Raw genomic sequence first — 54,131 nt, forward strand, 5'->3', positions numbered from 1 at the left:
TCGCAACCGTGAACTTTGACGTAACAGGCACAACTAAAATCGGTAAATACTACTTCAACCACAGCTTTATGGCTCCGGGTTTAGTAGGTGTAATTACTGCTTGTATTGTGGGTATTACAGTAGCGAATGTGTTAATCTAATTACATATACATAAAACAAAAAAACAAGCGGGCAGATTTTGTAAATTTTTTACCAAATCTGCCCGCTTGTATTATTAGCTAATGGGAATTACGCTTTACCAAATAATTTCGCATCGAGTGAATATTTTCCTGCACCGATGAAAATAAAGGTTAAGAATAATACTGAATAAAGACCGGCTAACTCGCCACCATTTGTAAGCGGTCAAATTATTTTGCATAGATTAACAAATTATTTTGCATAGGCAATATGCTACAAGCTATGCAAAATAAACTGAAAACAAACGCCCTTTAAATCATCATTAAAGGGCGTTTAAATTTTAGAATTTATAAACCATATTATCCTCATACTTGCCGTTATAACTTGCTGAGGTTTGCACTACTATACGCTGTGCATTATCAAAAGCCTGCCAGTTGTCCCATTTGTCCTCGACCATTGCATCAATAAAGCGGATAAACTCACTTTTGGTCGAGCTGAAAAAGACATAAGGCGGTTTAGTTAGGTGAATCAACCGTAGGAAATCCACCAAATCAAAATAACGCTCTTGCTTGTAGCTCTCTTGATGTGTGCAGAGATACGGTGGGTCAAGCACTAACAGCGTGTTAGGTTGCCCTGTAAAGCGTGGTACAAGTTGATGAAATGACTCTCGCACAATCTCCACGTCATCTAAATAGCCATCTGCGGTTGGGTAATCACTTTGGCGGATACAATGCCAGAAATTTTGTTTGTACAGCTCATCAAAAGTGCTAACTTGCTGACCGCTAAACGCCAACCAGCTGCATAAAATATGCGGGTCTTTATAACCTTGAAATGCCTCAATCGCCTCAATAATTTGCGATTTTTTGGCATTATCCAACCGCTTGTATTTAGGTGTGTCAGCCATTAAATCGGCGATAATGCGGCGTAGCCGGTTAATATCATCAATGTGCTGTAAACGCTCGCTGTAATTATCGTAATCGTTGTAAATTACACGGGCTTTGGGTTTGAGTCGTTTGGCGGTATGCGAAAGCAATCCACTACCACCAAACACATCAATGATTGTCCAACCTTCACCATCATCAGGGATGTTTGCCAACACTTGCTCAAAGTGTTTTAAAAACATCCGTTTTTGACCGATAAATGGGAGTGGGGCTTGTTTAAATGTTACATCATTTTGCTTGCTTGCTGTTTAGTCTGAGTTGCAGAAGCTAAAGAAGCAACAGCTAATGCGTTTAAATTTTTCTGCATTTTTTATCCCTTTTTGAAAATTGTCGCTAATTGATTTGGGCTGAATCGCCAACCCTCATTACTGTTTTTGATTAAGTTAAAACACCACTCGGAGCAAAAATACTTATCCTGTTTTTGCTTGATACCGAATGCAATCCCTAACACGCCTCGCCAGTCGTAAGGTTTGCCTTTGGTTTGCTCATAATAGGCTTTGACCTCTCGCTCGGTTAAATTAGAGAGCTCAATTAAGCCCCACTTTTTATCATTTAATGGGATAATTTTTTGTCTCACTCCACCATCACGAGGACTTGAGCTATAACACTCATACCACTCTTCACGGTGATAGTGGTCTTTAATTTCACTTTTCTGCACTGCAATTTCACAGTGGGAATACTGCCCTTTTGTTACCTTGCGAATTAACCAATCAGTGCAACGAGCATATAGGTTGCCACCAGAACCTTTGTAGAGAGCTAGATAAATTTTATTCATTTTATAGCCTCCCCTTGATTTGGCAAACTGTACACAGGCTCAATCGCTTGCACTTGCTCTAAAGTTTCTGCTGTGTTTAGTTGGTCTTCATAAGCCTGTCGTTGTCCTGCCACAATCGCCGCTACGGTTTGATATGCCATTGCTTTTTCGTAGGCTTTTTGGCGTAAAAGCTCAACTGGCACGCCTCGCCTTTGAGCAATCAAGTCTAATGTTGGCGTAGCGACAGTTTTATCCGCAAACCACGCCTTAGCCTCTTCTCGCTGAATGCTCCAAGTATCTCGTTCAAAAGCAGGTGTTTTGTCATATTCAGCCAAGTCATTAATAAAGGCTTGTGCCTTTTGGTTGATTTCGGCTAATTTTGCAGATTTTTCAGCAGAAATGACCGCTTGTTGTTGCTCGGGGTCGATTATCCATTTCTTGTTTTGCCATTTGTGGTAAGGGCTTGGAGCTTTACCCGATGTTTTGAGTTTCCCTTTCTCCAACCATACTTCGCCACCACCTGTAATACTGGCAGAGATAATATTTAATTCATCTTCTGTCATCACAGGATACCACCCCTCACCGTGTGTGCGGTACTCAACACCTGATACCTCATCTCCGACTAAAACCGGTTCATCAAACATCTTTTTTTCTAAATTAAATTGCTTTAACATCAATATTTCTCCCTACATTCGGCCCATAACTAATATGTACAACGAGGTATCATGTCTGCCACCAACTCTAATTCTGTTCTCACCAATGAAGTAATTACCATTAACTGCGTGTTCACCGTGCCCTCTATCAGTAGCTAATACAATTGGATGACCTGTATAAGGTTCGGGCAAGTAAAGCTCTCTTGCCCCAAGTGATTGAGTACGCATCATTGTAATTTTTAGCCCAAGTGGTTTAAGATTATATACTGATGCACCCGCATAATGTTCTGCATAATACGTGTAGGTAAAATCGTCTCGTTTAAGGCTATTAATTAGTGTTCTGACCCAAGCAGTTGTGGGTACTTGGTGATTGCTTGCCTCTAATGGTGGAGGTAGAGCTTTTACCGTACCATTCACCTGTAAGCGGTTTTCTCCATCGTCTTTATGGTCTCCAATGACAAAGTTGTTTGTATCACCAAACAACCGCCAGCCAATACGATAGTTATTTTGGCTATCATTGCTACCAGCCTCTAATACCGCACTACCATCCGCTTTTAAGTAAGTTTTAAGTACCGTTTTAATTTGGTACTTTTCCCCATTTTTAATAGACGAATACACCCCACCCAACTCACGCCAGTCGCCCCAACTACGAGGAATAGCTTCATTAATATTGGCATTAATCAACGTAAAATACGGCGGTTGTGTTGGATTATCTCGTTCCACCACAACACGAGAATTACTCTGTATCTTACGCTCTTCGCCAGTTTGAACAATGTCCCCATCACGGAAGAAATAATTGCCTGTCGCAGTACCGCCACTGTTAGATAACTTACTCTCACTCAATCCGTTTAAAGCAGCTGACAATCCAGTTACTCTTGAAATAGGTAAAGTCAAAATATTAAGCAGTAGCCTTACCCATCTTGTTGTTGGAACTTGTGTATTATCCGCATCAAGATTTGGGGAAATAACCTTTGCTGTACCATTCACCTGTAAGCGGTTTTCGCCGTCGTCCGAATGATTTCCAACGACAAAATTGTTGGTATCGCTAAATAATCGCCAGCCAATACGATAGTCATTTTGACCATTATTACCACCAGCCTCCAACACTGCACTACCATCCGCTTTTAAGTAAGTTTTAAGTACCGTTTTAATTTGGTACTTTTCCCCATTTTTAATAGATGAGTAAACACCTCCAACATCCCGCATATCGCCCCAACTACGAGGAATAGCTTCATTAATATTGGCATTAATCAACGTAAAATACGGCGGTTGTGTTGGATTATCTCGTTCCACCACAACACGAGAATTACTCTGTATCTTACGCTCTTCGCCAGTTTGAACAACGTCGCCATCACGGAAGAAATAATTCCCCGTCGCCGTACCGCCGGTTTTGGAGAGCTTGGTGTTGGCTAAATCATAAGCCGTTTTAACCGCAACGCTCGTCGCCACCGTATCGGCACTATTGCTGGTAACGGAGTTTGATTTTTTGCTGTTGGGGATGTAATTATCAAAGTTACGAGTGTTAGACTGCACCTTTAAATTGATATTGTTACAATATCCCTTAATTGCTTCGGCGACTTGGTTTTGTCTTTGCCCATCTGGTTGCAAATTGCCAAGCAGTAATACATTTCGCAACTCATCGTAAACATCCTGTACTCTCTCTTGCACACCATTAAGCCACTCAGCAGTTACAATAGTGCCAAGCGTACCCGTAGCTGGGTTGCCGTTGATAAAACGCCCATTATTGGAGTTAATATTAGGTAATCTATTCTTCATTTTTGTCCCTATTTATAGGCAAAATAGCAGTAAGTGTGAGCCGGCTTAAGATCTCGGAAAAACTCCTCTAAAATTTGGTCTCCAAAATCGGTTAAACGGTCACCGGCTGATGACTGTCCTGCTCTAAATCGGGTAATATTGTCATCTGCATTTCTCACATCCACTCGCCACATATACCCCAAGACTTCTGTCGGTGAGTTTTGGATGGGTATATCACCGGCGTTGGGTAAATCATTGGCTAAAGGTGAGAACTCTTTGATCTCAATACGGTAGCCGATAGACTCGGCAAGCTGAATAAAATAAGGGATAGACAGCCCACCTACCGCATTAAGCTGGATAATGACCCGCTTTACACGGTCGCTATAAGATTTGGCAAAATCGGTAGTAATACCGCAAACACGCTCCCAATCTGCCAACATCGTGCGAGACGTGGCTGGGTCAATAGCTGCAAGCATCTCTTCCGCACTTGCTTGTAAGCGGTCAAAGCAACGTCCATCAATCTCACATTGAGCAGTAAAACGCTTACCATTAATGTCGTAAGATACAGGGGGATAAAGCCGCTTTAAAATATCGGCGTGAGCATAATCTGCCATTACCTCATCTCCTCAACGGTAACATTACCCAACCTAAACCACTCTACATTTTGTGATAAGTCAGCCGTTAAATTTTCAATCGGTGTGGTAATTTTGCGATCTATCACACCAATTAAATCACTTACGATTGCCTCACATTGCGACACAATTACGCTGTCGGCAGGGGCTAAATGATTAAAGTAATCACCTAAAGCAGTTTTAATTTCGGTGGTAATTGCACTTAAACTCACGCCGCTTAATTTTACTTTAATGGTAAAATTTACCCGTCGTGCTGTTGGTTTAATTACCTTTGCCTCTTTGGCAGTAACCGGGCGGACCTCATCAATATAGGCTTGCACCTTATTGACAGTCTCATCGCTAGGCAAATCATTGTTACTGGTAATAACAATATCTACTGTCCCTAAACCACGCCGGAGAGGATACACAAATGCAGCCTCTACACCGTCTACATCTAATGCCCACTCTTTATAGTCGTAACGGTTTCCGCCTGCAGGTGGTCGGCGGATGCGATTCAGTAACCGCTCAAGTAACGAGCTATCACTTTCGGCATCTGTACCGCCGAAAATCTCACGCAAAGTACAGGCTGTTTGCACACCTGCAGGAGCAGAGGTAAAATTAGCTGGTGTAGATGTAATAATGTTTTGATTTGCACCTGTACTAAGCGAGCGTACTTTAAGAGTGGTAGAAGACGCACTAATCGTTCCTGCTTCAATCACCTCATAAAATCGTCCATCCGCAGTCATAACCTGTTTACCTACTTCAATTTTTGCACCAGCATTGCCAAAGACCTCAAGCCCCAAGCCACTCGCATAGGTGGCGTTACGGCGTTTAATGCCTCGCAAACTGGCGTGCTTTTCCAAAAACTCGCTATCTGCCGTATCCGGGAAAAATTGCTTAATTGCCCATTTTTGATGAGCGTACACACCTTCTGCCACCGCAGCCAAACTACTGGCTCGGGTATAATTATCCGAATCCACCGACACATCGGCATTGGGTTCAAGCGAGACCATATCCCTTAAAATATGGTCTCTAATCTCATCTAAAGTGGGCGTAATAAACATTTTTTAAATCTCGTTTAAATCACTTTTACTGCGTGTTTAAATTGATAGGTTTTGCCACGGTTATCTGTAACTTGGATATTAAGATTTAACGAGCCATCTTTTGGCTGCTCGTGCGTAACCGTAATGCTTTTAGCCCGACCATCATCAATAATTGGTTGCAAAGCCTCTTCGGCGTACTGTTGGGCTAACAGCCCCACACGGCTTAAATCTTTTTCACGACTAATAAGATGGAGCAGAGACCCCAACGTCCCATCTGCCCACCACGAGCCTTTAGGGGTTGTTAATCGGATATACACAGCATTTTGCAGTGTATCTATTTTTTCACTTGTATAGTCCCGAGTGAGCGGGCTGATTTCTCTGTCCATATTGCTATGATAGAGCTGATGAAGAAAGGAGTAAGGGGGAAGGAGTTCCACAAACAGCAAGCGGTCGTTTTCTGCAAAAAATTTGCAAAATTAGACCGCTTGTAAATTAGCTATTTGGTTTGCCACGACCATCACTTTGATGGGTATGATTTTTGAGGGATACCGAACCGGCAGTCACGTCTCCACTTGTTTTAAAGCTACCGCTGGTTTGGCTTACGTTACCGCTAAAGCTCGCACCATTTCCACCTTGTACAGCCATTCCACCGTTGCCGCTGATTTGCCCTTGCGAAACAAACTGCTGGTCGGTTTCTAGCTTCGGAGTTTTAAAATTCGCCCCGCTGCTTGCGGTAACAGAATATTGCTTGCATTTAATATTAAATGTATCGCACTCAATATCAATGACCCGTCCATTTTTTAAAATGATGGTCGAGCCACTAGAGTCATAAATCGCTGTCTCACCATTTTTTAGATTTTTGACCCGAAACGAGCCGTTTTCGGTCGCCACAATAATGCCGTGCGTGGTTTTACCGCCTAATGGAATCACCACCGCTTGCGTACCGGCAGGAGGCACAGAGGTAAAGCCAAAGTGCTGCATTAGCTCTAAGTCTTGGATAGTCTCATCAGCCAAACCGGAAACTTGCACCTGCTGAATATCGCTGCCACTTTTGACTAAATTTAATACCCCCCTAAAAGCAGCTCGCACGCTATCTTGCACACCTTTTGCCACCTCTTTTGTCTGTTTTGCTAATTTTCGCATCATACTTATTGCCCCAACTCCCACGAGCCTACATATTCCACTTGTTCTTTTTTCTTACGCCCTTTTTTGCCTTTCTTACCTTTACGCTTACGAGCCTCTTCCGCTTTAGCCTGATAAGCATCAGGTGTCCACACGCCATCGAGCTTTAACCGCAATTCGGTGGTTGTGCCACCTGAACGAGAAAGCCTAAAACGTCGTCCCATCAAAAAGAAAATACCATCTAAATCGTACTCCTCACACACAACGTGAACCCGTTGTCCTGCTTGCCATAGCGTGCCGTCTTGGGTTTTATGATCCGGCACAATAATTGTGAGACTAAACGATTCTAACTGCCAATCTGACACCTGCTTTTTCGCCTGTTTCATCAAGGCTTCAAGGTTCTCCACATCGCCTAGTACAATAGTTTTAGGCTTATAAAGCTCCATTTCATCGTTTTTGTAAACCCACTTAAAATCGTGCTTGGCGTTATCTGACTCTGTACCGTGCTTTTGAGCTAAAAAAGTTACCTCTGAATAGCTTTGCGACACATCGTAAGAAAGTGTGGCATCCACAAAGTTATTTTTGCGGGTATCGCCGGACTCTTTCACACAGTAGAGCGTGGCGACAGGCGGTTGAGCGTAATCCGCTCCGCCCACAATCAACACACCTTTCGGATCAAACCAACAATGCAAACCGGCGGAGTTGGCACACCGCATAATTGCTTCCCACGCCGACTCGCCAACATCAATATCCACCTTGCTCAGCGTCGGGTTTTTCTCGGCTTTAAGTTGTACCTCTTTAATGCCGAGCGGATTAACAATTTTTTTAACAGCATCAAGCAGCGATAAACCCTGCACATTGGTAATCGGGGCAGTGCAATCCACCAAAATAGAGGCTTTATCACGTCCATTTAGGCTAAATCCACGCCCGCTTTTGCTAATAGTGTGGTGTGTAGTATCCACAATGCCGGTAAGCACTGTTTCGCCGTTGATTTTAACCACCGCCGTTTTGCCCGAGTAATTTGGCAACACCTCTAAATTACTGGATTTACCCAACTCAAAATTGAAACTATCGGCAGGGATTAAAAAATCGCTGTCAATATCATAGCTTTTCCAGTTTTTATGCTGTGAGCCGTCAATTTCCACCACAATCTCATTTTCAATCATTTCCTACTCCGAATAACAATTTAACAATGTGGCACGCTCAATAAAATTCGGCTGACGGATTTGAGGGTTAAGCCGTAACAACTCATCAGAGCGACTATAATCACCATAAAAGGCGTGAGCCACTTGTGGTAATGTGCCGCTAACTTCCACATTTCTCACAACTAAAGGCGGTTTTTGGTTAATCGCGGATAGGGCAATCTGCATTAATTCGTGGCTGCTATCCCGTAACACCTCACTCAACTCGTGCATTGCGGTATAAAGCCCGTTATTTGGCTCATTAATAGCTATATTTTGCTGAGAATCCTGCTGCATTTTACGCACTAAATTCAGGCTTTTAAGCAAGGATAGGCGAGCTTGAGTAGTGATATACTCAATATCTGCCGGGGTCATTTCCTCCGCTTGAGCCTCAATAATTTGTACCGCACTTTGAGTCAAAATTGCGGAACTCATCAACTGCAAAGCACAGGTTAAAACTTGCAAGTCCGAGCGAGTAAACTGAGTGCTTAAATAACTACCTTGGTTTTGTCGTTCACGCTGTTTAAAAAACTGAGCTGCTGAAGTAATCCGCTGTGTCTGTTTTGTCTCCAGAAAACGAGGGATTTTAGCCACTGCATCAAAATCTCGCATAAGATCGTTAAATGCTGATTTAACACCCAAATTGGTGCTAAATTTGTATTTATCAGCTGCTTGCTTAAATACCTTAAAAAATAAACCAATTGCATCGCTGCTTTGTGGCAAAAACGAGGCTTTAGTTACCCCCAACCGCAAATCATAGAGGCTATTATCAAAATCCAATAAACTAAATAGCTGCTCCCCCATATAAAAAATAGCAGACCATTGCGACAGCAAACGCTTTTTAACATTATGAGCTGCCACCACCATTTCCATATTTTTTGCCCACCAAGCGGTTACTTTTTCCACAAAGTTTTCAATTTGCAGCAAAAACTTATCAATACGAGAGAGCAGACTGTTCTCAAACACAAAAATCGGCTGCATTTCTGAGGCTTCGGCAAAATTAAGGTCGAGCGACACATAATTCACATTCTCTGCATCGTGGCGAAGGTTTGCCGAGAGTAATAGCATATTTGGCATACGCCCACGCACAGGGTGGACTAAGACCCCCGTACCTCGCTTTTGCACCATTGCTAAAAAGGCTTGATAGTCGGCATAATACCCCTCGCCAAACAATACCGCTTGTAGCCGTACTGTTTGTTTATTGAGCCCCATATCCTCTAAATCAGCCCCATTCACAAAAGGGTAGGCGTGTTCAACTACCGCTCGCTCAAAGCTATCATCTACCGCAAGCACATCAAAACGTACACCTTTAAAACTTGCCTGCTGAATAGGCATTGTCCAACCGCTCATTACGCCATCCTTTTGTTAAAATTAAACTGATATTCAGCCACTTTTTCGGCTACCACCGAACCGTCCAACTCCACAGTGATTTGATTTGCAATCGTATGAGATTGCGAGGCAAGCCCTGCCTCAATCCCAGCTGAAATCGTTGCCCCAAAAGCCTGAAAGTCGGCTTGATAGGTGGATAGGGTTTGAGTAACCGAATCAACTTTAGGGCGTAACTCCTGTGATACTGCTTGCTGTAAATTTGGGATTGCACTAAGCACTCCTTGCATTGCACCTGTCGCAATATTAGGTACTGCAGGATGTGGAGTAATCTGTGGTAATGTAGGCTTAAAATTCGCAACATTATGTGCCACAGTACTTGCTACACTAGGTAAATAGACCGCAGATGCTTGTTTAGCCTCATAAGACTTAATATCTTTCCGATACTGCTCAAGGGTTTCATTGCTGCGAAAAAAAGAATGAAAACGGCTACCTAAAATCTCTTTTTTGTACTCGTACATTTTACGAGCTTGATAATTAGGGTCGTTTAATTGTGCTTTTCGCTCCTCACTCATCGGAGCTTGGTCTCCGTGTAGCATTGTGGCAACGCCCGCAACACTTGCAAACGAACCACCGACTGAAAGTAATTTACCTACTTTGCCTTTACCCCCACCGGCTTTTGATGATTTATCCAAAACATCACCAATTAGTCCGCCCTTGTCTTTTTTACCGGTTAATAAATCAAGCACACTTGATGCAGCAAGTGCTGCTCCAAAAATTTTAACGGCATCAGTCGCACCACTCACAAACTGGGTTAAATTAGGGTATTGGTTAGCATAATTAGTTAAAAGTTCTGCTAAAGAGCCTAATACACCGTTTACTTTCTCAAAATTCTCCATTTGAGCAAATTCAGTTGTATTTTTTAATGATTCAACTTTATGAGAATTAGTATCCCGAATAACAGCGTGAGAGGTTTCAACAGCTCCTTCACTATTCTGAATATCTTTCTGTACTTTTTCACCTAATTGAACATTATTCTTTATCCCTAATAGAGCCATTAATGCTTGGCGATCAGAAATAATTTCTCCAATTGCCGTACCTTCAACTAAGTTTGTTAATTCATTGAATAAGCGTTTCTGCTCTTCGCCTTTAGCAGTTTTAAGTTTAGCTTGTAGTTCTTGATAGCGTTTATCACTCCCGACAACGTCATCCATAATAGACATAAAAGCCTGCAAAGAGTCTTGTCCTTTTCTCTTGTAATGCTCCATAGATTTTGCCAAATCAATACCTTTGGTTTTACCCGTTTTCGGATCTTTATATTCAATATTTTTAAAACGCTCATTTGTTTCTTTAGCTGTAATCTTACCAAGCAGATTTACCAGATTATTACCTGCCTCATCGCTTGTACCGGCAGTGACACGAGCCTGTTGGTTTGCAATTAAAAGTCGCTCAAAGCCCTCAATACCACTCAAACCGGCTTGTTTTGCAGCTGCCATTTGTTGAGGCAACCAACTTGCCATATTTGCAAGCTCAAAACTACCTGCTTGCCCGGCTGCAACAGCCATATCTAAGACTCGCCCAATATCCTCTTCTTTAATCCCAAATTGTTGCATTGAGGAAATAGCAATTTGAGCCATATCATTTGCACTCGCCCCTGTTGCAACCGCACCTTTCTGCAACGTTGGGAGTAAATTAAGGGCAGTTTCAGTAGAAACAGCACCGGATGCAAGCAAAGCATCTAATGAGCTTAACGCCTCTTCTTTTGTGCCACCACCTATACTTGTCGCTTTCTGTACGGCATCAAGTAGTTCTTTCTTCCCATCAATACGTCCCTTAACATCACGGTCTGAAAAGGCGGTATTCGCCACCATCGCAAGCTGTCTGTCAAATTCCATTTGATTTTTGGCAGGTTGGCGAGCCATTGCTGCACCTGCAATAATACCCACCCCCACATTCCTTAATCCACGCCCTAACTGCCCGGCTTTATCTCCAAAACTCGTTTTCCCCAATTCCGCATTCAATTCTTGCACACGTTTCTTTGTTGCCTCTGAGGCTCGGCGTAGCTCATTTTGCGAGGCAACCCCCGAGCGTTTTAAGCGGTCATAGGCGGCACGGGTTTGTTCAATTTCACGCTGAATAGCATTTTCCGAACGAATATCCAACACTTCACGGGCAGCATTAACCTTGCGAATATTGCGATAACTTTGTTCAAGTTTTCTATGTGCAGTTGTCGTTTCATTAGCTACTTTCTGTGCTACCTGTGTTTGTGCATTACCACTTTGTTGTGCGGCTCGTTCGGTATCCTTAAAGGCTTTTTCTGCATTTTTTGCGGTATCTTTAACCACCTTTGAGGCATTATCCACCGCAGTTAAAATCAGTTTTGCATTTAATTCTTTTGCCATTTTTAAAGTCTCATTAAAATGATTTTAAAGTACAAAAAAGGGGCTTTCGCCCCTATTCAATTTTGCCACGCCGAGTAAAGACATAGCTTTCGTGTTTCACTTCACTATTCGCACCCATTGGGCTATGCGGTGTTTTTACGCCCTCACTCTCCAAGTAGCTCTCAATCCACGCAAATACCTCAAGCAACGGCATTTGCCACACTTGCTCGGCGGTGATTGCAAATTTTGAGAGTAAAATCACCGCTTGTCGGTACTGCTTAAAGGCTTCCGCTACGCCAAATCGGGATTTACCGGGCTTTCGCTTTGGCTCTCCCCATTTTCTAACCGCTTTTTTCGCAACTCCAACGTTGCCTTAATCAACGTCCAATAGTCATCAGCGGCAAGGTTATCAAACAAAAATTGAGGGGTAACGGTTTCTTTGTCTAAGCCATCAAAGCTCACTTGCTGAGAAAGATAAGCCATATCAACCAACGTTTGCTCACGCTTTGATAAGGTTTCAGAGTCTTCCTCAAGCCCTAAATCAGCCACCATTTCTTGGGCGGTGCATTGACCGCCCATTGTCAGCAGCCGCACCGTGCAATCACGATAGGTTACGCCGTTATGCTCTAAACCGAGTAGGGTGATTTTCATTATTCTTCCACCTTACGTAATGCGTTAAGCTGAATATCACGCACCGATTCGCCATCAACGGTGTAAGATTCGCTCACATCAGTACTAAAACAACCCAAATAAGAGGTGCGTTTTTCGCTATTATTGAGCGGATAACGGGTTAATTTCGCATTTTTGATATTAGCCCAATCAATATAAGTACCGTCTTGCGGCTCAACGGCGGTTACTGAAATGGTATGCTCTTCAATACCTTGCGAATAACCTCTCGCACGCCCCGAACTATTCATTGTTTTAACCAGCTTGCGACCTGTTACGGTTTTGACATCAAGTTTGGTAATTTCAATTTCAACGCCGTCCACCTCAAGCACGCACGAGCCTTCATATACAATCGACATCTAATACCCCCTATAAAATTAACGTAATTTTGTTGCGGATAACGTGTAAGCCATTGACCACATCAGCAGGAATTTCTAAATCCAAGTAAGTCGGGTCTTGAGCGTTACGCACCACCAATAAGCGAGACTTCCACGCTTCCACGTTTTCAATCACTTCCTCGCCTTCGAGCTGATAAAGCACGTCTAAAATTTCCGAACGCACTTTCGCCACAATACGGCGCGAGTTTTTCGCACGAGGAAAACGCAAACGCTGACGGGTTTGGATTGCTTTACGCACATAATCTAACGTGCGAATAGTGGTTAAATCCAAATAGCTTGGGTCGTCCGTATTGGTGGCGTTTTTGGTGTAAGTGGTAATCGCACGGGTAATCTGCACACGGCTTGCCACCACCTCAATCGGGCTTAAGCCGTGATACAATGCTTGGTTTACTTCGGTAAATAGCGGTTTCTGTGAGTCATCTACCACCGTTAAACCTTTAATTTCAAGGGTATTCAACGGGCGAGCAGGATCTTCCTCACCCGCAATCACTGCACCAAGCCCTGCCGCAATCATTGCATTCGATTCGGTCGCACCTTTATACCAACCTACGATGATTCGCTCACTATTCAGGCTTGCGGTTAAGGTTGTGCCGGTGGCATAAGTGCCACGCCAACCCATCACGCCGATAGCCGGCTTATCTTCAATAGGGGCAGAAACCGACTCTAAATGGCTACGCAACGCAAGGGCATTTTCTTCATCAGAGAAAGGCGAAATAATCACGTTATAATGCGTACCAGCCACACTTGCCAATGCTGGAGCAAGTTGAGCATTACGCTGACCATTTTCAAATGCACGAGCTTCAAAGGTTAAACCTGTTGCGGTGTTGAGTGTTGCAAGCGTGATTTCATTGCCGATTTCGCCTTTCGCTTTTGCAGTGAGTCTCAGCGTGGTTTCGCTCTCCACACTTGCCACCACAGGGCTATAGCTTGCCGCATTGATCACATTCACCAAACGAGCAACGATAGCTTGAGCCTCTTCGCCTTTTGCAGCTGCCACCTCATAAGCCGTACCTGCAATCGTAATACGTACCACACCGGCATAAGTTACCGTACCGGTAAAGGTTACTTTACCTACTGCCGCAATACCGGCATCGTGGTCTTTCAAACCTACCACCGTTAAGCGGATTAAAGAGTTATTTTGGATTGCTTGACGAACCATTAAATGAGCCACCGAGCCTTTACCAAATAAGGCTTCTGCCTCTACATCGCTAAATAACTTATGCGGTGCAGTAAAAGCAGCATCACCGCCTGTCATCGGGGCAATAATCAACACTTCTTGCTCATTGTTCGGTAAGGTAGTGACGGCATCTTTATTATTGTATTCGGTCAGCACACTTGGTTTACGAATACTATTCGGGATTTGGTCAAATTCAATTTTAGACATTGCTTACCCCCTTGTCTTTTGTGCCTTTAGGCTCATTGCCTTTCACGACAATCAAATCGCCATCGGCAATGCGGCGTTGGTAGTAAAGGGTGTTTTCTACCTCAACGACCTCTTGTTCAATATAGTGATGCGGACGGTTCTCAACCGGCACACGCACCCCTTTAGCGGCTTTAACCTTTAGCATTTTTTACCTCCTCATAGCGTTTTTGTGCCAACAAATACCCTTCAAGCTCCCAGATTTTTGAGACTGCCTTGGCATGAGCGACACTTTCGCCAATCTCTACATCAAAGTTGGCTACATCTAAACAGGCACTTTCGCCAGTGACTTTATAACCATTTTTGAGTGTTAATACGCAAATTGTTAATGTGCCATTAACAACATATTGCTCATTAACAATCACACCTTTAATGTCATCAATAGTGAGTTTATTTTTCATTTTTCCTCGCTTACCACCGTAACTGCGGTGGCTGCATTGTTATTCGGGTCAAAAATCCGATTATTAAAGCCCGATAAATCGCCTTGCGGCTTATCTAGCTTGCCTTGGTACTGCTTAAAGATTTGCTCATTCGGCTCAACCCCTTCGGGGTATCTGCCATCATCAAGCACTTTGCACTCGTTGTAGCTGATCTCAAATTCGATGGCATAAGCAGAGAGTTTCTCTTTCTTTACTTCCGCATTATTCCAAATGGTGCGGATTCGCTTGGGTTGGATAGGGTGAACTAAACCGCCTAAGGTCTGATTAATCAGCAAGGTTTTTACTGCCCCCAATAGCTGATTAACACCGACCTCACGACTTGTTACCCCACCTAAACGCCCGGCGGTCTGATTTCGCATTGAGCGGGTAATAACCAACACCACAAACACATCGGTGGTTTGATAGCGTTTGCCCCTTACCCCCATTGATTTAGCCTCAAACACCGAGCCACCGTAAGAGACAAGGCAAGCCGGCAAACGGCGAACATCTAACTGCTCATCGTTAATTTCTCCGGCATAACCGGCAACGGCATACACCATTTTGCCTAAGCCCAGCGTTAAACGCTCAATCAAGGCTTGCTCAATTTTGCTAATCATCTGCGGTCTCGCCCCCAAATACGGTTCCCCCCATTGAAAAACTGCACCGTGTTTTCACCATCTGCCGATTCAGCGGCAGCCTCTTCATCCAAACTCAATGACACTATGCCCTTAGAGATGTTTTCCAGCTCTTTTAAGCAAAGTTTGTAGCGGTTTTCCACCTCTTCGGTCATCGTTACTAATGATTTGCTGGTTAAATGATAACGAGCCAAATCACAGCAAATACGCTTTAAATTTTGCGGCACAGTCTTTAATGGTAGGCGGTAACGTCCACTTAAATAGCCATCAATTTGGCTGGACGAATCCGCTAAAGCTACTTCAAGAGTCGCTTCATCAACCACGCCTACCATTTCACGGTCGGTTAGCTCAATGGATTCCTGTTCGCCAATTCGCAACACGAAATCATCAACCAACGCATACATTACGCATTACCCTCAACAACAGGCACAAACTCCAAATAAGGGTCGTTAGCTAATGTGATAATCTGCTCATCAGTTAAATCAGCACGAGCAATTTCCACCGCCGTTTCTTTGTTAAAGCGATAACCACAACGCCCATAAGTTGCCTGTGGGTGGATAGATTTCAGCTTGATTTCAAAGGCGATAGGGTCAATCACCGCACCGTCAGTTTTTGTTTCACCTTCAGGTGGTTGCGGTTGCTCATCAGCCTTAACTTCATCTTCAGGCGGAGTGTTTTCCTTTGGGTTCAAGGTTTCATCGTCTTTTTTCTTACGACTCATATTGCTATCCTCTCAAAAGGGGCGTATTGCTACGCCCGATTAACTTGTTATTCTGCAATCTGAGCAGAAACTGCGACTTTCAGCACTCCTTTTAACGGATTGCTTGTGCCATTAATAATATCTGCCTCAACCAACTGGCGAGCTGCATACTCAAGAGCCGGTGGCACTAAAATTGTGCTTGGGCGGATGTTCAGCAACTTGCCACCATCACCTTTAAGCATACGCATCTTAGCAATAACTGCCATCACAGTTTCTGCATTCAGCTCTGAGTTTTCTACACGATGGATAAGCTGCCAGAAACCGAAACCGGCATTACCACGAGCACGTACACCCCATAAATATTCATCTTCCATAAAGACGGTGTCAGATTTTGAAGGGTCAAACTTCGTTTCAATTTCAGGCTTAGTGCGTTCTTGCCAAATTAACGGCTTAATCGCATGGGTATCGTCTAAAATATAAAATGCAGGCTTACCGCTTGCTGCACCGGTGGTAATATTGCTTTGGGTTTTGCTTGTGCCTGTACCGTCCACGTTTTCGTAAACAGGGTGGTCGGTGTCGAAGAAATTTTGACCGTCATAGCAAAGTGTCGATTTACCTTTTGCCAATAAACTAAACACTAAGTCATCCGGCAATTCCGCCGCACTTTGACCGGCTTGTTGTACAACCGGGGTAAATAAGCCAACCTGATCGTCTTCAATATCGGTGCGGGCAATGCTGACGGTCGATTCAAAGGTTTTATTTTCAATCGACATCGCTTCCGCTTGCATTTTCTTGATTTGGCGTTTACCTACCCATTCACGCATTTTCGGGAATTGACCTAACCAGCCGTAAGTATTGGTTTTTGTCGAAGAACTAATCTTCATTGCCACCATTTCCCATTGCGGTTTAATTAAGGCTAAACCTGCACCAAATTCTTTTTTAAAAGCCGTATCTAAGGCTTGTAATAATTCTGATTTTTTAAACATTACTTCGCTTCCTCTTTGTATTTTTGAGCAAATTCATCAGGCGTTAAGCCCAACGTCTTAGCAGTTGCAATTTCCGCAGCCGATAACGCCACTTTCTCCGCACCTTTATTCGGGTCTTCACCGCCCGACTGCGTACCGTTTAATGCAGGGTTAGGTGTTACCGTTTTCAAAAAGTCCGATAACGCCACTAAATTCTGCTTACCTAAATTCTCCGCCCACTCTTTTTGAGCAGGTAATAAACGACCATCAGAGAGAGCAGTTTGGATTAACGCATCACGCTCTTTGTCGTTCATTTGCTGTTTTAAGCCATTTAATTCTGACTGCACCGCTTGTAAATCACTTAATGCCACATATTTAGCAGGGTCGGGGTTATTCACTTTGGCTGATAACGCCACAACATTGCCTTTCTCTTTGGCAAGCTCGGCATACACATCGCTCAACGCCACAGGGCTATCGCCTTTGGCTTTATCCAGTGCGGTCAGCTTTTCGGTAATCTGCTCATCGGTCGCATTTGCCGACAATGCAAATAATTTAATTAAGAGTTCTTTCATTTTTGGATTTTCCTCCTCGGGGGTTAAAAATTTGGCAAATTGGCTAGACATCGCAACCACCTCTTGCAGATTATGCAAGGCAGGGCGGTTAGTTAAGGCGGCATTAAGTACCTTAATTACCATTCCGCTGCCGTCTGTCAAAAACAGCGGTGAGAGGTAGCGGTAAACGCCGTCTTTAATCTCTTGAGTGGCTTGCGGTGTCCAACGTACATCGGCAAACAAGCCTTCGCCCGAGATATATTCCGCTTTGGTAATCCAACCCGCAGCAGGGTTGCCTTTGCCATTGTCTTGGATATACAAAGTCTGATGCTCATAATCAATCATCAGATCAATCGCAGTATTGTTAATATCATCGGCTAACGCATAGCCATTCTCGTCACCTACATACCAACGTCCTCCACGCCCGTCTTGAGCCTCAAACCAACCAAAAGGGAAAAGTTGAATACGTCCGTTTGCCTCTTGGTTGAGTTTAAAACTCAATGCAATGGGGTTTAGTTTGAATTTATGCTTAAACACAAAAACACCTCAAAACAAATTAATGAGGTTAGAGAATAAATAATTGAGAAAAAAGAAAAGAGGGGAGCAACTTCCACAAATTGCAAATTTTTAGGAAAAAGCAACCGCTTGGAATTAAGAAAGAAAGGCAACCTGTTTTAAAACGCTTTAAATCCGCTTTAAAAAATTTTAAAAAAGAAAGAATGATAAATCATACCACATAAAACAAAAACGCCCCTAATCGTTAATTTGGGGCGTTTTATGGGGGCATTTTAAACCTAACCGAGCAACTTTTGCCAATAGTCCTGCACATCATCCAAAATATCTGCCTCATCTTGCTCTGTAAGCTGTAAAAACGGACGGGCAGGAATTTTCACTTTCCGACCACGCCCAGCCATTCCGCCAAATTGGTGGATAGCCGCATAAGGCTCATTTGTACCAACTACCGCAGAATCATTATCGTAGTCTCTGGTAATGCTACTCATCAGATTTTCAGTATCCACAAGTGGCGTACCCTCACGATGTTTAATCCCCAACCACGCAGGGCGACCGCCCACATCAAAGTTAGTCAGCACCGCCGATTCCATTGTGCCGGCGATATTCCGCATCAGGTCGGTTTTATCTTTGGTCTTGTCGGCAATACGGTTGAGAGTAGCAATAATCTCATCAATGCCGTGAATTTGGATTTCAATCATAGTTCACTAGGCTCTGTCTCAGGGTAATCATCAATTAATCGCCACATTACTAAAAGAGATGAAAAACTATCTACCCCTGTTTTGTAACGGTAAAGCAGAGCATCTTTTACCTTATCTTTATCGTGCCAAGCTATGGTTTTAGGTGCGTAATCCTGCCATCCCTCTCCAAAAATTTCGTTCATTTTTTCATTATATTGCTTATCCATTTCCACTCTCCTATATTGATTTTTAAAATAAACGGGGGTATATTCGTTAGACGGTTATTAGAAAAGCGGTGATAATCTCCCTACCGCAGCCTATTTGAGATGGCTAGTCCTGCTCAAATGACCGAGAGCGTGTGTAAGTGATCGGGAGCCTTACCTAATAACCGTATTTTTTAGCAATAATTTATCCAACTCTTTTTGACCGATTTCCCTTGTTGATACAAGAAATAACTCGCTAAACTCTTCTAAATACTTCATAACAACTAAGATGCGGTAGTTTTCAAAATTTCGTACAAAGCTAAAATTTTTGCCATCTTGCAAAATATGATCAGGCTGAAAAATTACATCAGGAATATTTGCATACACATCAAGCCCAAAATCCTGCCCCTCACGACTATTAAACTGCTTAATCAGCGTATCATCAGATAGCCACACCGTAGCCACTTTGCTATCAATCTGCTTTTGCGTTTCCTCACTTAACCGACCTGCCGCAAATTTAAAGTTCTGATTGAGGGCATTTCGCACCTTAACCATCTCATCGGCGGAGAGTTTTTTATGGCTGCCTTTGGCTTGATTTACCGCATCTTCTAGCTTCTTAAAAGCCTGCTTAAACTCGCCCCCAGCCATCTCCGCTTTCGCAAACTGATGAGCCAACTTCTCGGGGTATAAATCCAAATTCGGCTTATAAGTCAAACGTCCCACATTGTAATCAAAGCCCTTGTCAGCAAGCCGCACCGTGCCGTCCGGTAATTTAAAGCCGATAGTCTCTTCTTTATTGCCCAGCTTATCTTTCGGGCGTTTTGCTTTCACCAAAAACGGCTCACTACTGCCGACCTCATCAATGCCTTTACGTTTTAAATCACGCTCACCCAGTGCAATCACCGTACAACGACAATTAAAACCGTTTGGTGGGTAAAAGGTCGCCCAAAACGGATCGTCATAACGATAAATTTTGCCGTTTAACGCTTGATGAGCAGGGCGGGTGCGTTGGTCGCCTACCGCCGAATACTGCCAATAAGGGCGATTATCCACGTTTTCCATATACCGCTGATAACGAGCCGCAGAATAAGCCTGTTGCATATTGGTGCGATAAATCGTATTCAAACGGCGAGGCGTGCCGAAATGCTCACCGGTTTTGGGGTCGGCAAGCAATTTGCCGTCTATGCCACGGCTAATCGCTTTGTCGTGTCCATACACCCAGCCTTTTCGCTCAAATTCAGCCGTAAGCGTTTTCTTCCACTCATTAAAGGATTTCCCCTCACGCCGTGCTTTTTCCATCGACTCATAAATATCACGAGTCATCTCAAGGCTTGTCATCTTACTAATAGTGGTGGCTCGCCCAAGAGCAGAGTCAAACAGTTCCTGTTTAAACACTTTACTTGCAAGCAACTTCTTCTGCCGCAAAAACTCAATCGCCTGCTTAGGCTCTAGCCCAATCGCAAAATTAGCCTTCGGCATTGGCTGCCCCCAATAAATCCGCTAAAAATAACGCATTGGCTAAATAGCGATTATGATCTTCACTCACTAAATCAGGGTAGGCTTCTGCCAGTTTTTCCGCCGCCTCATCATAAGAGCTACACGCCATTACCACCGCCACCGCCTTTTTTGTGATAGGGTCAAATTGGGCGTTAAAATCCGGCACGGAAAAAGCCTCGTCTGCCAAATCATCTAAGGCATCTTGCTCTTTAATGCCCGTTTTGGTTTGGGCCGACAAAGCGTGAACCTTGCCCCCACAACCGCAAGAGCAATTTGCAATTTTTGCCGATAATCCCACCGCTTGTGGTGTGGCAGAACGCCCTAACACAGCTTCATTTTCTTGGGCTTCAGGGATGCCGAGCTTATCCATCGCCCATTGCACAGGGATAGGCATTCCAATGTCCACCAATTTTGGCAAGCTATCAGCAAATAACGCCAAGTCTGCCGGTTCTTTGGTGTCAAACTCAAAGCTCGGGATACGATTTGGATCAACCCCTGCAAAGTTAATTTGCAAAAATGGCAGAATAATTTGTTGGGTAAAAGTTTGCCCTAACTGTTTTACATCAGAGACCAACAAATCACGGCGTACCTCGTTATGTACATTGCCAAGTGCATTCGTTGAGGTTTTACCGTCCGCACCGCTGGTTAAGGTTTGCCCCAAAATCAAGCGTGCAATGGATTTTTCACACCAATCCACCATTTGCAAAAATGGGTTATTACCTGCTGCACCGCCTGCGTTAGCGGCGTTATGCAGCTCAATACTCATCGACTCCGGCATAATCCCTGCGGCGTTGTGTCCGATTTCCGCTAACGCACGCTTGAGCGTATCTTTCTCGCCTTTAGTTGCACCTGCCCCATATTTACCAATACGGATAGGCATACCGTACAACTCCAAAAACTCCGCAAAATCGTGAATACTGTAATGCTTAAACATATACAGCCACGCCAACGTGCGGAATAAGTTATTGCGTGCTGCTTGGGTCGAGCGAGATTTATGGGTATGCACCACCCAGCCCATTTCACGCAACGGCTCGCCGTTTGGGTTATCTTTGGTTTTGAGCAATAGCTGATCGTCTTTATCCCACTTAAACCACGACTGCGGGCGGTGGCTAAACACCATAGGCAACCAATGCGTGCCGTTAAACACCCATTCGATTTCCAATGCAGAAAAGCCGTGCCCCACCGCATCCATACAGTCCATCACCAAATCTTCAAAGTTGCCGAGTTGATAAAATAACTCATCCACCTCATCACGCAGTTTTTCTTCTTGCGGTGTGGCATTGCGAGGGGCAACAATCGCCCAATCCACGCCCAGTGCAGCACGTTTTCGGGTCTGAATATTGGCAAAAATAGAGCTATCACGCTCTTCAATATCCATAAATAATTCGTGCTGAGCGGTAATATCACCATTTTCCGCATCCTCAAAAATGCTTTTCATTTTTGCCGGGGTAATAAAATTGCTCGGGTGGTCGGAGAGAACTCGACCTGTTGCGGTAATTTCGGCTAAATCCGTTTGCAATTCTTGATTTTTAATCGGGTTTAAATTCGGTTTAGCCTGTTTTTTATGCTTCTTTTTTGCCATTTTAAATTCCTAATACTATAAAGCCCCCTCTTTAATTAAAGAGGGGGTTGGGGGAGATTTTAATGCCGCCACTTACTTCCACCATAGTCGTCATCATCCACACTTTCCCACTCAATCGGGGCAGAAGAACTCACGGCATTTCGCCACAACATTTCCAGAGCATCGGGTCCATCATCGTGATCTGCTTTCGGAAAATGCCGCAACTGGCTCTCTAACGTGGATTGCGAGCGGTGGAGTAAAATCAAACCGTTAGCGATATGCGGTTGTAGGCTCTCAATGCGTAACATCTTGTCGCTGTTCGGCTTGGTGGCGGTTGCCGGTACAGGCTTGCCACGTTGTGCCGAACGTTTAACCAGCTCCGTCTGTAAAAACTCCTGAAACTGCACCGTCTCCACAAACCAGCGGTGGCAGTTATATTGCGAGTGCAACCGAATTACGTCCTCAATAATCAAATCAGGTAATCGCTTTTTAATTTGAGCCTCTACAACGTACAACTTACCGCTCTCACGGTGATAACCACCCACTAAAATCGCCGATGGGTCTCGGCTTGCCCCAGCTTTACCCATTGAGGGGTCTAATGCCCCAAAATAGATTAAATTTTCTGGCAACTCCGTCCAGTATTGGATGCTATTGGCAAAAATCGCATCATCGCCCGAGACTGGGTCGTTTTGATACTCGGAGTCAAAAGAACTATGCCCATCACTAGCACGAATTTTCATTAAATAGAGAATAGGGCGAGCCAACCACGAAACGACAGCCCCTTTATCCATCTCAGCTTTATGTTGCTGATAGAATAGGTCTGAAAGCGTGTCATCATCGCCTTCTTCAGAAAGATAGATATTCTCCCATTCGTCCCATAACGCCATATTGTCAGGGAAGCGTAAAATGGCTTTAAAATGGGCTTTTTTCCAACCTTTCGTTTTTAAAACTCGGTTAAGTACGCTGTCATAATGTAGAATTGTGCCGACATAAATCACATCGAACTTTTCGCCTGCTGCACCTAATTTCAGTACGGCATTTAGCACCCAGTTATGCAACTTGTTACGCTGTTCAGGGGTTTGCACCATTTCATCATTTTCAATATCATCAAGCACGACTAAATCAGGACGATAAGCCCCGTGTCGGCGACCACGCAATTTCTGCCCTGCACCAACCGCTTCAACTTTCTGATTTTTACTGGTAATAATTGCCCCAGCACGCCATACTTTACCGGCTCCCAATTCAGGAAAATCAACCGCTAAACGAGGGTTTGATTCAATCTCCACCTTAATCGCCTCAAGCATACCGTAAGCCTGCTCACGGGTATCCATTGCAATAATGATGTAACGTTTCAGATCGCAAACCATACACCACAAAGGGAATAACTGAGTACAAATCGTCGATTTTGCCTCACCACGAGGGGCTGCAATCGCTTGGCGAACTGACTTGGAAAGATCACTTACCGAAAGTGGCAAATTCTCGAATAGATAATGGTGCAACTGCGATTTATGCTCAGAACGCACATAGTGCGGAAAATAAGCCTGCACAAAATACTCAAAGCCGGAAACAGGGTCTAAAACCTTCTGTCGGCGTTCGCTAATAGCTTTTGGCGTATCGTCCCAGCCTTCAAAACTCGCTTCAATATTACGTTGTAGCTGTAGCCGTAGGGCTTCCAGTTCTTTTTCAAATTCTTTAATTTTCATAAATTACATACAAGCTGCGATAAGCAACAACCAGCCCCAACCGTCTGTACCGTTGAGCATTAGTTTTATTGCTCCGAAAATACAAGCAAGTTGGACAATCCAACGGAAAGAGTAATGCTTATGCACTACAGTTTGTTTTTTCTTAGCCATTACTTAAACTCCTTTTTAAACTGCACTTCTAAATCGTCCAGCATTTCCAAAAAGTCAGGTAATAAATGCGGTTTCTTGGTTTTGACGATATTCGCCATCATCTCAATCGCACGCATAGCGGTTGCCATTGCACTTGTTTCAGGCAATAGCTTTTTACTCGATGCCGTCATCTTTGCAAATGAATCAGCCAAAGCAGATAACGCCTCCACCTTCGCTGCGGTTGTCATCTCCGTGTTTTCCTCAAGCTCCGTCATTAAGGTGCGGTACTTAATTAAAAAACCGGCTAATAAGCCTTGAGCGATATTCTCAATGCCACCGCTTGCCATTGCTTGCACATCACGGGCTTTTTCCCAGTTATCGCCATTCTTTTCGGCTGTCGATTTCCAACGGCGAGCTGTGCCGAACGACACCCCTGCACGTTCAGCAGCCATTTCAAGGCTTAAGCGGTCAAATACATAGGCTTGCCGAACGGCTTTCTGTACTTCAACATCGTGTGCCATACGCCCTCTACATACCAAATTTCAAGCGTAATAACTCAAAACCCACTGCAACAATGCCACCGCCTACACCACCGGCAATGATGGCATCACGGCGATTTTTGCGTGCCATTTCATTTACGAGGCGTTGTGTGGCTTGAATTTCACGGTGTAAGCGTTCAATTTCTTCATTTTGCTTATCCACCTTGTCATTCAGCTCGTTTAATCCGCCTAAAATCAGGTCTAATTTTTCCGAATCGGTTTGTTTATGTTTTTTACGGCTCATTACTTATCCGCCTTTTTATCTAACTTGCTATTAATTTCTTTTACGGAGTTAAAAATATCATCCAGTTTTTCTCTCACCCCCCGATTAACCTCGTGAGCAAGCTCTTTCGATTGGTATTTACTCTCCATTTCTGCTTTTAGCTCTTTTACCGTTTGCTCATTACGGTTGATACGATCAAATATGACCTTGCCTACAAACGCCACTAACGGAGCAACTACAAAAGAGATCAGCATCTGAAACAGTTTTTCATCAATCATAACGCCCCCTTTTGGCTCGCCCGACAGGGTGTTTATTACCTTGTGCCACCGCCGCACGCACCACGTTATGCAGTTCTGCAAGGTCAGGACGGCGGCGGTAAAAACGCCATTGTTGCCAACGTTGTCTCAATTTTTTAATTAACGTCATTCTTGCAAACTTCCTCATAGGTCAGATTGTGTGCAAGCACTTGGCGTTTCGTTTCCAACGTGTCGGCACGGCTCGGATAAATCAGGCTGAACGCCGTGCAACCCGTGGTCGTCACGGAAGTAACCGTGCTGGTGCAACTGCTCATCAACGGCACTAGGCTGAATACGGCGAGTTTCATTAACGTGTTTTTGCTGGATTTTGGCATTTTTAACCTCTGCATTTTTTTGTTGAATTTCGACCGCTTGTTGCTGTTTTTCAGCCTCCAAAGTAGCGGTCTTTTTACGTTCTTGTTTTAACTGCCAGCCTTTAAAAAACGCATAGGCAATTACTGTGCCAATCACACCGATAAAACCGACAATTTGTTGAGTAATCATTCTTCATCTCCCTTTGTTCGGTCTTTTTTTAACGCACTTACCACGCCTTTTGTGGCAGGGCTGCCTAATACGCAAATGCCGGCATAGGCAAACCACCAATCAGAAATAAACGGCTTATCAGCAACATAAGCGTGGATCAAAATGCCCGATAGCACTAACCAGCTCATAAACTGGATAAAACCGGTGGTGCTGGCTTTCCCGTCTTTATTGGTAATTAAATCAAGTAAAAACTGTTTCAAGGGTTATTCCTCCGCCGTGTCTTTGGCAAAATAACGCAAATTGCCCGCCATTCGATTAATCCAACCTCTGCCAAAACGGTCAAAGTGTTTGAGTTTGGTATAGAACTCAAGGCGTTCTGCCTGAAATAACAAGCCCACATCCGCCACCGAATAACGTTCAATCGCAGCCAAAGTGACTTTGCCGATAATGCCATCATCAGCCACATCCACCGCACGTTGCAACATACGGCTGGCATTGCCCGAACCGTGGTTCACACAGGCATCTAAAAACTGAAAAGCCAACTCAGGCGGGAATTGGTCGCAGTTATAGCGTTGCCAAAAGGCTTTAAGGTAAATAGTTTTGGCATCTGCACGGCTCATCGCACGCATAGAGCCTGTATAGCCATTCGCACGGGCAGTATGGAGAGTGATACCCCAATTTGTTTCGCCACCGGGGTCTTTCGGGTCATTCACATAACCACCCTCGTGTCCGATTAAGCGGTCAAAAGCTCGGTTAAAATCGGCAAGGGTTGCCTTGGTTTTGGTAGGTTCAGTCATAAAAAAAGCCTCTTTAAATACAATGATGATTTAAAGAGACTTTAATGATTTAATGTAAGGTGGGGGAGATGAAAGAGTTCCACAAATTAAAAGAGTGAAGTTTGTGTAATAGGCTGCTTAGGCTTAGATTTTAAATACCTCACCGCATCCCACGCAATACGGTCGCACACACCATATTTTGAGCAAATCTGCATAATCGCCAAACGACCGCTTATCCCCTCTTGTTCTGTCATTCGGCAGTAATCGGCATAAATCCGCTCATTACGTAATAATCGCAAGGTAGTTTGGCAACGGGGCAAATAAGCCCTATTCGCTTTCAAATAAGAGTGTAATTTTTCTGCATCTTCTTTCCCTAGCACTTCTTCTAATTTTTCAAAATAGACTTTTCCTTTTGAAAATTGGAACGAAAAGCCACCAAAGGCTTTGATTAGTTTTTCAGTTGCAGGTAAACCGATCAAATCGACAATTTCTTTTACCGATTCAGGTAAATAACGTTCAATACTTTCAAATTCAGACATAAAAAATCCCCCTTGAATAATTTCCACAAAAGCCATTATCCAAGGGGGTTATTCAAATCTGTAATACTTACTTAAAAATTTTTTGCAAATTTCAGATAAAAAAAGACCGCTTGTGAAAGCGGTCTTGAAAAGTTAGCATTTTCTAATCGGGATTCTCCAAGCTTCATAACCATATTCCCAAGCATCTAAGAAACGCTCCTCACCTTTCGCTTTAGAGCCTTTTACTCGTCTGAAACGTCTGAAAATATAGCCACAAGAGCTAGAATTATCCTGCTTTTTAATTTCTTTTTTCATTGAAATTTTCCTAAAAAATGAAAAATCCCTTGAAAACTCACGAAAAACAGGTAAAATTTGTAACCAGTTTTCACAGAAGTCAAGACTTGACTTCTGTATTTTTATACAAAAATCCCTTATTCCTTGAAGTATTCAAGGGATTTCGTGGTTAGCTGATATATATAAGGTCGCCAAACTCAAAATATATACCAGCAATAATACAAGCCCTAAGAGGTTTATAGCCTTTTAGGGCTTCCCTTTATCTGCTATTTAACAGATATTAGTCATTCTATAACCTTTTGCCGATCATTGCAATAGTTTTGATCTGTAAAACCTATCAAAAACACTCTACAAGCCATTTTTTAATATAACTTAAGTTGTAACCTGCCTTTTTACTAAAATCGCTAAAAACCGCTAAAAACCGCCTTATTTGCGATTTATTTTGCATAACTGGATATAACAACATAAAAAAAGACCGCTTAAAGCGGTCTAATTTATGAATTTACTTTTTCTTAGTGGCAGAAATTGATTTTGCAATCGTAAACGCTGTTTCCCAAGCCTGTTGATTATCTGTAACTTCAATTTTACGGCAAGCAATCGCCTCATTGTTAAAATCAGTCATATCTACTTTGTCTGAATTAACAAGCAAAATAACACGGCGTAAAGCACAGGCTGCAATAGGATTGTGGTCGTGTCCAAACGACCCTGTTTCCATTCCATAAGCCACGTTTCTTAATTGCTGATAATCACCACTTACAAGAGCATTTGCTGTTTCTTGTTCAGCTTTTTCTGTCATTGCAGCTACAGGTAAAGATAACAAGCATAAGGTTGTTAATAGTAATTTCTTCATTTTCAATTTCCTTTAATGAGCTCAAATCACCTGAAATCTACCACAAAAAAGCCCACTTTAAAAAGTGGGCTATGCAAAAAATAGTGTAAATTTTTAATTATCTACACAATTTAGGGCTACTGCTGCATCATTTGCTTGTTTTTTAGTCGCACTGGCAATGATTGCGACAAGGTGAGCTAAGCCACTCATTGAAATTTGGTCTTCGGTATTATCCAAAATTTCCAGTAAATGGCTTAAACTATACAAACCGCTTGCCAAATTTTCGGTATTTTGCACAATATCTTCAAATTCAGTTCTCATAACTCACTCCTTATTTGCCTAAATTTTCACGAATAACCGCACGCACCGCACTTTCAGAACGCCCCGATTGTTGCACAATTTGCCCTGTGCTTAATCCTTGTTGGTGCAGGCGGAAAATATGGCTTTTTTCTTCGGCACTTAGGCGTAGCTTGTATTGTTGCGGTTTCATCGCTTGTTTAAGCAGTTGGTTTTGGGTTTCGAGCAGTTCGATATATTTATCGGTGCTGATTTCAACCGTTGTTTGAGGTAGAGCCTGTTTTAGAGCATTTGCCTCTTTCTCTTTTTGGATAAAGTAACGGCGTGCCTGTTGTCCCAGTTCGGAACGTTCGAGCATACAGAGCTCTTTTGCCATATCAAGGGTGATGTGATAGTCAATTTTATTTTGACCGCCCCAAAAGCTGGCTAAACCTTTGCTTTTCTCGCTCGCCAAATTTGGCGAGCAAGTAAAATCTTCATTTTCAACAAAGCCGTAGCTTTCAATTCTTGATTTAATCCAGTTAGAAAAATCACGCCCAATCTGTAACATCTGATGTAGATCACGAGCATTAATTAGTAAGGTAGATTGATTTTGAAGAGAACCCGTAAAGGTTGCAATTTGGAAGTTATTCATTGTGTTTTTCCTTGAATTGGAAACCCTATTTTGAGTAGGGCGACCGACAGCTCAAAACTGCACAATAAACAGCGGAGTTATTTCCCTTTCAGGTCTTGTATTCCTCGCACTGTCGGTCATTGATTTAAATTGTATTTATTTTTCTGCACAGATATTCTGAAACTCAAAGGCTTTCTGATATTCAGGCAAAAAAATAGCACATACTTTCAGCTGTGCAAGCTGTATTGTCGATTTTTGAGATCGTGCTCGAAAAATAAAATATTTCCGCTTGACAGTCAAGCCCAAAAATCATAACTATGCAAAAAATTTCGTAAAATTTATTATTCAGCCCTCCGCAGAAGGCTGTAAATAAACTCTATACTCTATGCCCGTGGCGTTTAGCATTCACTGCTAAAATTTTTACCACTTTATGCAACTGGACATCATTGCACCATTGCACTCGCTGGACTCCAAAGGCTCTTTTGCAAATTGAATGGGCGTATGCCCATGGGAGTTTCATCTCGCTTAAAAATGCCTCAATTTTATCTATATAACGTTTTCGGGCTTGGTTATCTGGCGAATTACCGACATCAGGTCGTTTACCGTGTTGTTTACTTTTTACAACAAAACCTTGTTGTTTCATTGCTTGTAACACAGTCATCAATTCAGCGTCGCTCATTTGCGAACAACTCATTTTGTCCACCGTTTCAATTAAAAATCGCACATAACTTTCTCGTGTCATTTTAAGCTCGTTTTTCGCTATATGAATTTTCTGTATCATCTGCTTTCTAGTTTGCGGTTGCATTTTGTTTCTCCTCCTTCCATTTCAGCCAAATTTGATAACTTTCGGTGTTCTTAACGGCTTCCAGTTGCCCCATTTGCTTCATTCGTTCCACATACATCACCGCATCGTGTTTCTTTTGGTCGGCTTGCCGTTGCTGTGCCTCAAGGCTATCGGTGTTTGCCGCCTTTTCACTTCGCACTACCGCAAATTGCGGTTTTACGCTTTCATACACTTTCTTTAAGTAGTTATGGTTTGCCAGCGGCTCACATCTGCCTGTTTCTCTACGATTTCGGCGGACTTGCTCCACCGTATCAATTAACGCTTTTTCCAACACATTAGAGGGAGGGTAAAGCTCCAATAAACTCTGCACAATTTTCAACGCTCGGCTATTGGCAAGACTGTTTTTCTGTGGTTTAAATAGCCCTAAATAACTCACCACCGCACGCCCACAATTACCACCGATATTCACTATCGTATTTAACAACTCACGCCCTGCATCATCTTCAATCAACGCCTCCAGCGAGATTTCCGAATGGCAAATCGGGCATTTGCATAGTTTCATAGATCTACCTCACTATCTTCACAGACTGTTTCAATTTCTCTCCATTCAACTTTACTTATAGGATATGGAGTTCCGTGTGAGATATATCCTTGTGTAATAATAAACATTTGTTGTAATACAATTTCGCCATTTTTCTTTTTACACAAACGATAATTTGGTTTTGCCTCTGCGGTATTAACCCTTAGAGTAATGCTATGATGGCGTATCGATACGCTTTTTTGAGGATCGTAAATAGTCATTGTTGCTCCTTTAAATAAAACACATTATCCAGCCCACTTAAAATAGTGGTAAATGGGCTGTAAATGGGTTCTTAAATGACTTCAACTAACTCTAATCCTTCCAGTTTCTTATATTGACGAATCAGTGCAGTTGGTGATGGAAATGTAGGTGAATAAATTGTTATTTTTTCATTTAGCTGTTTTTTACTCACTAAACCTTTATATGCTTTCTTCTCCTTAGCATTAAAAATAGGGCGTTCTTTGCGATACCAAACCTCTTCCAAATAAGGGCGAATTTCGTGTCCCTCTTTTGTCCAAGCTTCGTTAATCTCCCCATCAACATACACAGCTAGTTTTAAAGATCGCTTAACTTGTGTAACATCTACCGTGAGTAAATGCTCTTTGTATTTAAATTTAACTCTTCCTATAATACTGTCTAGTTTTTGCTTAATTTCCGTCCATTGTTCTGCTGTAATAGCCATTTTTATTTCCTCTCTACTTTTCGTTAATGTTTTCGATTTGCCGTTAATAACTTCAAGTGCACTTTGGGCAATAAATCCTGAACCGTGCCTAGATACACACCGCTACGGATAAAATCGCTTTGGTTTAAATACTTTTGAGCCTGTATAAGCTGGATAATTGCCTCATTTAATTGGCTATTCAGTTGTTCTTTTACGGTTTCTGTCATCACTTCCCCCTAAAACGGTTTCTTGTGCATACGTTTACAAAATACCGCTCGTTGTTCTGCCCAATCACGGTTAGTGGTTGTTTTTGCGGATAATTTTGCAATTTCCCAATGGTCTTGGGCTTCCTTATAGTTGCCTTGGCGTTCGGCTTCAGCCGCTTTTTCGGCATAATGTTGATAGCGGTTAAATTTTGCTTCTGTTGGTTTCATTTCGTTCTCCTGTGGTTAAAACACTTTATAAATGCCCTTCTATCTTGTTCCCCGTTTGAAAAAGAGGGGCTAGGGGAGATTTTTAAAGGGCATTGAAAAGGGTTTTAAACTAAGACTTTCTTTTTAACTGATCTAAAATCAGCAAATGATTTAATAACGACAGATATTCGTTATCATCAAAGTCCTTCATTATTAATGTTGTGTTATCACAAAAGCGTACTGTTACATTCCCGTTAATATTTTCTATTGAACAAACCTTGTCTGTATTAACCACAACAGGCTTATCCGTATAATTAACATTAAAAGCAATAAACATTTTAAACTCCCGCCATATCTAAACTAATCGGCTGATATTTGCCATTTTCATCACGTTTATAAAAACGGATATAACCTTTGCTACCAATTACCTGCACGCTGTCTGAAATTGCTGTCATTGCTTGATTCCATCGTGCATCATCAATTTCAACACGGCGGAGCGATAAGATCTTAGCTGTTGATAAATTACCTTCTTTATCTACCTCAAACGCATTATCAATTAACGCTTTAAGTTCCGGTTTCGCTCCTTCCGACCAATCGTGCAAGCACTCATCAATCAAGGCTTTTGCGGCGTGAATACGCTCATCAAAGCGAATATTCTCTTGCACTGCTAACTGCAACTTATATTCACCGTCATAGGTAAATAACGTGATATTGCCTTTTGCACCGCCGATTTTTACCCCATATTTTTCAGCCGATAGGCTGACAAAAGCCCCTACATCATCAAATACGGATTGTTTAAAATTGCCTAGTAGTTGGCTAATTTCTTCGGCACGGCTCACAAATTGACGGACTAATTCATCACGTTCTTTGTCGATTTCTTTCACTAATGCTTCTGGCTTTAAATTACCATCGGCATCTTTCCAGTAAATTTCATTACCGATTTTTACTTTGCTCATTGTCTTTTCCTCTCTATTCCAGCCCGACTTTCACGGTGCGGACTGCTTTACCGTTATACTTCACTCTTTTATTGTGGGCGGGGGACGACATAAATCGGATCGTCTTTGCCTCCACCCCCAACCGTTTTGCTAATTCTTCCGCTGTGCCGTCAGCCACATTCTCTTCGCCAACATACAGGGCATAAATCATTCGCCGTTTCTTCATCTCTACACCTTCGCAACACGTTCAGACTCCCACACACACTTCACGCCTCGCACTTGCATTTGGTAGCTGTCATACCGTCTGCCGCCTTTGGTTTTCATTCCAAACAGGCTTGCTAAGCCGTTTTTCACAAAATCCTGCGTTTTGCGGTTATCTCGCAACACAAGGCGAGGTGGGCTTGCCGCCTCAAATTCCACCCGCTCAATCTCCAAATCCAACGCCTCGCACTCAAGCGTGGCAATTTCTAACTTCACAAGGCTGTCGTGGATATAAGCGTTTAATGGGTTCATCATCTCGCCTGCTTTTTCGCTGTACACCTTTTGCATAATCTGCTCCTTAGCTAATCAACATCTTGCTATATTGCTCAACTAACTCTTTGCTGATTGGCGTTTGGTTAATCTCGCTCGACCGCACCACGCCACGCATTAACTTACTTAATCGGCGAGCGTTGCCATTGCTGGCTTTAATTAATGGAGCGTTAAACTCGCTCGTACCTAACGCACTTTCTGCTAATAGCCCCAAATCTTCCTCGCTCAAGGCATTTCCTAAATCACAGGCAAAACCTACTCGGCTATAAAGCTGTGCCAGCTCGTTATTCTTGCCTTTTAAGTTAATCAGTAAGCGAGGCATACCAGCCAACACCACGCCTACACCTGTTAAATCGTGGATACGGCGGATAAATTCTAGCGAGCGGGTAGAGAGCAATTCAGCCTCATCAATCATCAGCAAACGCTCTGAGCCTTTGAGCTTGCTCACAATGCTGTCGAGCAATTCGTTATTCACCCCTCGTGCATTTGCCCCCACCGCCTCGGCAATCTTGCGGAGCAACACTTTCGGCGTACAACTTGGATCGACCTCAATTAATACTGCCGAGCTGTTTCTGCGTGCGTACTCTTTTAACATCTGCGTTTTGCCTAAACCTGCCGAGCCGTAAATCACATTAATTTCGCCCTCAACGTGAGCAAATGCCATTACTTCCATTCCACGTCTTGCCGCTAAAGTTGATACAAAAGCGGCGTTATATTTCGCTTCAACCACCTTTGCCTTATCACGCTCAATCAGCTCGCTGACTTTGCGATCCATTTCTGCTACGTTGCCGTTATATTCGCCTTTGAGGTAAAGGCTCACCGTTGTCACCGACACACCTAAAAGCTGTGCCACCTGTTTTTGCTGATAGCCCTTGCTATCCATTAAGGTTCTAAGTTCTTGGTTTTTCATTTATTGCTCCTTACCCGTAGGCTCTCTGTTTCTTTTCCCACTCGTCCTTATCGGCTTGCGTGAGGAATATTGGTTTGGCTTGTTTCGCTTTGGTTGTTGGAATAAAGCTAAACTCAGGCATCTGCTCAATGGTATAAACTTGCTTATCCTGTGCTTTAATCAGGTCGATTGCATCTTGCTTACGTTTAATCTTCGCTTCTAACGACTTCCGTGCTGCACTTTCACGCACCGACTCAGGGAAGTAAGCCACCTTGTTACCATCTAATACCGCTTGGCAGATAATCTCGCCACTTTGCTGTTTTACTAACACGGTTTGTGGGTCGTGAATGTCATAGCACACTCTTACTTCCTTGCCGTCAAAATCAGCAAGGTCAATGTGGAAGTAAATTTTGTTATCAAAGTGAACCTCGCCTCGTTGCACCACTCGCACCACTTCAGGGCGGAACAACATTTTGCTCTCTTCTTCCGTGATGATTTCCGCTTTCCAGTTCGTCATATTGGCTAAGTACGCCCAAAACGCATTCGGGCTAAACCGTAAACCTGTTTCAGGATTTTTCGGCAAACTGCGGTGCGGTCTGTTGTTATAAGCCTCAAAACAAGCGGTTACATCTGCCACAAAATTTGCAAATTCAGGCACTTTTGCCATTGCTCGACGTTGTTCATCAGTCATTAACTGATTTTTGGTTTTCGCTTTCATCGCACTTTTTAATTTGCGATAATTCCAATGCTTAGTGGCGTTATCAGCATCTTTACCACCATAGCTGGCATAGGTTTTTGCCAGTGGAATTAAGGTGGATTGCCACAATCTTTCAATAATCCCACGCCCTTGTGGATTACCTGCCACACCTGTTTCGTGATGCACACCCAATCGGGCAAAAATCCCTGTTACATCGCTGTCTAGCACCTTGTTGGATTGACCGCCACCATTATCTGAGTAATAAATATTCGGTAAGCCCACATTCATCACCCCGTGCCGAAAGGCATCACCCACCGCCATCACAGACTCGCTATTGGCAATCGACCAACCCACAACACGGTGTGAACGTACATCAATAATTGCTGTAACTTCAGGAATGTAGGGCATACCGAGTAAATTCTTCACATACGCCTTAAAACTATGCCCATCACCCACCCAGCATTCATTTAGCCCCATTACCTGATCGTTTCTGCGAATAAACGGCATTAAATTCCGCATCTCTGCTCCTGTTTTACGCCCTTGCTGAACTACATAATCGGGTAACTGCTTCAAGGCATACCGAACTTGGCTCTCTGTAGGTAAATCTTCGCCCTCATACTGCATTGCAAATTGAGCATAAGCCTGTGTTAAAGCCACATTGCTAAAAGTTTGATAAAAGGGTAAAAAGGCTTGCAACCAAGGGCAACGCTCCGGCACGGCACGTTTTTGTGTTTTCAGCGGAATCATCTGTTTTAACCGTTCCGCTGAATTTTCTCCTGCCTCATACGCCAGCACCCAACTATGCAAGGTGCGTTTAGAGAGCTTTAACTTTCCACCGGCTTTACCATTGCCCGCCATAATCGCTTTGCAAATTTCCGCAGGAATTTGACCGCTTGCGACCGCTGTAATCACGCTGTCTAACGACTTAGTGCGACTTAGCCCCAGTTGCTTTTCCTGTATTAAATACCACCGCACCACTACAATCCGATTATCTGCCGTCGAAAGCTGATTATCTGTTATCTGCTCCAAATCAATTTCTTGTCGAAGCGTGCTAAGCTCGCCTTTGCTTACCTCTACAGGTAAAAGTTTTAGCAGCTTGGTACGGATTTCGGTTTGTAACGCTTCGGGAAAACTATCAAGGGCATATTCATTTCCACCACCTTGACCAACTCGTTTTCGAGTTTCCCAAAGTTGTTTTTTAGCTTGATAAATAATTCCTTGCACCGAATTAGGTAAAAGGGTTAAACTTAAAGCTAACAATTCTTTTGCGGAATAGTGCGTTTTTAAGTTGTTTTCACTCATATCTAAACTCCTTAAAGAGCTTATTCAGCAAATTTCTTGTGGTTGCGTTGTTCAAAACGACCTGCCCAAATCACTTCGGCAGGTACACCAATCGCTTCTGCAATAATGCGTTCCCCTTTTTTCCAAGGGCGGTCAAGAGCATTTTTTAAGGTGCTTGCTTGACTATAGCCGTGTTGCAAAGAGAGTTGGCGTAAACTCCAACCAGCTTTATGTAGTGCAGCGATGATGTCGGCTCTATGCCAATCTTCTGCTGTTTTTTTAGTTTGCGTTAATGTACTCATTAGATAACCTCATTGACTTAACGCAAGGGATAATAAACTTAAAATTAAACTCTGTAAAGTTTAAAAATCATTTTTTAAAGTTATTTTTTGACCATTTAAACCTTAAAATTTGTAAATTGTTGATTTTCAAAGTTTATCTGTAAGTTTAAAAAGATTAAAAATTAAATTTTATTTTTTAAAGTTATGAATGAGAAGTTTAAAAAACCAATTTCACTTGGTGAAAGGGTAAGATTTGAAAGAGAAAGGTTAAGATTAACTCGTCCAGAGTTAGCAAAAATGATTGGTGTGTCTTTGTCTGCATTGCAAGGCTGGGAAACCAACGAGCGAGAACCTCAAGCCTCTATGATCATCAAAATAGCAGAAACACTAGATGTTACACCAAACTACCTGCTAACAGGCGAGCAAAGCCAGCCTAAAAATGAAAACGGGATTGTGGCAAGAGCATTTGAGAGATTAAAAGATGTTTCAGATGAAACGGTTTCAATGATTGATAGCTTTTTCTCAATCAATGTATCAGCAGGCTTTGGCAGTTTTAATGAGGGTATAACAAAGCCAGATGGGCAAGAACCTTACTCAGATAGCTTATTGCAAAGACTAGGTGTTAAAGCCCATAACTGTGGCGTATTTTGGGCGAGAGGAACATCAATGCAGCCAACCATTGCTAATAGCGATCAAATGTTGGTGGATTTCAGCCAGAAAGAAGCAACAGGAGATGATAAAGTTTACCTAGTGCAAAATGGCGACAGCGTTTGGGTTAAGCGTATTAAACCGCTGTGGGACGGGATAGAGCTGATTTCAGATAACCGAGAGGAATATGAACCGATTAAAATTCCTGCCGACGAAGCTCAAAACTTACAAATCATCGGGCAAGTAGTTCACATCGGACACTCTTTAGTTTAAAACAGATTTAAAATAGTTTTAAAACCGATCAAACCTATGCAAAAAATAACGCAAAAACTGCTCATTTTTTTCTAATCCTGCTCATTTTGTTTTTTGCATAGCCACCCACCAAACAAAAACGGCAAAGCCCCACATCACAAGGCTTCGCCGTTATTTTCCCGACCAAATTTTTTTCTTTCTCTCTATGCAAAAAAGATCAGTACCCCATACATTTAATAATGGTAATAATACGTTGCCTTGTGCACCGTGTACGATGAAAAACGCATACGCCATCATACCTGAAAGCAAAAATGCAGTCTGGCGTGTGAACAAGCCTAAAATAAATAAAATACCGCCTGCAATTTCCAAAATACCTGCCGCACCATAAATCGAGAAAAGCGGCACGCTGCCGTTGCCGTTGGTCATCGACATTGGGAATTCAAAGAATTTTGCCGTGCCGTGAAGTAAGAACATATAACCTGCTACAATACGGGTAATTAAAAGAGCAAGCGGTTGTAAGTTGTTTAAAGTTGAGTTCATAAGCTTTCCTTAAAAAATAAAAGTAACTAAACAATTGAGGGCGTATTTTAAAGGAAAACATTTATTTGATAATCTATCAATTTTAAAATATATTATTTCAAATAAAGAAATAATATTAAGCCCTTGCTAACACCCAAACTTGAATTTCTTCAACATTCCATTTCAATAACTCGGTACAAATTGCATTCAGCGTTGAACCTGTTGTAAGTACATCATCAACAATCGCTACTCGCTTATACTCTCTGATAGGTTGATAGCTAAAAGCTCTTTTTAAATTTTTACGGCGTTGTGCTGCACTAAGATCTCGTTGAGAGATGGTCTTCCGCTGCCTTATTAAACTTTGATTATCCAACGGAATATTTAGCCATTTAGCTAACCAACGGCTTAACAATTCGCTTTGATTGAAACCTCTCTGCCAATATCGCTGCCAAAATAACGGCACGGGCATAATCACTTCCGGCAATCTCAAACCTTGCTCTCTTTGAGCTTGTTTTATAGCTAAAAGCAATTGTCGTGCAAGGGCTTGATCAAGCCAATATTGTTGCTGAAATTTAAAGCGATGTATCCAATGAGAAAGCGGCGGTTTATACTCCCCCACTCGCACTAATTTTTGCCACTTGGGTTCATTTTTTAAACAATAGCCGCAATAATCACGGTATGCTAAAGAACTCATTCCACAATGAGTGCAGTAAGGTTGCTTTTTCATTTGCTTTTGGCAAATGCTGCAAAATCCGTGAATACCAACTGCCAATGATTTATCACAGTGAAAACAGCGAAAGCCGAATACATTCATCTTTCCTCCTTTTCTTTGCAGATTATCAAACTTAAGTCGCTTTTTTCGGACTATTTTTGCGATCTTTCTCGAAAAAAGAGTAAAATCTTACTATTGGCAACATAAAGGAAAAGCAGATGAACACACCTCAAAAACCAATTAAAATTGTTTTTTTCGATATTGATGAAACCTTGTATGTAAAGCATAAAGCCTACATTCCTACTTCTGTTACCGAGCAAGTTTTACCTCGCCTAAAAGCAAAAGGGATTATTCCTGCTATCGCCACAGGCAGAAATCACGGTTGTTTCCCTGAAGCCTTGAAACCCTATTTAAATCCCGAAACAGGCTTTGAATTATTTGTTACGATTAATGGGCAATATAATTTCTATAAAGATCAGCTTATTAGCGATTATTCCCTTAGCCGTGAGCAAATTGAGCGAATTATTCGCAAAGCTAATGAATTAGGCATTATTTACGCCTTTGTAACACCGATGACGATTGCAGTTTCTGAAACTAATCCTATCGTTCACGAAGCGGTTTTACCGATTACACCGAATTATTTGGTTGATCCGCACTACCACGAAAAAGAGCATATTGTGCAAATGCTGCTGTTTTATACCAAAGAGCAAACACAAGCGGTCGAAAATAGCGGAATTTTTGCAAATGATTTAAAAGAGGCTCGCTGGCACCCGAATGCAGTGGATATTCTAAGAAAAGAGAACTCCAAAGCTCGTGGTATTCAAGATGTGCTGGCAAAATTGGGTATTGATATTGAAAGCTCAATGGCATTTGGAGATGGCTTTAATGATATGGAAATGTTACCGACTGTCGGCTTCGGTGTGGCTATGGGCAATGGCGAACCTGAGCTGAAGGCGGTGGCAGATTTCATTACAAAACCGATTGAAGAAGACGGTATTTTATACGCATTAGAAACACTACACGTCATTTAAACAAAAAGCGGTTGTAAATTTTTATCAATTTACAACCGCTTGTATACTCACCCTCGTTTAAATAACTTATCACCAGCAATTGCTAAAATTGCTCCTCCCACTACCACGAATGCTCCAAGATAGCTTATCCAATTCATATCTGGTTCGGCAAAAATATGAGGATAAAAATAATGACTAATGTTGGAAAATATCATCGTAAAAATTGGGAGCATTGTAGTTACAATACTCACTTTTGAGGTATCCCAATGATTTAACGCCTCACCGTAAGAGCCATAGCCAATCAAGGTATTCAAGCAACAATAGATAAAACATCCCCATAGAAATCCACCTTCAAGCTCGCCTAATTGTGCCGGTGTAGCAAAAGGCAACATCAGTAATGAACAACCAATGTAAATAATAAATAGCACCTGCTGGGAGTTGAATTTCGCTAATAATAACTTTTGAGCCACGCCATATAATACCCAAATCAAGCTGGCTCCGGCACTCAGCAACACCCCGAGAGCATAGGTATTAAGTTGCAAAATTTCAGCAAATTTATCGTTAAAAAAAGCAATAAGACCGGCAATCAATAACATAAAGCCAAGCTTTTGGAAAAAACCGAACTTTTCCTTAAATAGTAAGACACCTAATAGAATCATTGAAAATGGGGCTAACTGCCACAAGACTTGGTTAGTAACAGGCGAAACGTAGTGCAAGGCTTCTGCAAATAGGAAGAAATTAGCCGCTAAACCGCATACGCCTAACAATATTAAGCTGAATTCTTTTTTGCTACAAGCGGTCAATTTTGGTAAACGTTTTGCAAATCCCAAAATCAGTAATAATCCGGCTGAAGCAATAACAAATCTCACCCACACTAACGTTTGTGCATCCATAACTTTCAGAACTTGCTGTGCAGCAATTGGTAGAGTTCCCCACGTCATCGCTGCAATTAATGCCAGAGAAAAACCAAGTAAAGGTCGTTGTCTCATTGTTGAAATTCCTTTTTCTATTCTATGTTTTCTATATTCTGGAAATATGGTGATATAAAAAAACCCCGCCATTGGCGAGGTCTCTTATTGATTTTGAAATGATTAGTCAGCAATGATGCTTACATATTTACGGCTTTTCTCGCCTTTCACTTCAAATTTAACTTTACCGTCTGCAGTTGCAAATAAAGTGTGGTCTTTACCCATACCTACATTTGAACCCGCGTGGAATTTAGTACCACGTTGACGAACAATGATGCTACCTGCTAATACAGATTCACCACCGAAACGTTTAACACCAAGGCGTTTAGCTTCAGAATCACGACCGTTACGAGTTGAACCACCAGCTTTTTTAGTTGCCATCTTCTAGATCTCCTCTGAAATTATGCTTGAATCCCAGTGATTTTCACTTCTGTGAACCACTGACGATGACCTTGTTGTTTACGGCTGTGTTTACGACGACGGAACTTAACGATTTTAACTTTCTCGCCACGACCTTGTGCTACAACTTCAGCCACTACTTTTGCACCAGCAACTACCGGTGCACCGATTTTAACATCTTCGCCATTAACGACCATTAAAACTGAATCGAATTCAACTTTCTCACCAGTTGCGATTTCAAGTTTTTCTAAACGAACTACTTGACCCTCGCTTACACGGTGTTGTTTGCCGCCACTTTGGAAAACTGCGTACATATTTACTCCGCTATGTGCCATCTGCTTTTGCGTTTAGGCACTAAATTAATTCATAAAAATAGGGTTGCAATTCTACGGAAAAACATTAAAAAGAGCAAGCAGGATTTTAATAAAATCTTTAAAAATTTGTGTTCCTGCTTTTTAGCCCAATTATTTTGATCTTTTTTCCGATTTCACAACCCCAAAGACCGTTATTTTAGTTCAACCGCATATTCTTCCAGTTTTGGCATTTCTTTGACTAAGCCTTGCGATTTTAAAAATTCTGCCATTCTAGTGTAACGATGAGCATCTAATGCTCTAGGACGATGTGCAAGACGTGGTAAAGTATCAGCCCACGCTCGGCGATTTAATTCATTATTTAGTTCTTGTGGTTTATAACTGACAAACTCTTCCCACGCAGTTTGTGGGTGATTGAGCGTGTAGATGGTAGCTTTCTCTAAAGCGGTCAAAAAAGCAGAAAATTTTGCATCTTGTGCTTTGTCTTTATGAGCAACTAAAATCAATTCATCATAAGCAGGGACACCGTGTTCTTCAGGGAAGAAGGCTTTCCCTTTTTGATGTTCTAATGCAAGTTGATTTAGCTCGAAATTACGAAAAGCCCCAATTACCGCATCAACTTGCCCTGAAAGTAATGAGGGCGATAGCGACCAGTTCACATTAATCAGCTCAACATCATTTTCTTTCAAATCAACCGAAGAGAGCATTGCTTTAAGTAACGCATCTTCAAATCCGCTAACGGAATAGCCAATCTTCTTACCTTTCAGATCGGCAATGGTATTGATCTTGCCGTTATCCAGCACGACAAGACTATTCAGAGGAGTGGCAACCAATGTACCTATACGGCTTAGAGGCAAGCCTTGTGCCACTTGTTGTTGAAGTTGCGGCTGATAATCCACCGCTAAATCTGCCTTACCTGCGGCGACTAATTTGGGTGGCATAGAAGGATCAGCCGGTTCAATAATTTCAACCTCCAAACCTTGTTCGGCAAAATAACCTTTCTGCTGTGCCACAATAATGGCAGCGTGGTCAGGGTTTACAAACCAATCTAGCATTAGGCTGATTTTTTCTTTTGCCATAACGTTGTTGGCTGAAAGTAGAGCCGCAACAGCAAATAAAGTACGATGAAGTTTCATAAATGTCTCCTTTTTAGTTAACTTAAATCCAGCCCCATTTGCCAAAATGCGGCTTCCATACGACTGGCAGTATTGAAAATTTGTTGTAATTCAGCTTTTTGTGTTTCGTTTAAAGGTTCATAGAGTTTAGCCAGATAATCAGAAAGTTCTTGGCTATCTTGCTGAAATTCATTTGAAGCATAAGTATCAATCCAACTCTGATAAGGATTATTCGCCACAGAATATGGAGCAATACGGCGAGCAATTTCAGCATAGCCAATCGTACAAGGAGCAAGAGCGGTATAAAGCTCTGCTAATCCGCCTTTCATTCCGCAATCTAAAACATAACGAGTGTAGGCAACACAAGCTGGAGATTCTTCTGTTGCAAAAAGTTCTTCCTCTTTAATGCCCCATTGCTTGCAATAATCAATGTGTAATTGAATTTCGCGCAGTAATCCTTCATTCATTTTTTGGGCGAAATAAATATCTTCAAACCGTTCAGCCTTGAAAATACCGAGTGAAATTGCTCGGCTATATTGAAACAAAAAACGATAATCTTGCTTTAAATAGTGTTGAAAACAGTGTTTAGGTAACGTGCCATTAGCAAGTTGTTTCACAAAATCGTGATCGATATAATCAAGCCAATATTGCCCTGCTTTTTCGGTAAGTCGTTGAATAATAGACATAAATTCTCCTTTTTATTAATGTAAATGTGCAGCCCAAGGTACAAGGTGTTTAAGTAATTTATCGGTAACAAAGTAGAGCAATAACGCAATCACAATCAAAATAAAAAGAGCGGCAAACATCAAGTCTGTCTGCATACGAGCGTTAGCGTGGAGCATTAAGTAGCCTAAACCTTGTGATGAACCTACCCATTCCCCCACAATCGCCCCAATAGGTGCAACTGACACTGCAATGCGTAAACCTGAAGCCAGTGATGGCAAAGCAGCAGGGAGCTGAACTTTAAATAACATTGCAATAGGTGAAATCTCTAAGGTTTTTGCCAAATCCAACCAAGTTTTTGGTGTATTGCGTAACCCATCAAAACAGGCAGCAGTTACAGGGAAGTAAATAATCAGTACCGTCATCACAATTTTGGAAGCAAGCCCATAGCCAAACCACAGTACGAGAAGTGGTGCTATAGCAAACACAGGAATAGCTTGAGAAATAACAAGCAAAGGCAATAAGAATTTAGACAACTGCTTATAGCGAGTCAGTAACAATGCTGAGCCTAACCCGAACAAAAAGCCAAGCAGCAAGCCTAACACAATTTCCAATAACGTGATTTGGGCGTGAGTAGCAAGAAGCGGAGCATTTTCAATTAACTTTTGCCAAACCGTAAGCGGTGAAGGCAACATATAAGCAGGCATTCCACCAAAACTAACCGCCCCTTGCCACAATAAAAGCAAGCAAAATGTAATCACAAGCGGTCGAAAAAGTGGCATTTTTTGCAAAAAGGAACGCATTACTCTCCTCCGCCGGTTAATTCATTAAATAATTGTTGCTGTAATACCCATTGCCGGTGATTGTTAAGTTCTCGTGGTCTGTCGCCTTCTAGGGCAATAGTTAGAGCAATTTCAGCAGGTTGATGACGTAAAATGCGAATTTCATCGCTTACACGAATTGCTTCCTGCGGATCGTGCGTAATCAACAACACCGTTTTATCTCGCAACAGCTCAACGGCAAGGGCTTGTAATTGATGGCGAGTTACTGCATCAAGAGCGGAGAATGGCTCATCCATTAAAATGAGATTTGCCTCTTGCATTAACGTGCGAGCTAACGCCACTCGTTGCCGCTGACCGCCCGAAAGTTGATAACAACGCTTATGCAAATGTTCACCTAGCCCGACTTGCTCAAGCAGGCTTATCGCTTTTTCTTGACTTTCTGCTGATTTTTGACCACTTAAATGAGCCTGTAACTGAACGTTGTCAATCATTGATAACCACGGATAAAGCGAGTCGGTTTGAGCTAACCACGCAATACGAGTGTTGGGGTCAAAAGAGATTTCGCCCGTTTGTATCGCTTCGCTTTCTAATCCTGCAATAATGCGTAAAAGTGTTGATTTTCCAACACCGCTTGCTCCTAACATACTGGTCCAACTTCCTTTTTTAAGTTGAAAATTGAAATGTTGAAATAGCACTTGCTCGCCAAATGTTAAGCAAAGATTGCGGATTTCAATGTGCATAATGCCTCCAAATCAACGATTTAGAGTAAGGCAAGAAACGCGTGAAAAAGACGAAAGAATAGAGATAGGGATTGAGTTTGGCATCATTAGTTTCCTACGGCAGTATTAACTGAATCAGGTTCACGGGTATCATCTCAGCTGAAAACAGCACCCCGACTAAAATTAGCTCAAGTCTAAGAAAATTTAGCCCGATATGCAAATGCTTTCTGAAATTATTCTTTTTGAAGACGGCTGATTTAGGGTAGAATGTAGAGCAAATTTTACCTAATCAGATGGAAACAAATGGCTACGCAATTAACTCTCGAACAAATTCAAGCCCTTGCAAATGAAGATATGCAAGCGGTAAACGCAGAAATTTTGGCTCAACTTAATTCGGAAGTCTTATTGATTAACCAGCTTGGGCATTACATTATCGCAGGCGGAGGCAAACGCATTCGCCTATTAATTTCAGTGCTTGCAGCCCGTGCGTTAGGTTATCAAGGTAAAAAACATATTACAGCGGCGGCTTTTATTGAGTTTGTACATACGGCAACACTTTTACACGATGATGTGGTGGACGAATCCGACAAACGTCGTGGGCGAGATACTGCAAATGCGGTGTTTGGCAATGCAGCAAGCGTGTTAGTGGGCGATTATATCTACACTCGTTCTTTTCAAATGATGACGGATTTAGACTCGCTTCGTGTATTAAAAGTAATGTCTTCGGCAACCAATGCGTTGGCAGAAGGTGAAGTTCAGCAATTAATGAATGTGAACGACCCAAACACCACAGAAGCAAACTATATGCGTGTGATTTACAACAAAACCGCACGTTTGTTTGAAGCTGCGACTCAATGTGTGGCAATTGCCGCACAAGCAAGCGAAGAAATCGAAAACGGCTTAAAAGATTACGGTTGTTATTTAGGCACGGCATTCCAACTTATTGATGATATTTTAGACTACTCCGCCCAAAGTGAAAGTTTAGGCAAAAATGTAGGCGATGACTTTGTAGAAGGCAAACCAACGCTTCCGCTCTTACACGCAATGCACGCAGCGGAAAAAGCAAGCAAAACCGCTCAAGTGGAGCTGATCCGCAATGCAATTGAAAACGGTGGTGAATTGGAGCAAATTCCAGACGTTTTAGCCATTATGACGGAACACAAATCTCTCGACTACGCAATGCAAAAAGCCCGTGAAGAAGCCCAAAAAGCGGTCGATGCGTTAGCGGTATTGCCTGAAAGTGAATACAAACAGGCATTGATTTCACTGGCGTATTTGTCGGTAGATCGCTCTTATTAATTTGCAAAAAATCGGAAAAATTTAACCACTTGTAGGGGCGGGTTCTGTGCCCGCCCTAATATTTACGATAATTTATGGGTGGCACAGAACCCGCTCCTACGAAAAATGACAGAACAAAACCAACAACCCCAAGAACATATTGAAAGCGTGCGTGCTAGACGCAGAGCTCAACAAAGTAAAAAAGACCCGAACGCCCCGTTTGTACGTGAGAAATTAGAACTACCAAACGGACACAACAAGCTGCTGTTGCACTCTTGCTGTGCCCCTTGTTCGGGCGAAGTGATGGAAGCAATTCACGCCTCCGGCATCGAATTTACCATCTATTTCTATAACCCGAACATCCACCCACTCAAAGAGTATCTCATTCGCAAGGAAGAGAATATCCGCTTTGCTGAAAAGTGGGGTATTCCGTTTATCGATTTAGATGACGACTACGAAAATGACCGCAAAGAGTGGTTTAAAAAAGCTAAAGGTATGGAATGGGAACCTGAACGAGGCATTCGTTGCACAATGTGCTTCGATATGCGTTTTGAAAAAGCAGCGGAATACGCCCACAACAACGGCTTCCCGGTCTTTACCAGTTGCTTAGGTATTTCTCGCTGGAAAGATATGAACCAAATCAACGACTGCGGACACCGTGCCGCCGCCAAATTTGATGATGTGGTTTACTGGGATTACAACTGGCGTAAAGGCGGTGGTTCTCAGCGTATGATCGAAATCAGTAAGCGTGAACGCTTCTATCAGCAGGAATATTGCGGTTGCGTTTATTCCCTGCGTGATAGCAACAAATGGCGATTAGAAACAGGGCGTGAGCGGATTGAAATCGGCAAGCTTTATTACTCGCCGGATTAATTTAAACGTAGGGGCGAATGGCAATTCGCCCTTACAAGCGATCAGATTTCACCAAAAATTTGCAAGATTACATCGTAGGGGCACATTGCAATTTGCCCCTACAGGTTACAATTTAAAAGAGGAATAAAAAATGTCAAAATTCGCTATGGTTTTTCCCGGTCAAGGCTCACAAGCTATCGGAATGCTTGCAGACCTTGCTACACAATATCCAATCGTAGAAGAAACCTTCAAACAAGCAAGTGATGTGCTTAGCTATGATTTATGGGATTTAGTTCAAAACGGCACAGCGGAAGAATTAGGGCAAACTCAACGCACTCAACCTGCTTTATTAGCCGCATCGGTGGCGATTTTCCGTGTATGGCAAGAAAAATACCCTGAATTAAAACCGTCTGTAATGGCAGGTCATAGCTTGGGAGAATACTCTGCCCTAGTTTGTGCCGGCGTGTTAAACTTCCAAGATGCCATCAAATTAGTTGAATTACGTGGTAACGCAATGCAAGAAGCCGTGCCGGCAGGCAGTGGTGCAATGTATGCGATTATCGGTTTAGACAATGAAGCGATTATCAAGGCGTGCGAACAAGCCGCAACTGAAACAGGTGAAATTGTTTCAGCGGTAAACTTTAACTCGCCGGGTCAAGTGGTGATTGCCGGTACAAAAGCGGCAGCAGAAAAAGCAGGTGAATTATGCAAAGCTTCTGGGGCAAAACGTGCGTTACCACTAGCCGTAAGCGTGCCTTCACACTGTGCATTAATGAAACCGGCTGCGGAAAAATTAGCCGTAGCATTGCAAAATATCACGCTAAATCAACCGCTTGTACCTGTTATTAACAACGTGGATGTGGCAGTTGAAAGCGATGCAGATACCATCCGCAACGCACTTGTTCGTCAGCTTTATAGCCCCGTGCGTTGGACAGAAACCGTTGAAAAAATGGCACAAGACGGCATCACAACGCTTTATGAAATCGGTCCAAACAAAGTATTAACCGGTTTAACAAGCCGTGTTGTGAAAGAGTTATCAGCACAAGCGGTAAATGATGTTGCCAGCCTTGAGGCAGTTCAAGCCTAATTTCAATGAGCAATAAAATGAGCAAAGAAACTTTATTTATGCTGTTCAGTGTATTGATTGCCTTAGTCATAGTGCCTGCCAGCTATATGTTTAGTAATGTCGATCCGCTTGAAAGTAGTTCCATATTTAAACAATTTGGTATGCTTTCGGTTGCCGCTGCTTGCTCATTTTTAGCTTACTTTTTGGCTATCAATCCGAAAATTCGCCGAGCGTTTATTGGCGGAGCCGCACTTACTACCGCGGTTATTCAAGCGTGGGCTATTTATGGTGTGCTGTTAAGCGAGGGCGATCCTAAAGGTGCGGTCGTTTTATTTCAAATTTATTTATTAAGTAGTTTAGGATTATTGATAGTCTCAACAATATGGGCGTTTGCTCGCCCACGTTGGATTTATCCACAGCAAGGTTCAGCAGTTAAATATGCGTTATTCGGTGGTTCAACCACTGTGATAAACTACTTTATTATTCTTTTTATTTTTTATATTTTAACGCTTTAATCGTCTTTTATAGGAGAATGTATGAGCAAAATCGCATTAGTTACAGGTGCAACTCGTGGTATCGGCAAAGCAATTGCCGAAGAATTAGTCGCAAAAGGCTATACCATTATTGGTACAGCAACCTCTGAAAAAGGTGCGGAGTCTATTTCTGCTTACTTAGGCGAAAATGGCAAAGGTTTAGTGCTAAACGTGGCAGATGCAGAATCTATTGATTCTGTGTTAAAACAGATTAAAGAAACCTTTGGTGATGTGGATGTGTTAGTGAATAACGCAGGCATCACCCGTGATGGTTTATTAATGCGTATGAAAGATGATGATTGGTTCGATATCATTCAAACTAACCTTACATCAGTTTATCGTTTGTCTAAAGCTGTTTTACGACCAATGATGAAAAAAGGCGGTCGTATCATCAGCATTGGTTCTGTAGTTGGCTCAATGGGTAATCCGGGGCAAACTAACTATTGTGCGGCAAAAGCAGGCTTAGTTGGTTTCTCTAAATCACTTGCGAAAGAAGTCGCAAGCCGTGGCATTACGGTAAACGTCGTTGCACCGGGCTTTATCGCAACGGATATGACCGATGAACTAAATGAAGATCAACGCAATGCAATCTTAAGTCAAATTCCGGCTGGCGAACTTGGCTCTCCACAAGATATTGCAAAAGCAGTGGCATTCTTAGCCTCAGATGATGCACGTTATATCAACGGCGAAACCATTCACGTGAATGGTGGGTTATATATGGGTTAATATTTCCTTTCTATTTTGTTAAAAGTCGGCAATTTGCCGACTTTTCTTTTCTAAAAACACATTTTTCCACAATATCAAGCGGTCTTTTTTTGCAAGAAGTTTGCAAATATGGCACAATTCTCCCCTTATTTTTTTAATGTCTTTCCTTTTTAATTTTTAAGTAGTAATTATTATGACTAAAAATACCTTCATCGTGGGCTTTATGCTCTTTGCGATTTTCTTTGGGGCGGGTAACTTAATTTTTCCGCCAAAACTCGGTTTAGATAGTGGCGTTGATTTTCTGCCTTCTATTATTGGCTTTGTGATTACCGGTGTAGGTTTGCCACTGCTCGGAATTGCCGTGAGCGGTTACTATCAAGGTGGTTACAAAGAAGCCTTGAGCAAAAATGTTCACCCTTATTTTTCTCTGCTATTTTTAATGGCAATTTATTTAACTATCGGACCATTCTTTGCCATTCCTCGTACAGGGGCAACGGCTTACCAAATGGCAGTTGTACCCTTTATTGGTGAAAGTAGCACAGTTTCTTTATTGATATTTACACTCGTTTATTACTTGATTGCGGTATGGTTCAGCTTAAACCCATCAACGGTAGTAGATAGAATCGGGGCAATTTTAACCCCTGTATTGTTAGTTGCGATTTTAGCATTAGTTGTTAAAGCGGTTATCTTATTAGGCGGAAATGAATTGCCTGTAGCAGCAACGAAAGCTGATCCTGAAACCCCTCTCTTTACAGGTATTGTTGAAGGTTATTTAACAATGGATGCTCTAGCCTCGATTACTTTCTCTGTGATTGTGATTAGTGCAATTAAGGCGAAAGGTATCGGCGGTAAAGACTTAATCAAGCAGACTTCAATGGCTGGGGTAATTGCAGCTATTGCATTAGCAGCAATTTACATTTCTCTTGCGTGGATTGGTAATCACTACCCGATTAGTGCAGAAACTCTCGCAGAGCTGAATGCAAAAGGTCAAAACATCGGTACATTTATTCTCAATAGTGTCGCAACTGATACCTTCGGTGAGTTTGGTCGTACGCTACTGGGCGTAATTGTAACGCTTGCCTGTTTAACCACTTCAATTGGGTTAATCGTAACCACAAGCGAATATTTCAATGAAGTATTCCCGAAAATTTCCTATAAAGTGTATGTATTGATTTTTACGCTTATTAGCTTTGGCATTGCTAATCAAGGCTTAGATTTTGTTATCTCAAAATCAGTGCCGGTGTTGTTAGTGCTATATCCGATTGCGATGACGGTTATCTTCCTAATGTTTATTAACATCTTTATTAGACTGCCATTACTGGCTCAACGCTTACCATTAGCACTGGTTACTATTGTGTCCATTTTATCCGTTGCCGGTGTAGAAGTGATAAACGCTCTGCCGTTGAAATCTATTTCAATGGAGTGGATTCCGTTTGCAATTGCAGGTACAGTAATTGGTTATCTATTTGGTAAAAAAGCCTAATTAACAACATTTAGGGTGCGTTTATAAACGCACCTTTTACTATAAGGAGTAAAAATGCCTGAATTACCCGAAGTTGAAACCAGCGTGCGAGGCATCAAGCCTTATTTAAAAGGGCAAACAATTAAGCAAATAATGGTCCGCCAACCCAAACTACGCTGGGCAGTTAGCCCTGAGCTGTCTCAAATGGAAAATGCAAAAATCGAAGCAGTAGAAAGACGGGCGAAATATCTTATTATCCGCACCGACAAAGGCGATATTTTAGTTCATCTAGGAATGTCCGGCTCACTTGGCATTTTGCAAGAAAACCAACAAAAAGAAATTGGCAAGCACGACCACGTCGATCTTATTACCCAAAACGGCACTGTTTTACGCTATAACGATCCTCGCAAATTCGGCTGCTGGCTATGGTCAGAAAAGGCTGAAAATCACGAACTACTACGTAAACTTGGACCTGAACCGCTTTCAGACGATTTCACACCCGATTATTTATTTGCAAAAAGTCGTAAAAAAACGACCGCTTGTAAAACCTTTATTATGACGAATGAAGTAGTTGTGGGCGTTGGAAATATCTATGCGTGCGAAAGTTTATTTATGGCTGGCATTCACCCTGAGCTTGCAGCACAAAATCTGACTAAAAAGCAATGCGAGCGTTTAGTGAAAACCATCAAAGAAGTGCTAACTAAAGCCATTATTCAAGGTGGCACAACGCTCAAAGATTTTGTCCAACCTGACGGCAAACCCGGCTATTTTGCTCAAGTGCTACAAGTATACGGACGAAAAGGGGAAGCCTGTAATGATTGTGGAAAACCCATTGAAACCAAAGTGATTGGGCAACGTAACACTTACTTCTGCCCGAAATGTCAGAAATTGCCTAAGTGATTTTGATTAATCGCTAATATAAAAAAGGTCATATTTGCAAAAAAACTTACAAATATGACCGCTTACTACTAAGGAACTATGAAAAAAATTATTTAGGATTAAAGATAACTTGCTACGTTAAATAATACGGCTTGTTTAGCTGCACTTAACTCATTTTTATGAGCCGCAGTATCTAACGAAGTAATTAATTTACCGATTAGAGTTGAACGAGCAGACACCATATCTCTTTCACGAGCATTATCTTGAGCATCATATTGATCTACAAAGCTCTCTTGTACTGTTCTTTTTGCATTTTGTGCGAATTCAGCTGCTTCATTCACTAACGTTTTAAAATTTGCAAGATTTTGCTCTGTTTGTAGATCAGCTAAACGACTTTTTAGTTGGTCAGCATAATAATCATAATTATCTTTTTTTACTTCAGTTAATTTATATGTCTTTCCTTCAATATCTACATATCGTTGAATAGTTGCCGCATTTGCTGTTGTAGTTAAAGCTGTACCAAGTAAAATTGTGCTGATTAATGTATTTAATTTCATTTAAAAAAATCCTCTATATATTATCTATTTGTTAAGTCAAACGACATCTTGTCGTTGATGTGGAGCATTATAGAGGTTAAAAATAAAATGATAATACACAAAAAAGTTGATAGACTATTAACCTTAAGTTATTAATTAAGGAAAACTATGCCAAAACGTGAAAATTATAATGATCTCTATGCGTTTCTATTAGTCGCCAATGAAAAAAACTTTAGCAGAGCAGCAAGCAAATTAGGGGTTTCATCTCCTGCACTCAGCAAAACAATTCGTTTATTAGAAAAACGGCTCGGTTTGCAACTATTTGTTAGAACAACAAGGCAGGTTACACTTACCCAAGCCGGGCAACAACTTTTTCGTACCGCTGAAAAAAGTTTTACTAAGCTCGACCAAGAATTAGATTCACTGGCTCATTACCGTGAAGCACCTAGCGGTTTAGTGAGAATTAATGCTGATTTACACACAGTTCAACAGCTATTGCTGCCTAAATTGGCTCATTTTAAAGAAAAATATCCTGAAATTCAGATTGAATTAATCGGAGCAAATCATTTTATCGATATTATTCAAGAAGGCTTTGATGCAGGAGTTCGATTAGGAAGTTATGTTGCTGAAGAGATGATCGCAGTCAAAATCACAGAGCCTATTAAAATGACGTTAGCTGCAACCCCAAACTATTTCACAATGCACGGCTTTCCAAAAGATCTTCAAGAGTTAGCACAATATCAATGTATTGGATATCGCCTAAGCAATAGAGAACTTTTTTCTTGGGAGTTTGAGGATAATGGCGAAAAAATTAAGCTTACCCCAAATTGCCGCTGGATTTTCAACAGTTCACAGTCTGCCAAAGATGCAGCTCTTTTGCATTTAGGCTTAGCATATTTGCCTGAACATTTAATAGAAACAGAGCTGGCAAGCGGTCAATTAATTTCTATTTTTAACCAAAGTTGCATCACCCTGCCACCTCTTTATCTGTACTATCCGCATCGTAATGTTTCACCTGCACTACGAGCGGTAATTGATACCCTAAAAATCGCCTAAGGGTAAAAATTACACCTGCAACCAAAACGTAACAGGTCCGTCATTTTGTAAGCTAACTTGCATATCTGCGGCAAACTGCCCTGTCTGGGTATGGATTTTAGTTGCTGCTTGTTGATGAAAATAGTCATATAAACGCTCTGCATCAATTGGGGCAGCTCCCTTTGAAAAACTTGGACGTAAACCTTTGTTCGTATCTGCCGCAAGGGTGAACTGCGAAACCACGAGTAGGCTACCGCCAGCTTGCTGAACATTCAAATTCATTTTGTCTTGCTCATCAGAAAACACTCGGTAATTCAGCACTTTTTCTAATAGCTTATCGGCTTTAGCTTCATCGTCATCTTTTTCAACGCCAAGCAGAACCAATAAACCGTGCTGAATTTCGCCAACGGCTTGCCCTTCAACCTCAACCTTTGCCCATTTAACCCGCTGAATTAATCCGATCATAAATATCCCTGTTTTCTTCCATCTCTTTTAATATTGCAGCGAACTGCCCACCTAATAATACAACTTGCCAGCTTAATTGAATCCACAATAGCATAATAGGTAACACAGCTAATGCTCCGTAAATCGCTTGGTAAGATGGGAACGCCGTGATATACCAAATAAAGGCTTGTTTACCCAAAGTAAAGAAAAAAGCAGCTAACAATGCTCCAATTGCTGCGTGCTTAAATTTCACCTTAGTAACCGGGATAAATTTATACACCAATGTAAACAACAACCAAATTAATAAAAACGGCATTAATTCTAATAAATGTTGCCCTAGCGACAATGCTCCTGAGCCATTAAAAACTGCCAGAGATGTAATGTAGGTCGTAATAGCAATACTTGCTCCGGCGAGTAATGGTCCAAATATTAAAATTAAGAAATAGAGCAAAAAAGAGAACCACATCGGTCTGCTCTTATTATTATGCCAAATGGTATTGAGGGCTTCATCAATGCTTTTAATCAGCATCAGAGCAACCACAAATAAACCAATAATACTGACGAGCCCCATTTTTTTTGCATTACCTACAAATAATTCAAGGTACTCAGATACCATCTCACTCGCATTAGGGGCGAAATTGTCATAAATAAAGGCTTTTAGCATTTCACTGGCTTCATAAAACACAGGGAAAAACGTAAAAATCGAAAACAACACAATGATTGACGGCACAATGGCAAGCATTGTACTGTAAGTAAGATAGCCCGCTGAAATTGCAATGTTATTTTCCGTATAACGCTTAGCGAGCAATTTAAGAAATTCTAAAATCCATTTCAACATATTATCCTCTAACTAAATAATCGCCTTCGCACACCCATTTATAAGTGGTTAATGCTTCAAGCCCCATTGGACCTCGTGCGTGTAATTTCTGCGTACTCACCGCCACTTCTGCCCCTAAGCCGAACTCGCCACCATCGGTAAAACGAGTGCTGGCGTTAATATAAACTGCTGCTGCATCAACTTGTTGTACGAACCGGCGAGCAATTTGGTAATCAGAGGTTAAAATGCTTTCCGAATGTTGTGATCCATAATGGCGAATATGCTCCACTGCTTGTTGTAAATCGTTTACCACGACCACATTAAGATCAAGGGATAACCACTCTTGACTGAGTTTTGCTTGATCAAGCGGTTCAATTCCATCAATTTTTTGCAAATCATCACTATGAATGGTTACGCCGAGCTGCTGCATTTTAGCGACTAATTTCGGTAAAAATTCCACAGCGATAGATTTCTCCACCAACAAGGTTTCTAATGTATTGCACGTACTTGGGCGTTGAGTTTTCGCATTTGCGATAACCTCTAACGATTTTTCTTGATCTGCCGTTTTCTCTACAAACAGATGAC

Annotated in this window: 76 protein-coding genes and 1 riboswitch (2 of these 77 running past the window's edge); of the genes, 11 read left to right on the forward strand and 65 right to left on the reverse strand. The window is 42.1% G+C overall.

The window, feature by feature from the left end:
* Positions 1-140, forward strand: the final stretch of a protein-coding gene (locus tag X781_RS09995) for an anaerobic C4-dicarboxylate transporter (RefSeq protein WP_025236732.1). It extends 1,195 nt beyond the left edge of the window; 140 of the gene's 1,335 nt are visible here — the last part of the coding sequence; its start codon lies beyond the left edge, outside the window; the stop codon is at positions 138-140.
* 317 nt (positions 141-457) lie between these two features.
* Here X781_RS09995 and X781_RS10000 read toward each other — a convergent pair whose 3' ends face one another.
* The 52 genes from X781_RS10000 to X781_RS10245 all read right to left on the reverse strand — a co-directional run bounded on the left by X781_RS10000 (position 458) and on the right by X781_RS10245 (position 35,862).
* The gene (locus tag X781_RS10000; RefSeq protein ID WP_025236733.1) at positions 458-1,240 is read right to left on the reverse strand and encodes a hypothetical protein; all 783 of its coding nucleotides are present in this window, start codon (positions 1,238-1,240) and stop codon (positions 458-460) included.
* A 128-nt stretch (positions 1,241-1,368) separates the two neighbouring features.
* Positions 1,369-1,833 (reverse strand): enoyl-CoA hydratase, encoded by a 465-nt coding sequence (locus X781_RS10005; RefSeq protein WP_025236734.1) that lies wholly within the window; start codon positions 1,831-1,833, stop codon positions 1,369-1,371.
* The gene (locus X781_RS12555) at positions 1,830-2,486 is read right to left on the reverse strand and encodes a hypothetical protein (RefSeq protein WP_025236735.1); all 657 of its coding nucleotides are present in this window, start codon (positions 2,484-2,486) and stop codon (positions 1,830-1,832) included. Before X781_RS12555 ends, X781_RS10005 begins: the two co-directional genes overlap by 4 nt.
* A gap of 12 nt (positions 2,487-2,498) precedes the next feature.
* Complete coding sequence (locus tag X781_RS12560) at positions 2,499-4,241, reverse strand: phage tail protein (protein WP_025236736.1); 1,743 nt, start codon at positions 4,239-4,241, stop codon at positions 2,499-2,501.
* Positions 4,242-4,249: 8 nt separating this feature from the next.
* Entirely contained in the window at positions 4,250-4,834 is a 585-nt protein-coding gene (locus X781_RS10020) for a YmfQ family protein (RefSeq protein WP_025236737.1), read from the reverse strand.
* Entirely contained in the window at positions 4,834-5,895 is a 1,062-nt protein-coding gene (locus tag X781_RS10025; protein WP_025236738.1) for a baseplate J/gp47 family protein, read from the reverse strand. The genes X781_RS10020 and X781_RS10025 overlap by 1 nt, the downstream gene beginning before the upstream one ends.
* 14 nt (positions 5,896-5,909) lie before the next feature.
* Entirely contained in the window at positions 5,910-6,260 is a 351-nt protein-coding gene (locus tag X781_RS10030; protein WP_025236739.1) for a phage GP46 family protein, read from the reverse strand.
* A gap of 106 nt (positions 6,261-6,366) precedes the next feature.
* Positions 6,367-7,017: a phage baseplate assembly protein V gene (locus X781_RS10035; RefSeq protein WP_025236740.1), complete on the reverse strand. Its 651-nt coding sequence runs from the start codon at positions 7,015-7,017 to the stop codon at positions 6,367-6,369.
* A 5-nt stretch (positions 7,018-7,022) separates the two neighbouring features.
* Positions 7,023-8,162 carry a phage baseplate assembly protein gene (locus X781_RS10040; protein WP_038644037.1) on the reverse strand — a complete coding sequence of 380 codons (1,140 nt, stop codon included), beginning with the start codon at positions 8,160-8,162 and terminating at the stop codon, positions 7,023-7,025.
* A 3-nt stretch (positions 8,163-8,165) separates the two neighbouring features.
* Positions 8,166-9,527 carry a DNA circularization protein gene (locus X781_RS10045; RefSeq protein WP_025236742.1) on the reverse strand — a complete coding sequence of 454 codons (1,362 nt, stop codon included), beginning with the start codon at positions 9,525-9,527 and terminating at the stop codon, positions 8,166-8,168.
* Entirely contained in the window at positions 9,527-11,905 is a 2,379-nt protein-coding gene (locus X781_RS10050; RefSeq protein ID WP_025236743.1) for a phage tail tape measure protein, read from the reverse strand. Before X781_RS10050 ends, X781_RS10045 begins: the two co-directional genes overlap by 1 nt.
* 52 nt (positions 11,906-11,957) lie before the next feature.
* Positions 11,958-12,146: a hypothetical protein gene (locus tag X781_RS10055; protein ID WP_005606527.1), complete on the reverse strand. Its 189-nt coding sequence runs from the start codon at positions 12,144-12,146 to the stop codon at positions 11,958-11,960.
* Positions 12,147-12,175: 29 nt separating this feature from the next.
* Complete coding sequence (locus X781_RS10060) at positions 12,176-12,535, reverse strand: hypothetical protein (protein WP_025236744.1); 360 nt, start codon at positions 12,533-12,535, stop codon at positions 12,176-12,178.
* Positions 12,535-12,909, reverse strand: coding sequence for a phage tail protein (locus X781_RS10065; RefSeq protein WP_025236745.1), 375 nt, complete (start codon positions 12,907-12,909; stop codon positions 12,535-12,537). The genes X781_RS10060 and X781_RS10065 overlap by 1 nt, the downstream gene beginning before the upstream one ends.
* A gap of 10 nt (positions 12,910-12,919) precedes the next feature.
* On the reverse strand, positions 12,920-14,332 hold the full coding sequence (locus tag X781_RS10070; RefSeq protein ID WP_025236746.1) for a phage tail sheath subtilisin-like domain-containing protein: 1,413 nt from the start codon (positions 14,330-14,332) through the stop codon (positions 12,920-12,922).
* A complete protein-coding gene (locus X781_RS10075) occupies positions 14,325-14,516 on the reverse strand; it encodes a DUF2635 domain-containing protein (protein WP_025236747.1) in 192 nt (63 codons plus the stop codon). The genes X781_RS10070 and X781_RS10075 overlap by 8 nt, the downstream gene beginning before the upstream one ends.
* Positions 14,503-14,769, reverse strand: a complete 267-nt coding sequence (locus tag X781_RS10080) for a Gp49 family protein (RefSeq protein ID WP_025236748.1) — start codon at positions 14,767-14,769, stop codon at positions 14,503-14,505. The genes X781_RS10075 and X781_RS10080 overlap by 14 nt, the downstream gene beginning before the upstream one ends.
* Positions 14,766-15,404, reverse strand: coding sequence for a DUF1834 family protein (locus X781_RS10085; protein WP_025236749.1), 639 nt, complete (start codon positions 15,402-15,404; stop codon positions 14,766-14,768). Before X781_RS10085 ends, X781_RS10080 begins: the two co-directional genes overlap by 4 nt.
* A complete protein-coding gene (locus X781_RS10090; protein WP_025236750.1) occupies positions 15,401-15,826 on the reverse strand; it encodes a gp436 family protein in 426 nt (141 codons plus the stop codon). The genes X781_RS10085 and X781_RS10090 overlap by 4 nt, the downstream gene beginning before the upstream one ends.
* The gene (locus tag X781_RS10095; RefSeq protein ID WP_025236751.1) at positions 15,826-16,143 is read right to left on the reverse strand and encodes a hypothetical protein; all 318 of its coding nucleotides are present in this window, start codon (positions 16,141-16,143) and stop codon (positions 15,826-15,828) included. The genes X781_RS10090 and X781_RS10095 overlap by 1 nt, the downstream gene beginning before the upstream one ends.
* 47 nt (positions 16,144-16,190) lie before the next feature.
* Complete coding sequence (locus X781_RS10100; RefSeq protein ID WP_025236752.1) at positions 16,191-17,108, reverse strand: Mu-like prophage major head subunit gpT family protein; 918 nt, start codon at positions 17,106-17,108, stop codon at positions 16,191-16,193.
* Positions 17,108-18,175, reverse strand: coding sequence for a phage protease (locus X781_RS10105; RefSeq protein WP_025236753.1), 1,068 nt, complete (start codon positions 18,173-18,175; stop codon positions 17,108-17,110). The genes X781_RS10100 and X781_RS10105 overlap by 1 nt, the downstream gene beginning before the upstream one ends.
* A 257-nt stretch (positions 18,176-18,432) precedes the next feature.
* The gene (locus X781_RS10110) at positions 18,433-18,849 is read right to left on the reverse strand and encodes a phage virion morphogenesis protein (RefSeq protein WP_025236754.1); all 417 of its coding nucleotides are present in this window, start codon (positions 18,847-18,849) and stop codon (positions 18,433-18,435) included.
* Entirely contained in the window at positions 18,846-19,055 is a 210-nt protein-coding gene (locus X781_RS10115; protein WP_038644039.1) for a hypothetical protein, read from the reverse strand. The genes X781_RS10110 and X781_RS10115 overlap by 4 nt, the downstream gene beginning before the upstream one ends.
* A 150-nt stretch (positions 19,056-19,205) precedes the next feature.
* Complete coding sequence (locus X781_RS10120) at positions 19,206-20,510, reverse strand: phage minor head protein (RefSeq protein WP_025236756.1); 1,305 nt, start codon at positions 20,508-20,510, stop codon at positions 19,206-19,208.
* The gene (locus tag X781_RS10125) at positions 20,497-22,110 is read right to left on the reverse strand and encodes a DUF935 domain-containing protein (RefSeq protein ID WP_025236757.1); all 1,614 of its coding nucleotides are present in this window, start codon (positions 22,108-22,110) and stop codon (positions 20,497-20,499) included. Before X781_RS10125 ends, X781_RS10120 begins: the two co-directional genes overlap by 14 nt.
* Positions 22,111-22,169: 59 nt before the next feature.
* Positions 22,170-23,792, reverse strand: coding sequence for a phage terminase large subunit (gene terL / locus X781_RS10130; RefSeq protein ID WP_025236758.1), 1,623 nt, complete (start codon positions 23,790-23,792; stop codon positions 22,170-22,172).
* 3 nt (positions 23,793-23,795) lie between these two features.
* On the reverse strand, positions 23,796-23,942 hold the full coding sequence (locus X781_RS12430; RefSeq protein ID WP_006248651.1) for a hypothetical protein: 147 nt from the start codon (positions 23,940-23,942) through the stop codon (positions 23,796-23,798).
* Positions 23,942-24,442, reverse strand: coding sequence for a DUF1804 family protein (locus X781_RS10135; protein ID WP_025236759.1), 501 nt, complete (start codon positions 24,440-24,442; stop codon positions 23,942-23,944). Before X781_RS10135 ends, X781_RS12430 begins: the two co-directional genes overlap by 1 nt.
* Positions 24,443-24,449: 7 nt before the next feature.
* Positions 24,450-24,704 carry a hypothetical protein gene (locus X781_RS10140; protein WP_025236760.1) on the reverse strand — a complete coding sequence of 85 codons (255 nt, stop codon included), beginning with the start codon at positions 24,702-24,704 and terminating at the stop codon, positions 24,450-24,452.
* Positions 24,704-24,961, reverse strand: a complete 258-nt coding sequence (locus X781_RS10145) for a hypothetical protein (protein WP_025236761.1) — start codon at positions 24,959-24,961, stop codon at positions 24,704-24,706. The genes X781_RS10140 and X781_RS10145 overlap by 1 nt, the downstream gene beginning before the upstream one ends.
* Entirely contained in the window at positions 24,954-25,109 is a 156-nt protein-coding gene (locus tag X781_RS12435; RefSeq protein WP_200865313.1) for a hypothetical protein, read from the reverse strand. Before X781_RS12435 ends, X781_RS10145 begins: the two co-directional genes overlap by 8 nt.
* Before the next feature lie 14 nt (positions 25,110-25,123).
* Positions 25,124-25,483 carry a DUF2681 domain-containing protein gene (locus X781_RS10150; protein WP_038644040.1) on the reverse strand — a complete coding sequence of 120 codons (360 nt, stop codon included), beginning with the start codon at positions 25,481-25,483 and terminating at the stop codon, positions 25,124-25,126.
* Positions 25,480-25,722: a DUF2644 domain-containing protein gene (locus tag X781_RS10155; protein ID WP_025236762.1), complete on the reverse strand. Its 243-nt coding sequence runs from the start codon at positions 25,720-25,722 to the stop codon at positions 25,480-25,482. Before X781_RS10155 ends, X781_RS10150 begins: the two co-directional genes overlap by 4 nt.
* Positions 25,723-25,725: 3 nt before the next feature.
* On the reverse strand, positions 25,726-26,259 hold the full coding sequence (locus X781_RS10160; RefSeq protein WP_025236763.1) for a glycoside hydrolase family 108 protein: 534 nt from the start codon (positions 26,257-26,259) through the stop codon (positions 25,726-25,728).
* A gap of 86 nt (positions 26,260-26,345) precedes the next feature.
* Positions 26,346-26,777 (reverse strand): hypothetical protein, encoded by a 432-nt coding sequence (locus X781_RS10165; RefSeq protein WP_025236764.1) that lies wholly within the window; start codon positions 26,775-26,777, stop codon positions 26,346-26,348.
* A gap of 132 nt (positions 26,778-26,909) precedes the next feature.
* The gene (locus X781_RS12440; RefSeq protein WP_005822924.1) at positions 26,910-27,071 is read right to left on the reverse strand and encodes a hypothetical protein; all 162 of its coding nucleotides are present in this window, start codon (positions 27,069-27,071) and stop codon (positions 26,910-26,912) included.
* Between the two features lie 481 nt (positions 27,072-27,552).
* Complete coding sequence (locus tag X781_RS10170; protein WP_025236765.1) at positions 27,553-27,900, reverse strand: hypothetical protein; 348 nt, start codon at positions 27,898-27,900, stop codon at positions 27,553-27,555.
* A gap of 93 nt (positions 27,901-27,993) precedes the next feature.
* The gene (locus X781_RS10175; RefSeq protein ID WP_025236766.1) at positions 27,994-28,200 is read right to left on the reverse strand and encodes a hypothetical protein; all 207 of its coding nucleotides are present in this window, start codon (positions 28,198-28,200) and stop codon (positions 27,994-27,996) included.
* Between the two features lie 10 nt (positions 28,201-28,210).
* Positions 28,211-28,810 carry an antA/AntB antirepressor family protein gene (locus X781_RS10180; protein ID WP_025236767.1) on the reverse strand — a complete coding sequence of 200 codons (600 nt, stop codon included), beginning with the start codon at positions 28,808-28,810 and terminating at the stop codon, positions 28,211-28,213.
* Between the two features lie 355 nt (positions 28,811-29,165).
* Positions 29,166-29,594 (reverse strand): gp16 family protein, encoded by a 429-nt coding sequence (locus X781_RS10185; RefSeq protein ID WP_025236768.1) that lies wholly within the window; start codon positions 29,592-29,594, stop codon positions 29,166-29,168.
* Positions 29,578-30,135: a hypothetical protein gene (locus X781_RS10190; protein WP_025236769.1), complete on the reverse strand. Its 558-nt coding sequence runs from the start codon at positions 30,133-30,135 to the stop codon at positions 29,578-29,580. Before X781_RS10190 ends, X781_RS10185 begins: the two co-directional genes overlap by 17 nt.
* A complete protein-coding gene (locus tag X781_RS10195) occupies positions 30,132-30,374 on the reverse strand; it encodes a hypothetical protein (RefSeq protein WP_025236770.1) in 243 nt (80 codons plus the stop codon). The genes X781_RS10190 and X781_RS10195 overlap by 4 nt, the downstream gene beginning before the upstream one ends.
* A gap of 71 nt (positions 30,375-30,445) precedes the next feature.
* Positions 30,446-30,835, reverse strand: coding sequence for a hypothetical protein (locus X781_RS10200; protein WP_025236771.1), 390 nt, complete (start codon positions 30,833-30,835; stop codon positions 30,446-30,448).
* Positions 30,836-30,858: 23 nt separating this feature from the next.
* Positions 30,859-31,041 (reverse strand): hypothetical protein, encoded by a 183-nt coding sequence (locus tag X781_RS10205; protein ID WP_025236772.1) that lies wholly within the window; start codon positions 31,039-31,041, stop codon positions 30,859-30,861.
* A 9-nt stretch (positions 31,042-31,050) separates the two neighbouring features.
* Positions 31,051-31,248, reverse strand: a complete 198-nt coding sequence (locus X781_RS10210) for an ANR family transcriptional regulator (protein ID WP_025236773.1) — start codon at positions 31,246-31,248, stop codon at positions 31,051-31,053.
* Positions 31,249-31,565: 317 nt separating this feature from the next.
* Complete coding sequence (locus tag X781_RS10220) at positions 31,566-32,183, reverse strand: DUF3164 family protein (RefSeq protein WP_025236775.1); 618 nt, start codon at positions 32,181-32,183, stop codon at positions 31,566-31,568.
* A 13-nt stretch (positions 32,184-32,196) separates the two neighbouring features.
* A complete protein-coding gene (locus X781_RS10225; RefSeq protein WP_005822932.1) occupies positions 32,197-32,388 on the reverse strand; it encodes a hypothetical protein in 192 nt (63 codons plus the stop codon).
* 2 nt (positions 32,389-32,390) lie between these two features.
* Positions 32,391-32,711, reverse strand: a complete 321-nt coding sequence (locus X781_RS10230) for a hypothetical protein (RefSeq protein WP_005606439.1) — start codon at positions 32,709-32,711, stop codon at positions 32,391-32,393.
* 10 nt (positions 32,712-32,721) lie between these two features.
* Positions 32,722-33,603: an AAA family ATPase gene (locus tag X781_RS10235; RefSeq protein WP_025236776.1), complete on the reverse strand. Its 882-nt coding sequence runs from the start codon at positions 33,601-33,603 to the stop codon at positions 32,722-32,724.
* Positions 33,604-33,613: 10 nt separating this feature from the next.
* A complete protein-coding gene (locus X781_RS10240) occupies positions 33,614-35,581 on the reverse strand; it encodes a Mu transposase C-terminal domain-containing protein (protein ID WP_025236777.1) in 1,968 nt (655 codons plus the stop codon).
* Between the two features lie 20 nt (positions 35,582-35,601).
* Positions 35,602-35,862, reverse strand: coding sequence for a helix-turn-helix domain-containing protein (locus X781_RS10245; protein ID WP_025236778.1), 261 nt, complete (start codon positions 35,860-35,862; stop codon positions 35,602-35,604).
* 183 nt (positions 35,863-36,045) lie between these two features.
* Here X781_RS10245 and X781_RS10250 point away from each other — a divergent pair, with 183 nt between their 5' ends.
* Complete coding sequence (locus X781_RS10250; RefSeq protein WP_025236779.1) at positions 36,046-36,762, forward strand: XRE family transcriptional regulator; 717 nt, start codon at positions 36,046-36,048, stop codon at positions 36,760-36,762.
* Between the two features lie 150 nt (positions 36,763-36,912).
* Here the strand turns inward: X781_RS10250 and X781_RS10255 are convergent, their stop codons facing one another.
* Complete coding sequence (locus X781_RS10255; RefSeq protein WP_025236780.1) at positions 36,913-37,281, reverse strand: DoxX family protein; 369 nt, start codon at positions 37,279-37,281, stop codon at positions 36,913-36,915.
* A gap of 115 nt (positions 37,282-37,396) precedes the next feature.
* Positions 37,397-38,074: a phosphoribosyltransferase family protein gene (locus X781_RS10260; RefSeq protein ID WP_025236781.1), complete on the reverse strand. Its 678-nt coding sequence runs from the start codon at positions 38,072-38,074 to the stop codon at positions 37,397-37,399.
* Between the two features lie 116 nt (positions 38,075-38,190).
* Here X781_RS10260 and X781_RS10265 point away from each other — a divergent pair, with 116 nt between their 5' ends.
* A complete protein-coding gene (locus tag X781_RS10265; RefSeq protein WP_025236782.1) occupies positions 38,191-39,003 on the forward strand; it encodes a Cof-type HAD-IIB family hydrolase in 813 nt (270 codons plus the stop codon).
* A gap of 47 nt (positions 39,004-39,050) precedes the next feature.
* Here the strand turns inward: X781_RS10265 and X781_RS10270 are convergent, their stop codons facing one another.
* From X781_RS10270 to X781_RS10300, 7 genes are all read right to left on the reverse strand, one after another.
* The gene (locus tag X781_RS10270) at positions 39,051-39,971 is read right to left on the reverse strand and encodes a DMT family transporter (protein WP_025236783.1); all 921 of its coding nucleotides are present in this window, start codon (positions 39,969-39,971) and stop codon (positions 39,051-39,053) included.
* A gap of 102 nt (positions 39,972-40,073) precedes the next feature.
* Complete coding sequence (gene rpmA, locus X781_RS10275) at positions 40,074-40,331, reverse strand: 50S ribosomal protein L27 (protein WP_006249511.1); 258 nt, start codon at positions 40,329-40,331, stop codon at positions 40,074-40,076.
* Positions 40,332-40,351: 20 nt separating this feature from the next.
* The gene (rplU, locus tag X781_RS10280) at positions 40,352-40,663 is read right to left on the reverse strand and encodes a 50S ribosomal protein L21 (RefSeq protein ID WP_025218095.1); all 312 of its coding nucleotides are present in this window, start codon (positions 40,661-40,663) and stop codon (positions 40,352-40,354) included.
* Between the two features lie 191 nt (positions 40,664-40,854).
* On the reverse strand, positions 40,855-41,796 hold the full coding sequence (locus X781_RS10285; RefSeq protein WP_025236784.1) for an ABC transporter substrate-binding protein: 942 nt from the start codon (positions 41,794-41,796) through the stop codon (positions 40,855-40,857).
* A 17-nt stretch (positions 41,797-41,813) separates the two neighbouring features.
* Entirely contained in the window at positions 41,814-42,461 is a 648-nt protein-coding gene (gene tenA, locus X781_RS10290) for a thiaminase II (protein WP_038644043.1), read from the reverse strand.
* 15 nt (positions 42,462-42,476) lie between these two features.
* On the reverse strand, positions 42,477-43,241 hold the full coding sequence (locus X781_RS10295) for an ABC transporter permease (protein WP_038644045.1): 765 nt from the start codon (positions 43,239-43,241) through the stop codon (positions 42,477-42,479).
* Positions 43,241-43,960 (reverse strand): ABC transporter ATP-binding protein, encoded by a 720-nt coding sequence (locus tag X781_RS10300; protein WP_025236787.1) that lies wholly within the window; start codon positions 43,958-43,960, stop codon positions 43,241-43,243. The genes X781_RS10295 and X781_RS10300 overlap by 1 nt, the downstream gene beginning before the upstream one ends.
* A gap of 74 nt (positions 43,961-44,034) precedes the next feature.
* Positions 44,035-44,125, reverse strand: a riboswitch (TPP riboswitch).
* A 117-nt stretch (positions 44,126-44,242) separates the two neighbouring features.
* Between X781_RS10300 and ispB the strand changes: the two genes are divergently transcribed.
* From ispB to mutM, 7 genes are all read left to right on the forward strand, one after another.
* Positions 44,243-45,238: an octaprenyl diphosphate synthase gene (gene ispB, locus X781_RS10305; protein WP_025236788.1), complete on the forward strand. Its 996-nt coding sequence runs from the start codon at positions 44,243-44,245 to the stop codon at positions 45,236-45,238.
* 105 nt (positions 45,239-45,343) lie between these two features.
* A complete protein-coding gene (locus X781_RS10310) occupies positions 45,344-46,090 on the forward strand; it encodes an epoxyqueuosine reductase QueH (protein WP_025236789.1) in 747 nt (248 codons plus the stop codon).
* Between the two features lie 130 nt (positions 46,091-46,220).
* Positions 46,221-47,156 carry an ACP S-malonyltransferase gene (fabD, locus tag X781_RS10315; RefSeq protein WP_025236790.1) on the forward strand — a complete coding sequence of 312 codons (936 nt, stop codon included), beginning with the start codon at positions 46,221-46,223 and terminating at the stop codon, positions 47,154-47,156.
* Positions 47,157-47,173: 17 nt separating this feature from the next.
* Entirely contained in the window at positions 47,174-47,650 is a 477-nt protein-coding gene (locus X781_RS10320) for a hypothetical protein (RefSeq protein ID WP_025236791.1), read from the forward strand.
* A 21-nt stretch (positions 47,651-47,671) separates the two neighbouring features.
* On the forward strand, positions 47,672-48,394 hold the full coding sequence (gene fabG, locus X781_RS10325; protein WP_025236792.1) for a 3-oxoacyl-ACP reductase FabG: 723 nt from the start codon (positions 47,672-47,674) through the stop codon (positions 48,392-48,394).
* 172 nt (positions 48,395-48,566) lie between these two features.
* On the forward strand, positions 48,567-49,856 hold the full coding sequence (gene brnQ / locus X781_RS10330; RefSeq protein ID WP_025236793.1) for a branched-chain amino acid transport system II carrier protein: 1,290 nt from the start codon (positions 48,567-48,569) through the stop codon (positions 49,854-49,856).
* 54 nt (positions 49,857-49,910) lie between these two features.
* Positions 49,911-50,735, forward strand: a complete 825-nt coding sequence (mutM, locus tag X781_RS10335) for a bifunctional DNA-formamidopyrimidine glycosylase/DNA-(apurinic or apyrimidinic site) lyase (RefSeq protein WP_025236794.1) — start codon at positions 49,911-49,913, stop codon at positions 50,733-50,735.
* A gap of 98 nt (positions 50,736-50,833) precedes the next feature.
* Here the strand turns inward: mutM and X781_RS10340 are convergent, their stop codons facing one another.
* Positions 50,834-51,271, reverse strand: coding sequence for a hypothetical protein (locus X781_RS10340; RefSeq protein WP_025236795.1), 438 nt, complete (start codon positions 51,269-51,271; stop codon positions 50,834-50,836).
* A 147-nt stretch (positions 51,272-51,418) separates the two neighbouring features.
* On the opposite strand from X781_RS10340, the gene X781_RS10345 reads away from it, so the two are divergent.
* The gene (locus X781_RS10345) at positions 51,419-52,306 is read left to right on the forward strand and encodes a LysR family transcriptional regulator (RefSeq protein WP_025236796.1); all 888 of its coding nucleotides are present in this window, start codon (positions 51,419-51,421) and stop codon (positions 52,304-52,306) included.
* A 9-nt stretch (positions 52,307-52,315) separates the two neighbouring features.
* Here the strand turns inward: X781_RS10345 and dtd are convergent, their stop codons facing one another.
* The 3 genes in view from dtd to proA are tightly spaced (at most 1 nt apart) and all read right to left on the reverse strand, a layout consistent with a single transcriptional unit that may run on beyond the window.
* Positions 52,316-52,750, reverse strand: coding sequence for a D-aminoacyl-tRNA deacylase (gene dtd / locus X781_RS10350; RefSeq protein WP_025236797.1), 435 nt, complete (start codon positions 52,748-52,750; stop codon positions 52,316-52,318).
* Positions 52,725-53,567 (reverse strand): virulence factor BrkB family protein, encoded by an 843-nt coding sequence (locus tag X781_RS10355; RefSeq protein ID WP_025236798.1) that lies wholly within the window; start codon positions 53,565-53,567, stop codon positions 52,725-52,727. Before X781_RS10355 ends, dtd begins: the two co-directional genes overlap by 26 nt.
* 1 nt (position 53,568) lies before the next feature.
* Positions 53,569-54,131: the end of a glutamate-5-semialdehyde dehydrogenase gene (gene proA / locus X781_RS10360; RefSeq protein ID WP_025236799.1), read on the reverse strand. The gene runs 676 nt beyond the window's last position; the window shows 563 of its 1,239 coding nt (coding positions 677-1,239); the start codon falls outside the window, past its right edge; its stop codon occupies positions 53,569-53,571.

Source organism: Mannheimia sp. USDA-ARS-USMARC-1261, from assembly GCF_000521605.1.
GTDB classification, from domain to species: Bacteria; Pseudomonadota; Gammaproteobacteria; order Enterobacterales; family Pasteurellaceae; genus Mannheimia; species Mannheimia indoligenes.

Coding starts and splice junctions, on each gene's coding strand:
- X781_RS10000 (WP_025236733.1), bottom strand. CDS start 1,240: ATGTTTTTAAAACACTTTGAGCAAGTGTTGGCAAACATCCCTGATGAT.
- X781_RS10005 (WP_025236734.1), bottom strand. CDS start 1,833: ATGAATAAAATTTATCTAGCTCTCTACAAAGGTTCTGGTGGCAACCTA.
- X781_RS12555 (WP_025236735.1), bottom strand. CDS start 2,486: ATGTTAAAGCAATTTAATTTAGAAAAAAAGATGTTTGATGAACCGGTT.
- X781_RS12560 (WP_025236736.1), bottom strand. CDS start 4,241: ATGAAGAATAGATTACCTAATATTAACTCCAATAATGGGCGTTTTATC.
- X781_RS10020 (WP_025236737.1), bottom strand. CDS start 4,834: ATGGCAGATTATGCTCACGCCGATATTTTAAAGCGGCTTTATCCCCCT.
- X781_RS10025 (WP_025236738.1), bottom strand. CDS start 5,895: ATGTTTATTACGCCCACTTTAGATGAGATTAGAGACCATATTTTAAGG.
- X781_RS10030 (WP_025236739.1), bottom strand. CDS start 6,260: ATGGACAGAGAAATCAGCCCGCTCACTCGGGACTATACAAGTGAAAAA.
- X781_RS10035 (WP_025236740.1), bottom strand. CDS start 7,017: ATGCGAAAATTAGCAAAACAGACAAAAGAGGTGGCAAAAGGTGTGCAA.
- X781_RS10040 (WP_038644037.1), bottom strand. CDS start 8,162: ATGATTGAAAATGAGATTGTGGTGGAAATTGACGGCTCACAGCATAAA.
- X781_RS10045 (WP_025236742.1), bottom strand. CDS start 9,527: ATGAGCGGTTGGACAATGCCTATTCAGCAGGCAAGTTTTAAAGGTGTA.
- X781_RS10050 (WP_025236743.1), bottom strand. CDS start 11,905: ATGGCAAAAGAATTAAATGCAAAACTGATTTTAACTGCGGTGGATAAT.
- X781_RS10060 (WP_025236744.1), bottom strand. CDS start 12,535: ATGAAAATCACCCTACTCGGTTTAGAGCATAACGGCGTAACCTATCGT.
- X781_RS10065 (WP_025236745.1), bottom strand. CDS start 12,909: ATGTCGATTGTATATGAAGGCTCGTGCGTGCTTGAGGTGGACGGCGTT.
- X781_RS10070 (WP_025236746.1), bottom strand. CDS start 14,332: ATGTCTAAAATTGAATTTGACCAAATCCCGAATAGTATTCGTAAACCA.
- X781_RS10075 (WP_025236747.1), bottom strand. CDS start 14,516: ATGCTAAAGGTTAAAGCCGCTAAAGGGGTGCGTGTGCCGGTTGAGAAC.
- X781_RS10080 (WP_025236748.1), bottom strand. CDS start 14,769: ATGAAAAATAAACTCACTATTGATGACATTAAAGGTGTGATTGTTAAT.
- X781_RS10085 (WP_025236749.1), bottom strand. CDS start 15,404: ATGATTAGCAAAATTGAGCAAGCCTTGATTGAGCGTTTAACGCTGGGC.
- X781_RS10090 (WP_025236750.1), bottom strand. CDS start 15,826: ATGTATGCGTTGGTTGATGATTTCGTGTTGCGAATTGGCGAACAGGAA.
- X781_RS10095 (WP_025236751.1), bottom strand. CDS start 16,143: ATGAGTCGTAAGAAAAAAGACGATGAAACCTTGAACCCAAAGGAAAAC.
- X781_RS10100 (WP_025236752.1), bottom strand. CDS start 17,108: ATGTTTAAAAAATCAGAATTATTACAAGCCTTAGATACGGCTTTTAAA.
- X781_RS10110 (WP_025236754.1), bottom strand. CDS start 18,849: ATGATTGAAATCCAAATTCACGGCATTGATGAGATTATTGCTACTCTC.
- X781_RS10115 (WP_038644039.1), bottom strand. CDS start 19,055: ATGGATAAGCAATATAATGAAAAAATGAACGAAATTTTTGGAGAGGGA.
- X781_RS10120 (WP_025236756.1), bottom strand. CDS start 20,510: ATGCCGAAGGCTAATTTTGCGATTGGGCTAGAGCCTAAGCAGGCGATT.
- X781_RS10125 (WP_025236757.1), bottom strand. CDS start 22,110: ATGGCAAAAAAGAAGCATAAAAAACAGGCTAAACCGAATTTAAACCCG.
- terL (WP_025236758.1), bottom strand. CDS start 23,792: ATGAAAATTAAAGAATTTGAAAAAGAACTGGAAGCCCTACGGCTACAG.
- X781_RS12430 (WP_006248651.1), bottom strand. CDS start 23,942: ATGGCTAAGAAAAAACAAACTGTAGTGCATAAGCATTACTCTTTCCGT.
- X781_RS10135 (WP_025236759.1), bottom strand. CDS start 24,442: ATGGCACACGATGTTGAAGTACAGAAAGCCGTTCGGCAAGCCTATGTA.
- X781_RS10140 (WP_025236760.1), bottom strand. CDS start 24,704: ATGAGCCGTAAAAAACATAAACAAACCGATTCGGAAAAATTAGACCTG.
- X781_RS10145 (WP_025236761.1), bottom strand. CDS start 24,961: ATGATTGATGAAAAACTGTTTCAGATGCTGATCTCTTTTGTAGTTGCT.
- X781_RS12435 (WP_200865313.1), bottom strand. CDS start 25,109: ATGACGTTAATTAAAAAATTGAGACAACGTTGGCAACAATGGCGTTTT.
- X781_RS10150 (WP_038644040.1), bottom strand. CDS start 25,483: ATGATTACTCAACAAATTGTCGGTTTTATCGGTGTGATTGGCACAGTA.
- X781_RS10160 (WP_025236763.1), bottom strand. CDS start 26,259: ATGACTGAACCTACCAAAACCAAGGCAACCCTTGCCGATTTTAACCGA.
- X781_RS10165 (WP_025236764.1), bottom strand. CDS start 26,777: ATGTCTGAATTTGAAAGTATTGAACGTTATTTACCTGAATCGGTAAAA.
- X781_RS12440 (WP_005822924.1), bottom strand. CDS start 27,071: ATGAAAAAAGAAATTAAAAAGCAGGATAATTCTAGCTCTTGTGGCTAT.
- X781_RS10170 (WP_025236765.1), bottom strand. CDS start 27,900: ATGAAGAAATTACTATTAACAACCTTATGCTTGTTATCTTTACCTGTA.
- X781_RS10175 (WP_025236766.1), bottom strand. CDS start 28,200: ATGAGAACTGAATTTGAAGATATTGTGCAAAATACCGAAAATTTGGCA.
- X781_RS10180 (WP_025236767.1), bottom strand. CDS start 28,810: ATGAATAACTTCCAAATTGCAACCTTTACGGGTTCTCTTCAAAATCAA.
- X781_RS10185 (WP_025236768.1), bottom strand. CDS start 29,594: ATGCAACCGCAAACTAGAAAGCAGATGATACAGAAAATTCATATAGCG.
- X781_RS10190 (WP_025236769.1), bottom strand. CDS start 30,135: ATGAAACTATGCAAATGCCCGATTTGCCATTCGGAAATCTCGCTGGAG.
- X781_RS10195 (WP_025236770.1), bottom strand. CDS start 30,374: ATGACTATTTACGATCCTCAAAAAAGCGTATCGATACGCCATCATAGC.
- X781_RS10200 (WP_025236771.1), bottom strand. CDS start 30,835: ATGGCTATTACAGCAGAACAATGGACGGAAATTAAGCAAAAACTAGAC.
- X781_RS10205 (WP_025236772.1), bottom strand. CDS start 31,041: ATGACAGAAACCGTAAAAGAACAACTGAATAGCCAATTAAATGAGGCA.
- X781_RS10210 (WP_025236773.1), bottom strand. CDS start 31,248: ATGAAACCAACAGAAGCAAAATTTAACCGCTATCAACATTATGCCGAA.
- X781_RS10220 (WP_025236775.1), bottom strand. CDS start 32,183: ATGAGCAAAGTAAAAATCGGTAATGAAATTTACTGGAAAGATGCCGAT.
- X781_RS10225 (WP_005822932.1), bottom strand. CDS start 32,388: ATGAAGAAACGGCGAATGATTTATGCCCTGTATGTTGGCGAAGAGAAT.
- X781_RS10230 (WP_005606439.1), bottom strand. CDS start 32,711: ATGCAAAAGGTGTACAGCGAAAAAGCAGGCGAGATGATGAACCCATTA.
- X781_RS10235 (WP_025236776.1), bottom strand. CDS start 33,603: ATGAAAAACCAAGAACTTAGAACCTTAATGGATAGCAAGGGCTATCAG.
- X781_RS10240 (WP_025236777.1), bottom strand. CDS start 35,581: ATGAGTGAAAACAACTTAAAAACGCACTATTCCGCAAAAGAATTGTTA.
- X781_RS10245 (WP_025236778.1), bottom strand. CDS start 35,862: ATGAGTACATTAACGCAAACTAAAAAAACAGCAGAAGATTGGCATAGA.
- X781_RS10250 (WP_025236779.1), top strand. CDS start 36,046: ATGAATGAGAAGTTTAAAAAACCAATTTCACTTGGTGAAAGGGTAAGA.
- X781_RS10255 (WP_025236780.1), bottom strand. CDS start 37,281: ATGAACTCAACTTTAAACAACTTACAACCGCTTGCTCTTTTAATTACC.
- X781_RS10260 (WP_025236781.1), bottom strand. CDS start 38,074: ATGAATGTATTCGGCTTTCGCTGTTTTCACTGTGATAAATCATTGGCA.
- X781_RS10265 (WP_025236782.1), top strand. CDS start 38,191: ATGAACACACCTCAAAAACCAATTAAAATTGTTTTTTTCGATATTGAT.
- X781_RS10270 (WP_025236783.1), bottom strand. CDS start 39,971: ATGAGACAACGACCTTTACTTGGTTTTTCTCTGGCATTAATTGCAGCG.
- rpmA (WP_006249511.1), bottom strand. CDS start 40,331: ATGGCAACTAAAAAAGCTGGTGGTTCAACTCGTAACGGTCGTGATTCT.
- rplU (WP_025218095.1), bottom strand. CDS start 40,663: ATGTACGCAGTTTTCCAAAGTGGCGGCAAACAACACCGTGTAAGCGAG.
- X781_RS10285 (WP_025236784.1), bottom strand. CDS start 41,796: ATGAAACTTCATCGTACTTTATTTGCTGTTGCGGCTCTACTTTCAGCC.
- tenA (WP_038644043.1), bottom strand. CDS start 42,461: ATGTCTATTATTCAACGACTTACCGAAAAAGCAGGGCAATATTGGCTT.
- X781_RS10295 (WP_038644045.1), bottom strand. CDS start 43,241: ATGCGTTCCTTTTTGCAAAAAATGCCACTTTTTCGACCGCTTGTGATT.
- X781_RS10300 (WP_025236787.1), bottom strand. CDS start 43,960: ATGCACATTGAAATCCGCAATCTTTGCTTAACATTTGGCGAGCAAGTG.
- ispB (WP_025236788.1), top strand. CDS start 44,243: ATGGCTACGCAATTAACTCTCGAACAAATTCAAGCCCTTGCAAATGAA.
- X781_RS10310 (WP_025236789.1), top strand. CDS start 45,344: ATGACAGAACAAAACCAACAACCCCAAGAACATATTGAAAGCGTGCGT.
- fabD (WP_025236790.1), top strand. CDS start 46,221: ATGTCAAAATTCGCTATGGTTTTTCCCGGTCAAGGCTCACAAGCTATC.
- X781_RS10320 (WP_025236791.1), top strand. CDS start 47,174: ATGAGCAAAGAAACTTTATTTATGCTGTTCAGTGTATTGATTGCCTTA.
- fabG (WP_025236792.1), top strand. CDS start 47,672: ATGAGCAAAATCGCATTAGTTACAGGTGCAACTCGTGGTATCGGCAAA.
- brnQ (WP_025236793.1), top strand. CDS start 48,567: ATGACTAAAAATACCTTCATCGTGGGCTTTATGCTCTTTGCGATTTTC.
- mutM (WP_025236794.1), top strand. CDS start 49,911: ATGCCTGAATTACCCGAAGTTGAAACCAGCGTGCGAGGCATCAAGCCT.
- X781_RS10340 (WP_025236795.1), bottom strand. CDS start 51,271: ATGAAATTAAATACATTAATCAGCACAATTTTACTTGGTACAGCTTTA.
- X781_RS10345 (WP_025236796.1), top strand. CDS start 51,419: ATGCCAAAACGTGAAAATTATAATGATCTCTATGCGTTTCTATTAGTC.
- dtd (WP_025236797.1), bottom strand. CDS start 52,750: ATGATCGGATTAATTCAGCGGGTTAAATGGGCAAAGGTTGAGGTTGAA.
- X781_RS10355 (WP_025236798.1), bottom strand. CDS start 53,567: ATGTTGAAATGGATTTTAGAATTTCTTAAATTGCTCGCTAAGCGTTAT.